This is a genomic window from Streptomyces sp. NPDC026062, from assembly GCF_055568375.1.
In genome coordinates, this window is sequence record NZ_JBVHOQ010000013.1 from 111,622 (window position 1) to 169,292 (window position 57,671).

Here is a 57,671-nt window from a genome sequence, read left to right on the forward strand (position 1 = left end):
CCCGGTACTTCGACCGGATCAGCCGCCCCGAGCAGCTGATCGGCGCCGCCCTGGCGGCCGTACGCACGCTCACCGACCCGGTGGACACCGGCGCGGTCACGCTCGCGCTGCCCCAGGACGTGCAGGCGGAGGCCCACGACTGGCCCGAGGAGTTCCTGGCGCCCCGGGTGTGGCGCGTCGACCGGCCGGCCCCTCAGCCCCAGGTGCTGGCCGACGCCGTCCGGATGATCCGGGCCGCCCGCCGCCCGCTCGTCGTGGCCGGGGGAGGGGTCGTGTACGCGGGCGCCACCGAGGCGCTGGACGCCTTCGCGCGCGCCACCGGCATCCCGGTCGCCGAGACCCAGGCAGGGAAGGGCGCGCTCCGGCACGGCCACCCGTGCGCGGCGGGCGCCGTCGGGCACACCGGCACGTCGGCGGCCGACGCGCTGGCCCGGGAAGCCGACCTGGTGATCGGCATCGGCACCCGCTACAGCGACTTCACCACCGCCTCGCACACCCTGTTCGCCCGTCCCGGCGTGCGGTTCCTGAACATCAACGTCGCCCGGTTCGACGCCGTCAAGCACGCCGGACTCGCGATGGTCGCGGACGCCCGTACGGCCCTTGAGGCACTGACCGCCGAGCTGGCCGACTGGCAGGTGCCCCCGGAGTACCGTGCGCGGACCGAGGCCCTGACCCGCGACTGGGACGCGGCCGTGGACGCCGCGTACCAGCTGGGGAACACCCCGAACCCCGCACAGTGCGAGGTGGTCGGAGCGGTCGACGAGGCAGCCGGCGAGGACGGTGTGGTGGTCTGCGCGGCCGGATCGCTCCCCGGCGACCTGCACCGGCTCTGGCGGCCGGCGGACCCGAAGCAGTACCACGTCGAATACGGGTACTCCTGCATGGGTTACGAGATCGCCGGCGGGCTGGGCGTGAAGCTCGCCGCCCCCGAGCGCGAGGTCTTCGTCATGGTGGGCGACGGCTCCTACCTGATGATGGCGCAGGAACTGGTCACGGCGGTCGCCGAAGGGGTCAAGCTCATCGTGGTCCTGGTCCAGAACCACGGCTACGCGTCGATCGGGGCGCTCTCCGAGACGGTCGGCGCACCACGCTTCGGCACCTGGTACCGCTACCGCGACGCGGACAGCGGGGCCCTGGAGGGCGGCCGGCTGCCCGTGGACCTGGCGGCCAACGCGGCGAGCCTGGGGGCGGACGTCCTGCGCGTCACCACCGTCGCGGCCCTCCGCGACGCCCTCGCCACGGCCAGGGCCGCCACCCGGTGCACGGTGATCCACATCGAGACCGACCCGCTGGTGCCCGCGCCGGCCTCCGGGGCGTGGTGGGACGTGCCGGTCGCGGAGGTGTCCGACGCCCCGGAGACCAGGGCCGCCCATGAGGCGTACGTGAACGCCAAGGCGGCCCAGCGGCCGTATCTCTGAGGGGCCACGCCGACGGGCCGGCTGCCCCGGGTCCCGGCCCGTCGGCGCTTCACAGCCCGGTGGCGGTCTGCTGGGCGGAGGCTCTACTCCTCCGGCGCGAGCGGCACGTAGGTGTCCGCGTCGGCCCGTTCCCAGTCCGTGCGGCCGGCGTCCTCGATCTTGTACATGTTCTGCTGGGTCACCGTGGCCCACCGGATGAAGGTGTTCAGTGCGCTCATGGCCGTGATCAGCTGGAAGTAGAGGAGCGCGTACTCGTTCCTGGTGTTCGCGAGCCAGGTGTTGAAGGCGCCTGCCTGACCGCCTCCCAGGCGGCTGTTCCTGATCTTCGTCACCGCTTCCGGGTCGTAGATCCTCTCTTCGAGAAAGGTGCTCCAGCCCGCGCCGGTGACGGCCAGGTCGCCGAGTGCCCAGCCTTCCGACCCTGCCGCTGCGGCCTTCTGGTTCAGTGCCTGGGCGAAGTGTCCGAACGTCGACGCGTTCGCGTCCGGCCCCGTGACCGAGTCCTCCGCCAGGGTCGCGATGAACGAGTAGTGGGCCACACCGCTGTCGTTCGGATGGCCGAGCGCCCCGGCCCGGACCGCGGTCGCCCGCAGGGTCGTGCAGGCCGTCGTCAACGTGCCGAGTGCCGTGGTGAACTTCGTGCGGAGGCCGGCCTTCTTCTTGATGGCCTCCTTGGTCGAGTCGTCGAGCTCAGAACCTCTACGGAACGCCTCCGCGCGCGCCGTGAGCGCGTCGGCGATCTGGACGGCCGTGGCATCGAGCGCGTTGAACACATGGTCGCCCTGCGCATGGCCTCCGCCGGCGCGCTGGACGGCGGTGCCCGAGGTGCGGAGGCGGCTCGCGGGGGCCGGTTCCCGGGCGGTCCGCTGCACCTGCGGAGCCGGCCCCGACATGACGCGGCGGGCGTTGGCCTCGGCCTCGCGTTCGAAACGGTCACCGGGGTCGCTGATCGACAGCCCGCCGCCGTTGTCGGTGCCGGAGACGGCCCCGTTGCGCTGCTGGATCACATGGGTGAGCTCATGGGCGAGGGTGTGCTTGTCACCGCCGCCGTCGCCGATGACGACGTGGTGGCCGGACGTGTAGGCGCGGGCCCCGACCCCGGCGGCCGAGGCGCGGGCGGAGCTGTCCTCGTGGACGCGGACCTCGGAGAAGTCCGCGCCCAGGCGGGACTCCATCTCCTCACGCAGCGGGGCGGCGAGCGGCCGGCCCGACCGGGCCAGCACCTCGTGGACGGCGGACCGCTGTACGCGGGTACCGGCCGACGGGACCTGCTGGTGGCCGCAGTCCGCACCGTGCTCGTGCTGTTCGTCCCGGTGCCCGGCCAGTTGCAGCATGTGCAGCACCGCGGCGTTTCCGACGCTGCGCTGGAGCGCCATGACGTCCGCCCGGTCCGCCGGGGTACGGACCCGCGGCGCCGACCGGCTGCCGGTGGCCTGTTCGGCGCCTCGCTCGTGCAACATCGGAACGCCCTTCGACGACGAGACAGACCCGCACCACGAAACACCCCGCAGGCGGTGTCCGGCAGGTTCACGAGGGCAGACCCCGGGCAGCGCTGCCGTCCGCACGGGCCCGGCCGAGGCGCCCTCCGGGAGCGGCCGGGCCCGGCTAAAGGGCCCGGAGCAGCCTCGACGCAGGCGGCTCCGGCGGGTCCGTCACCTTGCCCAGGAGGGCCGGAAGCTCCGTCAGCGCGCCGATACGGAAGTCCGCCGTCTCCGCCACATCGGGGTGATCCGCCCACCAGTATCCGTACGCGCCCCGCCGGATGTGCGCCGCGAGCAGCCCCGAGGACTTGGCCGGGAACAGGTCGTCGGCCGGATGGTCGCCCACGTACAGCGTCGCCTCCGGTGCCGAACCGGACACCTCCAGGACGCGGGCGAAGAACTCCGGATCCGGCTTGGCGACGCCCCACTCGTCCGAGGTGACGACCACGTCCGCCGGCAGGTCCAGCCCCCGCAGCAGCTCCCCGGCCCGCACCGTCCCGTTGCCCGCGACCACCACCCGCGCACCCAGCGCCCGCAGTTCCGCCAGCGCGGGCCGCACATCCGGATAGAGGTCCGACTCGTCCAGATGCTCACCGCGTCCGGCGGCGGCCCGTGCCATCGAGGCCTCGGTGACGTCTATGTCGGGGCGCAGCATGGTCAGCGCGTCGGCGCTGTCCCGCCCCTGGACGACGGCTGCCCCGACCAGCGCACTCAGGGTGTGCGGCGGGACGCCGAGCCAGTTGGCCCAGGATGCCCAGTAGCGGTCGTCGCGGATGAGTGTCTCGCCGATGTCGAAGACGATCGTTTCCATCACCGGGCCGAGCCTACGGGCCGAGCCCGCGGGGAGCGGGCCGCCGCGCGGCCGGGGCGCCAGGGGCGGGTGTGACCTGCGGGAGATCCGGCCGGTCACCGGCCGGCTACTCGCTCGTATGCTCGGTTCATGACCGATCCTCAGCGCGGACGCCCCACCACCAACTCCATGCGACGTGCCCTCAAGCGTGCCAGAGACGGTGTCGCCCTCGATGTGGCCGAGGCCGCCGTCCTGCTCCAGGCGCGCGGCGACGATCTGACGGATCTCGCCGCGTCCGCAGCCCGGGTACGGGACGCGGGCCTCGACGCGGCGGGGCGGCCCGGCGTCATCACGTACTCCCGCAAGGTCTTCATCCCGCTGACCCGGCTCTGCCGGGACAAGTGCCACTACTGCACCTTCGTCACCGTCCCCGGCAAGCTCCGGCGCGAGGGACACGGCATGTTCCTGTCCCCGGACGAGGTCCTCACCATCGCCCGTCAGGGTGCGGCGATGGGCTGCAAGGAGGCACTGTTCACCCTGGGCGACCGGCCGGAGGACCGCTGGCCGGAGGCCCGGGAGTGGCTGGAGGCCGAGGGGTACGACGACACCCTCGCGTACGTACGGGCCATGGCGATCCGTGTCCTGGAGGAGACGGGGCTGCTGCCCCACCTCAACCCGGGTGTGATGACCTGGACCGACCTCCAGCGCCTCAAGCCCGTCGCCCCGTCCATGGGCATGATGCTGGAGACGACCGCGACCCGTCTGTGGTCCGAGCCCGGCGGCCCGCACCACGGCTCCCCGGACAAGGAACCGGCCGTGCGGCTGCGGGTCCTGGAGGACGCGGGACGCTCCAACGTCCCGTTCACCACCGGCATCCTCATCGGGATCGGCGAGTCGTACGAGGAGCGCGCCGACTCCCTCTTCGAGCTGCGCAGGACCGCCCGCGCCTACCACGGCATCCAGGAAGTCATCGTCCAGAACTTCCGCGCCAAGCCCGACACGGCGATGCGCGCCATGCCGGACGCGGAACTGGAGGAGCTGGCCGCCGCCATCGCCGTCGCCCGCCACCTCCTCGGCCCGTCCGCCCGCATCCAGGCCCCGCCGAACCTCGTCGACTCCGAGTACGCGCTGATCGTCGGCGCCGGGATCGACGACTGGGGCGGTGTCTCGCCGCTCACCCCGGACCATGTGAACCCCGAGCGCCCCTGGCCGCACATCGACGAGCTGGCCGCCAGGACCGCCGAGTGCGGCTTCGCACTCCGTGAACGCCTCACGATCTACCCGGAGTTCCTCCAGCGCGGCGAGCCCTGGCTCGATCCCCGGCTCCTCCCGCACGTCCGCGCCCTCGCCGACCCGGAGACCGGGCTCGCGAAGGGGGGCGTGATCCCCACCGGTCTGCCGTGGCAGGAGCCCGACGAGGAGTTCGGCGCCTCCGGCCGTACCGACCTGCACCGCACCATCGACACCGAGGGCCGCACCGGCGACCGCCGCGACGACTTCGACGAGGTGTACGGGGACTGGGAGGCGCTGCGGGAGGCGGCGGCGCCCGGCATGGTCCCGTCCCGGATCGACGGCGATGTGAAGGGCGCCCTGAGCCAGGCCGCCGCCGACCCGACGAAACTCACCGACGCCCAGGCACTCACCCTGCTCCACGCGGACGGCCCCGCGCTCGACGAGCTGTGCCGGATCGCGGACACCCTGCGCCGGGACGTGGTCGGTGACGACGTCACGTACATCGTCACGCGCAACATCAACTTCACCAACGTCTGCTACACCGGCTGCCGCTTCTGCGCCTTCGCGCAGCGGCGCACCGACGCCGACGCGTACACCCTCTCCCTGGACCAGGTCGCCGACCGGGCCGCGCAGGCCTGGGACGTCGGCGCGGTCGAGGTCTGCATGCAGGGCGGCATCCACCCGGACCTGCCCGGCACGGCGTACTTCGACATCGCGAAGGCCGTGAAGGCACGCGTGCCCGGCATGCACGTCCACGCCTTCTCGCCGATGGAGGTCGTCAACGGGGCCACCCGCACCGGCCTGTCGATCCGCGACTGGCTGCTCGCCGCGAAGGAGGCCGGACTCGGCTCCGTCCCCGGCACGGCGGCGGAGATCCTGGACGACGAGGTGCGCTGGGTCCTCACCAAGGGCAAGCTGCCGACGGCGACCTGGCTGGAGGTCATCAGGACCGCCCACGAGGTGGGCCTGCGCTCCTCCTCCACGATGATGTACGGGCATGTCGACCAGCCCCGCCACTGGCTCGGCCACCTGCGGACCCTGGCCGGTCTCCAGCAGGAGACCGGCGGCTTCACGGAGTTCGTGACGCTCCCCTTCATCCACACCAACGCACCCGTCTACCTGGCCGGCATCGCCCGCCCCGGCCCGACGGACCGCGACAACCGGGCCGTCACCGCGATGGCCCGCCTGCTGCTCCACCCGCACATCACCAACATCCAGACCAGCTGGGTGAAGCTCGGTACGGAGGGCGCGGCGGAAATGCTCCGCTCGGGCGCGAACGACCTGGGCGGCACCCTGATGGAGGAGACCATCTCCCGGATGGCCGGGTCGAGTTACGGCTCGTACAAGTCCGTGCGGGACCTGATCGCGGTGGCCGATGCCGCGGGCCGCCCGGCGAAGCCGCGCACGACGCTGTACGGGGAGGTCCCGGAGGAGCGGGTGCGGGCGGCCGCCGCCTCGGACGGGCATCTGCCGGAGCTGCTGCCGGTGGTGCCTTGAGGAAGTAGGCGCGGGAGCAACGGAGTTGGCGGCCGGTTGGCCGGGCGTATCGCCCCGGCCAACCGGCCCCCGGCCGGGCGGAGCCGCGTCAGTCCAGACGGCGCGGGCTCCCGAGGAGCCCGCTCTCGACGTCGGTCGGCACCATCTTGACCAGCTTCCGGTGCTTGGTCGTGCACCACAGCATCATGTCGTCGCCGAGCGAGGGCAGCGCCTCCGCCTGCACCCGGGGCAGCCCCAGAATGCGCCCGAGGACCTCCGCCTCCTCGGGGGAGACCCGCTGGATCCCGACCAGTCCCGCGTTCTCCAGCAGCCGCGGGGCCGTGGGGCCGAGGAACGGCAGCAGCGTCAGTACGGACTGCCACGGTCCGGGCGCCAGCCGGCTGCGCGGTGGCCGGATGCCGCAGTCCCGCACGATCAGGACGGGGCCGGTGACCGACGCACCCTGCGGTCCCACCTGCTTGACGTCGTGCACCGTCATGCACTGCTGACCGCCGCCGGCCGCGTGCGCGAGCCCCGTCCACGCCTGGGGCCTGGCCGTCTCGACGGCGACGCGCGCGCCGGTGCCCGCGGTGCGCAGCGCCAGCACCTGCGCCGACCACACACCGCCGATGACCACGACATCGAGCTGGGAGGGGCGGAAGAGGCCGAGCACGGCGGGCTGCCTCTTCGCGTCGACCCCCACCACGACGCCGTCGTCGCCGAGGGGCAGTGACAGCGCGGCGAGCTGTTCCGCGGGCAGCACATGCCGGTCGCGGCGCGGGCCGAGCAGGCCGAACCCGGCCCTGCCCCGTCCGGCCGGCGGGGCGGAGGCGGCCGGACCCGTGGGGCCGGCGGGCGTCGCGCGGTGGGTGGTCAACGGGTACCTCCGAGGGGCAGGGTGGCCAGCACACCGGGAAGCTGTTCGCGGTCGAGCCGCACGAGGCTGACCTTCACAGCGCGTGCGGTGCGCTCCAACTGCCGTCGTAGTGTCACAAGTTCGTTACTGTCGCGCGCGGTGAGGCGGACATATCCACTGACGGCCGGGGTGCCGCCGGTGCCGCGCGACACCGCCATGCTGAAGGTGGTGGCGGCTGCGGGCATCGACGTCAGGAGCGCCACGAGTTGAGCCGTGGGCGCCGCCTCCGCGCCCAGGTGCGGCCAGCGGCCGACCCAGTAGGTCGTGTGCCAGCGGTCGTCGCAGCGCCAGGCGCGGGTGGACTCCGTGGTGCGCCGCAGCGGCACGTCCGCCCGCATCGCCTGCGTACTGGCCTGGGGATTCACCCCTGCCGACGTCGCGAGTGCGGACGTCACCTGCGCCTCGGTCAGTACCGAGGTGTCGAACCCCGCCCCCGCCAGCCGGCTCGCCAGCTGGTCCGTGGCCCGCAGCAGTGCGCGCTGCGCCCCGCCGATCCCGCCGCCGCGTGCGCCCACCGCCTCCGGGCACAGCTCCGGGTCGAGTTTCAGCGCGATCCATGTCAGCCGGACCGCCGGTGTGCCGACCTGGGCCTGGAGCGGTGCGTACGACCGTGCCGCAGCGGCCTGTTCGGGCACGTGCGGTCCGGGCGCGGGCTGGGTGTGCTGCACGACCTGTACCGACTCCAGCCGGATGTCGTCGACCTCAAGGGCGTCGTACAACAGCCCGATCTCCAGCGGCCGCGCGTCCCGGGCCGCCCGCAGCGGTTCGTCCCTCGGCTGCACCAGCAGCAGTGCGGTCAGGAACGTTCCGTCACCCACCATCCCGATTCCGCGTTCGCGCTGCCGGTCGGTGTAGGCGTACGTCCGCAGGGCCGACTCGCACTCGACGACCGGCGCCAGCGCGGGGTCCACTCCCTCCGCGGACCAGGGCCGCCGCGCGGCCCTCAGCCGGCCCCGCAGTGCCAGGATCGCGTTGAGCCACTCCATCACCGGCCGCCCACGCCGTCGCAGAACCGCCAGCAGCACCAGCCCGGCCGCGACCACGCCCATCGGCACCAACAGAACCCTGTTCGTCACCCACGCGATCAGCATCAGCGCGCCGGCGACTTCCAACAGCACCACCTGGTGCAACCGCACCCTGCCGATCCGTCCCGGCTTCGGGTGCACGCTCATCACTGCAGTCGTCGCGCTGGTCATCCCCCGGTATGTCCCTCCGTGTCACGGCACTACGGCGTGTGCGAGCCGGCCCGCAGCCATCGGCGCACCGGCCCGCGAGCGCCCACTGTCCCACGCCCGACGGTGAGGAGGTCGAACGGGGGTTCACGGTGCGCCCGGCCGGGCGGGGGTCCTGCGGCCTTCCCCGAGCGAGGACCCGCACGGCCGTGAACGAGCGTGGGCGGGCATAGTGGGTGCCGCTCGCGCGGCAGCTATAACCACGGGGAGAAAAAGGGCAGATGGCATCACGGCGGGACGAACTCAATGCCTACACCTTCGCGAAGAAGCGGCTGACCGCCGCCTTTCTGCAACCGTCCGCCGTCGGCACGGACGAGGGGGCGCCGCGCCCCCTGCGTGCCGTACTGCCGGGAGTGGTGGTGGGCGCCCTGCTGGTGGCGGGCTTCGGGGCCTGGGGCATCTTCAAGCCCAAGGTCCCGGACGGCTGGGACGAGCCCGGTGCCCACGTCATCGTCGGCAGTGAGTCGACCACCCGCTACGTCGTCCTGGAGACCGACGGGGTCAAGCGCCTGCACCCCGTGCTGAACTTCTCCTCCGCCAAGCTGCTCCTGGACCCGGACAACTCCTCGGTGATCCAGGTGGACGAGTCCGAGCTCGACAACGGGAAGATCCAGCGCGGCCCGATGCTCGGCATACCGTACGCACCCGACCGGCTGCCCAGTGGGGACGACGCGGGCAGGAACAAGCTCTGGGCGGTCTGCGAGCAGCCCGGTGCCGGAGCGGATGCCGCCGTGCAGAAGGCCGTCTTCCTGCTCGCCGACCGGGAGGCCGGCAAGGTGGGCGGCAAGCGGCAGCTCCGGCCCGGACAAGCCCTCTACGTCGAGGCGGACAGCGGGAACGGCACCCGGTACCTGGTGGACGCGGACGGCACCCAGCACGTCATCGGGAAGGCCGGTGGCGGCAAGCTCTCGGCCCGGGACGAGGTGCTGCGCCGCTCGCTGTTCAGCGAGGGGGCGAAGCCCCAGAAGGTCACCAAGGACTGGCTGGGCACCCTTCACACCGGCGCGCCCATCGACTTCCCGAAGCTGCCCGGCACGGTGGGCGGCCCGGCCGGCGTCGCCGGCCTGGATCCCGCGCTGAACAAGGTGGGCACCGTACTCAAAGCCGTGGCGGGCACCGGCATGCAGCAGTACGTCGTCCTGCCGGGGGCGGTCGCTCCGGTGTCCGACCTGGTCGCCAGGCTGCTCCTGACGAGTCCGGAGGCGGAGGTGCTGGGCCAGAAGGCGCAGGCCATCGAGGTCGGACCGCAGTCCTTCACGCCGTCGCCGGAAGGCTTCTACGCGAAGTACGGCTGGCCGGAACAGGTCCCGACCCAGGTCAACGACACCTCGGCCCGGACCGGAACCGTCTGCAACGTGCTGCACGGCGTGACCGCGGCGGGCAAGCCGAAGCTGACCACCTGGGCCGGACCCACGTATCCGGTCGCCTTCCTGGACGGCGCCACGAGCGCGTACGTCACGCCCGGCAGCGGCGAGCTGTACCGGCAGTTCAACGGCGCTTCCCCCACGACCGGTTCGCTCTTCCTCGTCACGGACACCGGGCTGCGGTACGCCGTGCAGACGAACAACGACAGCAGCGCGGATCCCTCGAAGATCGGCGCCTCCCCCACGCCCAGTGCCGAGGAGATGGGGGCCGCCGACGTCAACCAGGCCCAGATCAGGCTTGGTTACAAGGACGTGAAGCCGCTGCCGGTACCGGACAACTGGTCCGCGCTGCTGCCCAAGGGGCCGCGACTCGACACCAACAGCGCCAAGCAGCCGCAGAGTTCCTGAGAACGGAAGGGAGGAGGCGCGTGATGATCACTCGCAGGGGGTTCCGTTCCTCGGCCGTCGTGCTGCTCCTGATGGGCTCGGTGGCAGCCGGCCCGACGGCGTACGCCCGGACGCCCGCGGCGGCACAGGACGCCGACGCGCAGACGGGTTCCGAGGGCAGCGGTGAGTGCACGTTCCCGATGCCGAAGCAGATCCAGGGCCGCCCCTGGGCGCTCCAGCGGCTGGTCTTCGACCGGCTCTGGCAGGACACCAAGGGGAAGGGCGTCCGCGTCGCGGTGATCGACACCGGCGTCGACGCCACGAATCCCCAGCTGAAGACCGCTGTCGACCGCGCGTCCGGGACCGATCTGCTGCCGCCGGCGAAGGACGGGACCCAGGACCCGGCCGCGGGCGCCGCCAAGGGCAGGCGTGACGGCACGACCGATGTCATCGGCCACGGCACCAAGGTCGCCGGCATCATCGCGGCCCGCGCGCGTCCGGGCACCGGATTCGTCGGTCTGGCACCGGAAGCGACGATCATCCCCATCCGGCAGAACGACGACAAGGGCAGCGGCACCGCCGCGACGCTGGCCACGGCCATCCGCCACGCCATCGCGAAGCGTGCCACGGTCATCAACATCTCCCAGGACACGGTCAAGCCGCTGAAGGCCGACTCCGACCTGGCACGCGCGGTGCGCGAAGCCCTGGACAAGGACATCGTCGTGGTGGCGTCGGCGGGCAACGACGGGCTCGCCGGCAAGGTCAAGCTGACGTACCCGGCGGCCTATCCGGGCGTCCTGGCGGTGGCCGCGTCGGACCGCAACGACGAACGGGCGCCGTTCTCCCAGACCGGACCCTTCGTCGGGGTCGCGGCACCGGGCGTCGACATGGTGTCCACCGTGCCGAAGGGCGGCCAGTGCGTCGACAACGGGACGAGTTTCTCCGCCCCCTACGTCGCCGGGGTCGCCGCCCTCATACGGGCCAAGCACCCGGACTGGAAGCAGTTCCAGGTGGTCGCCCAGATCGAGCAGACCGCCGAGCGCGCGGTCAAGGGGCGCGACGACTTCATCGGCTGGGGAGTGGTCGATCCGGTGCGCGCCCTCAACGAGGACGAACACCCGGTGAACGCGCCCACCCCGGACCGTGCCGTGTCGGACGGCCCCGTCGGGCCCGAACCGATCGCACTTCAGCTGGGTGAGACCCGGCAGGAGCGAAACTCCCGGATCTCGACATATGCACTGGCTGCCACGGGCCTTCTCGTGTCAGTGATCGCAGGTGTCGCGATTGTGCTGCGGGACCGTCGCAGGCGCGTAACTAGGTGAATAACCAACAAAGCCCTTTATCGCAAAGGCTGTTGGAATGATTGGTGGCCGCAGCTAAGCTGATAATTGATAACTTTGGTCCGGTGTACGCGCGGTAGCGACAGGTAAGCAGCCCGCGACATTCGATTCATGGGGGAAGGTGCGTTATGGGAGACAAGCTCAAGCTCTCAGCTGATCAGATTGACAGCCTCATCCGCGAGCTCGGCCACATGCACGACACGCTCCAGGGCAGGATCACGCACCTCAACGGCGTCATCGACGCTGTTGAGGGCCACTGGAAGGGCGTCGCGGCCAACGCGTACAACGGCCTCCAGACCGAGGTCAACCTCGATGTGCGCAACCTGAAGGAACTCCTCGAATTCACCAAGGAGGCCGTCCAGATGAGCCGTGACGGCTTCGACGCCGAGGAAGTGGAGCAGCTCAACAGGTTCAAGGGTGTCGACGGCGGCAACCTGGGCAGCAACGGCGTCCTGGACAGGTTCCAGGTCTCCTCCTAGTGCCCCTTCCGGCGGTTTTCGCCGGTCACGGCACTGGCAGGCAGCCGAATTCGCTGCCTCACGCCCTCACTTCACCTCGCTTCGCGTCAGGAGACTTCCATGGAGATTACGTACTCAGGGGTTGTTGAAGCCTCGAACCAGGTCAAGTCGACCGCCAACACCATCAAGACCCAGCTCGACGAGCTGAACACCAAGGTCAAGGCCGTCGTCGCCACCTGGGACGGTGAGACGCAGCGTGCGTTCCACGACCGTCACAGCGGCTGGGACACCAAGGTCAACCACATGCACCAGACCCTGCTGACGATCTCGACGCGGCTCATGGAGGCCACCGAGGGCTACCGGGCGAACGACCTCGCCCAGTCCCGGCGCTTCCAGGGCTGACCCAGGCTCCGATGAATCACGACGGAACCAGCACGCTGTGGGTGTGGGATGCGGTCACCGCATCCCACACCCGCGCCTGTGGTTCCGCGGCACTTTAGGGGAGGTGCTTCCATGGGCGCTCTACTTCCGGACGATCCGACCACAAAGCCGTCGGACCTGGACACACCCACAGAGTCTCTGCAGAAGTTCAAGATTCGTGTGGACAAGCTTCTCACCGCGCTCGACGGGTCACCCGCCGCACACGGCCGCATTACGGAACAGAAGGTCAGCCCCGGCGCGTACGGGACGAACTTCCCGGAGGCCATCGGGCTCTCCGGCGCGTACGACAAGGTGCACGCGCGTCTGGTGGAGCTCTCCAGGACGCTCGGTGACCAACTCGAAGCGATGGGCATCACCGTCGACATGGCCGACCGCGGCTACCAGAACGTCGACCAGGAACACGCTGACCGGCTCAACGCCATCCAGAGGCGCACCGAGGCCGGCTACAGGAAGCCCGGATCCGAGAAGGACCCCGAGGCACCTTCGGTGGACGGGACCGGAACGGGTTCGTCCAGCGGCCAGGACGGCATGTAACAAGTGAAGGGAACGGGGGACAGGGAAGCGCATGGGTGACTCGAAGAAGCTGCCACCACTCAATGCCTGCTACAGGACGACCGATTTTGAAAGCATGCCGTACGAGACCATGGTCGGCATGGTCCGCGGCACCGACCCCACGGCGATCATGGCCCGTGGCACCGCTCTCGTCGACGCGCAGACCGAGATCGAGAAGATCGGCACCGAGCTCAAGGCACACGTGGGCCGCACCACCTGGAAGGGCAAGGGCGGCGACGCCTTCCGCGAGTGGGGTGACGGCTTCGCCAAGGAGACCCTGAAGCTGGCCGACTACGCGGGCGGCGCGGGCACCGCCATGCAGACGGCCGGCCAGGCGCTCAGCGAGGTCTCGAAGGTGGTCCAGGGGCACCCCGACGCCACATCGATGTGCTACGCGGACGAGGCGAAGGAAAAGGCCCGGCTCGCCGCCGTGGAGACGGCGCGGAACGAGGCCATTCCGCAGATGAACAAGCTGGCCTCGTACTACCTGATGGCGGAGCAGACGATCTCCTCGCAGGAGGAGCCGAACTTCAAGCCGCTGCCGGCGGAGGCTCTGCCGAAGAGCCCGGTCGACGGTGGGAAGACGCGCATCAGCACGCCGGGAAGCAGCGCCGGCTCGGTGACGGGTACGCAGAGTGGAAGCGGTTCGCCTAGCAGCCATCACTACAGCGTCTCGTCGCCCAGTGGCGGAACGGGGTCGTCTTCCGCCGGTGTTCCCATTGTCCACACGCCGCAGCACGTCGGCGCGGTTCCCGGGGCTCCTGACAACACGGGGACGAACATCGACACGGTGACGATGCCGCAGGCACCGCCGACCACCACGGCCCCGCCCACGGCCGGACTCCCCCCGCAGCCCCCGACGGGTGGCGGACCTCCGACCTTGCTGCCCCCGGTGGCGATGCCTTCGCGTACGAAGCCGTTCGGGCCCGGGGACGACATCGGCCGTATCACCCCCACCGGACCCGGCGGCAAGGGCCCCGTGGAGAGCGTCCGGCCGCCCACGGTCACTCCCGGCAGAGGGGTGGACAGCGTCCGCCCTCCGCTGACGGCTCGGGCCGACACCGGCATCCACGGCGGTACGCCTGCGCATAACCAGACCGGGACCGGGCCGGTCCGGAGCACGTCGCGCGGCCTGGTTGCCGGCAGCGAGAGGCAGACGACCGGTCACGGAATGATGGGCAATACCGGCGGCCACGGAAGCCCCATGGGGCGGAGCACCGGCATCGGTGGCTCGCAACGTCTGGTCACCCAGCCCGGTGGCACCGTGCGGGCTCCGCGCGGGACGCAGCCGGGAGCGGGACGGGAATTCACCCAGGGCGGCACAGGTCTCGTCCGTGAATCGCCGCGCACGGGCGGCGCGATGGGCCCGATGGGTGGCGCGTCCCAGGGCACGTCGCGACGTTCGCAGCGACGTGATGGCGCGCATCCGGACTATCTCGCCGAGGACGAAGAGAGCTGGACCACGGGGGACGACGGCGTCGTCCCTCCCGTGATCGACTAGAGCCGGTTCCGGAGCAGCGTCGCCGGACGACGGACAGAGAACGAGTGGGTGGCATGAGGTCAACGGTCAGGCGACGATGCAGGCGTGCGCCGGCGGTGGTGGCAGCGCTGGGGTCCCTGCTCCTCATCGGCGGCGCCATCGCCCCGGCCGCGGCCGCGGACACCATGCGCGAGCGCGAGTGGTACCTGGACCGGATGCAGGCCGGTGAGATGTGGAAGACCAGCACCGGTAAAGGGATCACCGTCGCACTGCTCGACACCGGTGTCATTCCCTCTGTTCCCGAACTGACAGGGAAGGTTCTTCCGGGAAAGAACTTCGTCGAGCCTCAGCTGGGCGCGCACAAGGACTCGGACGGGCATGGCACCGCCATGGCCATGCTCATCGCAGGGAACGGTGCGAATGGTCAGGGCGTGAAGGGGCTTGCTCCGGACGCGCGCATCCTCCCGTTGACCGTGTTCGGATCAACCAAGGAATCGGGAACCAACAGCGTCCCGGCGCTGGTCGAGGCCATCCGGTACGCAGCCGACAGCGAAGCCCGAATCATCAACATGTCGTTGGCGTACGAGGCCTTCTCGCTCGACGAGGACCAGCGGGACGATCTTCAAGAGGCAGTGGATTACGCCGTGGATCGCGGCAAGTTGCTTCTGGCGGGCACCGGCAACAGGGGCGACAAAGGGAACAGAGCCGCCTACCCGGCGGCCAGTCTCGGCGTCGCGGGCATCGGGGCAGTCGACAAGACGTCCTCGGTCACGAAGTTCTCGGTGTCGGGGCCCCAGGTGGCGCTCGCCGCCCCCGGCGAGGACATCCCGATCCTCTGCGGCGGTGGCACGCCCGGTTACTGCACCAGCTGGGGCACCAGCCAGGCAACGGCCATCACCTCCGCCTCCGCCGCCCTCATCTGGTCCAAGCACCCCTCCTGGACCGGCAATCAGGTGCTGCGCGTCCTGATGAACACCGCGGGCAAGCCCACCGAGGGCAAGGTCCCCAGCCGCTACATCGGCTACGGCACGGTCCGTCCCCGCCTGGCCGTCCTCGGCGACCCGGGAGACCCGGGTCCGGCCGACGTGAACCCCTTGGTGGCTGCCCGGTCATCCCAGTCCAAGGCTCCGTCCGCGTCGCCGTCGGAATCCGGCGGATCCGACACCTCGGCCCCCTCGAAGCAGCCGGCGTCCACCGCTCCCTCGGCAGCGTCCTCCGACAGCGAGGGCGGTGGCGCGACCGTCTGGATCATCATCGGCGTCGGTGTCGTCGCCGTGGTCGGGGCCGTGCTCCTGCTGCGCCGGAGAGCTGCCGGTATCCGGCGCTGAGCCTGTGTCGTCACGCTCGTCACTCTCATCTGTGAAATCACCCGTACGCACATAGGCCAAGAAGAGGCATCGTGGACGAAGAATTCATACGCGGACTGCAGCAGTTCCAGGAACTTGCCTCGAATCTGCAGAACATGATGACGGACATGCAGAACCGGATGCCCCAGGGTGCCGAAGGAACGGACGCCCAGGGTGCCGTGACCGTACGGATGGCGGCGGACGGGCTTCCGGAATTCATCCGGGCCACGTCGGACTGGCGGCGTCGGCAGGAGCCGGAGACTGTCGGCGCTGCGGTCAGCGAGGCTTACGGAGCGGCCATGAGCCAGCAGATGACGGCATGGGCCCAGGCACTCGAGGATGGCAACTGGCAGGCCAAGGCGGACCAACTGGACAGCCAGGCGCGCCAACCGGCCCCTCTCACGGGGCAGCCCGACATTCCCGAACGGGACCTGCGCTATGTCATCTCCCGCCCCCTCGACGAGCTGGCCGAGGATGTCCTTTCGGCCTTCGACGTGGTGGACCGGATGGACGAGACGGCGTCCGGTCCGGCCGAGGTCGAGGGAACGTCCGCCGGCCGTCATGTGACCCTCGTGGTGACCAAGGGCGCTCTGCGCTCCTGCGAGGTGGATCGGCAATGGGCGGCCGGACAGTCGTACATCGGCCTGAACCAGGCTTTTGAAGAGGCCCTCGATGATGCCAGGGACAAGCTGAGCCGCGCTGAGGCTGCCGGCGCGGACGGCATCGCAGGCCTGCACGTGGACAGTCTGCTCGATGAGGCGCTGGCCATACTCCGGAATCCGCAAAATTTCATTGACTGAGTTTCGAAGGGCAGGTCGAAATGGCAGATCTGAAGCACATCACCGATGCGCTGCGGACCGAAGCGGGAATGTGGGACAAGCAGAGCGTTTCCCTGGGGGAGGTGTCCCGCGCGACCGACGGGATGAGACTGACAAGTCTCGAGGCGGGCCTCTTCTTTCTGGTTGCCTCCAACTACAACGAAGCCATCGATCACATCTCGTCCCGATGCTCCGAGGGAGAAAGCCGCATGGCTGAGGTCGCAGATGCATTGATCAAGAACGCGAACGCCTACGACAATCACGAGGCGGAGACCACCAAATCCGTCGAAGACGCCTACTGACAAGGGGAATTCTCAATGGCGTTCAATGTGGCTCAAACGCAGGAGACAGTAGGGAAGCTGAACTCCGGCGTTACGAAGATGTCGACCAAGTTGGACCTCATCGGCCCGGCCGTCGAAAAGGCGATGAACCACTGGTACATTCCGGATGCCATCGCCAAGCCGGTGATCTGGGCTGCAAACAAGTTGATAGAGCTCGGATGCTGGATCCGGGACAAGGTCGTCGAGTGCCTCAAGGGCGCTGCCGCACCAGTGCTGTTCTTTTTGGATGCGCAGGAATGGCAAGGGCCGTCGATCCGGGGGAAGGCCTCGGGCGTTGCCGGGAACGTTGCGGGGGAAGCGCTCAAGGCGCCCCTCAGCTGGACGGGCGAAGGCGCCACGGCGTACGTCGGGGCCGTCAAGGGTCAGCCCGTCGCGGCCACTCAGATCGAGACGACATCCGATAAGCTTGCCACGGCATTGACGCTTTGCGCGGTGGCCGGAGCGGCATTCTATTTGGCGCTGCTGGCCGTTTTGATCAAGGCCATCCTTGTCATGGTCGCGGCGGCCGCTGCGGCGGCCACCGGCGTAGGGGCGCCGGTGGGCTTCGCAGCTGCCGTAGGTGAAGCGCTGTCGGATGCTGGCATCATCACCGGGCTTGTGGTAACGCTGACAGGTGTGGTCACGGCGCAGGCTGGTCAGATTGCCGTTGCCAAGGGTGAAGCAAACGACAACAGTGCCTTCCCGGGAGGCAAGTGGCCGACCGCGACTGTTTGACGCAGGTGTGGCGCTGTCGAATTGATTCCGCAAGCCCGGCAGTGCTTGACGATGCCGGGAAGGCGGGATCTTCTGAATGACGGGTGATGATTTCGCATGTACTGGATTCGGGTGCCGCTCTGGTGTGCCTCCCTGGCCTGCTTCTATGTGGTGTTCGCTGTTCAGCCTCATAGTCTGCCGCTGACAGTCCTTCTTTGCGGCCTGTCCGTTCTCCTTCCGAGCTTTGCCGAGGGATACGCGCAGCGGCGGCGTCAGAAGGACTGGTACGGACAGTTCGGGTCCATCGACGCGTTGCGGTCGGTCGTGACGGACGAGGCGGAACTTCGCCGGATCCGGGACGAAAAGGGGTTGTTGGTGGCTACCCGCCGGTTCAGGCGCCAGTTTCCCCGGTGCCCCTTGCCCGAAGCCCTGAAGCTCGTTCAGTCGCTGTGACCGCTCACGCCCTCCCCGCGGGCGCCCGGTTCGGAACAGGCCTTCCTGGGACGTCATGGGCCCGACGGCTGTCGGGTGCCGGCAGGGTCGCCTTCTGCGGAATACCGGGCGTCATCCTGGCTCAGTGCAACAGAACCCGGCGACGCGAACGCGTCGCCGGGTTCTGCGCGTCCCGGAACCGGGTGCCCGGGCTTCTCGGATCAGCAGACAGGTGGATGTCATGCGTGGGCGGCGGACAGCTCTCCGGGTCGCCGGGATCGTGGCCGCCGGAGCGGCGCAGTTCACGTGGTGACGTTGCGCCGCCGGCCTGGACAGCTCATACGGGGTGTACCACCACGCCTCACCGGCGGGTAGTTGAGCGCCATGCACTCGCCGCCCGAACCTCGACGAAGGCAGCATCATGACCACACCCTCACACACCACCGAAGGGCTCCTTCTCCCCGCTGAGCGGGCACGCCGCGGCGGGTTCTACCTCGGGTTGATCCTCGCGGCGATGCTCTGTCTGGTGCTCCTCGAAGCACTCGTCCTCTTTGTGGTCGGCGTACTGATCATGGGCGAGGGCATGGGGTTCATGGGCGAGGCGGGTGTCGCCGGCTATGCGGGACTGCCGGTGCTGGGAGGGGTGGTGGCCCTGCTGCCGCTGATCGCCCTGGTGTCGCGAACACCGGCCCTGCGCATCGATCCGGGAGGCATGAGCAAGGTGCGGCGCGGGGGCACGGAGACCGTGCGGTGGGCTGATATCGACCAGGTTCGGTTCAACAGCAGGCAGAGCCTGCTGCTGCTGGAGCTGAAGGACGGGGCTCTTCCCGACAGGCCGATCGCGGGTGGTGGGCGGAGGATGGTCATTCTCTACTCGCTCGGAGGCTCCCTCTGGCGCCGTCGGAGGCCGAATCACGCTGCCTTGATCGTTGAGGCGGTCGAGCGCTTCGCGCCAGGAAAGTACACCGCCGAACCCCGGAACCCGGGCAGGGCCGGCGCGTAGAAGCTGTGCCGCCTCGGCGCGCAACGGAGGAGGGGGTCGGCCCGAAACCGGGCTGACCCCCTCCACTGTTTCCCCGCGTCCCGCTCAGCCCAGGTCCGGCGGCAGCCAGCCCGTCTGGATCAGGGCAGGCGTGCCGCGGCGGGAGACGAACAGGCCCCGGCCCGGCGGAAGAGGACGGGCCTTCACATCGCCGAGGAGCTCGCCCTCACCGGGGTGACCGGACAGGACGACGCCCTGCGCGCCGAGTTCCTTGAAGCGCTGGATGAACGGCTCGTACGAGGAGCGGCCGGCGCCCGCGCTGCTGCGCGCGATGATGAAGTTGACCCCCGCGTCACGGGCGTAGGGCAGGTTGTCGACCAGCTGTGCCATGGGGTTACCGGAGGACGTCGCGACCAGGTCGTAGTCGTCGACGATGATGAACGCCCGCGGCCCCCGCCACCAGCTGCGGTTGCGCAGCTGCTGCGGTGTCACGTCGGGGCCGGGGATCCGGCTGGTGATGAGGGTGTTCATGTCCTGGATGTACGTGTCGAACGCGTTCTGCGTCGTCGAGTATCCGACCAGGTACGGCTCGGGCACGCACTCCAGCAGGCTGCGCCGGTAGTCACCGACACAGATCAGTGCCTCCTGCGGGGTGTACCGCTCGGTGATCTGCTTGATGAGCAGGCGCAGCAGGGCGGTCTTCCCGGACTCCGACTCACCGTAGACCGCGAACAGCGGGTCGGTGTCGAAGTCGACGAAGACCGGCGCGAGGTTCATCTCGTCGAGCCCGATCGAGACGCCGGGGCGCTGATCGCCGGGGCCGCTCGGCAGCTCCCGGGCGGAGAGCATCCTCGGCAGCATGCGCACCTGCGGGGCGTGCGGGCCGGGCCAGTTGTCGGTCGTGGCCTTGACGAAGGCCGCGGTGGCGCCGGACAGGGTGTCGGCGTCGGAGGAGGCGTCGATGCGCGGCAGCCCGCCCATGAAGTGCAGCTTCTCCGCGGTCAGGCCTCGGCCCGGAGTGCCGACGGGGACGTTCACCGCGATCTTGCGGTCCAGTTCCGAGTCGGTCGGGTCGCCCAGGCGCAGCTCCAGCCGGTTGAGCAGCTGGTCCTTGAGCGCCGCCCGCATCTCCATGTACCGGGCGACGGTGGCGACCAGGTGGACGCCGAGCCCCAGACCCCGGGCGGCGATGTCGGCGACGACGGGCTCCAGGAACTCGTAGTCCGTCTTGAAGGACTGCCAGCCGTCGATGACGAGGAAGACGTCGCCCCACGGCTCGCCCGGCAGCCGGCCCTCGGCGCGGAGCCGGCGGTAGGTCGCGATCGAGTCGATGTTGTTGTCCCGGAAGAACTCCTCGCGCCGGTTGAGGATCCCGGAGACCTCGGCGACCGTACGGCGGATCTTCTCCGGGTCCAGCCGGGAGGCCACCCCGCCGACGTGCGGCAGGCCCTCGATGGCGACCATGCCGCCTCCGCCGAAGTCCATTCCGTAGAACTGCACTTCGTTCGGCGTGTGCGTGAGGGCGAAGGAGCCGATGAGCGCCCGCAGGAGCGTGGACTTTCCGGAGCGGGGACCGCCGACGATCAGCATGTGACCGGCCGCGCCCGAGAAGTCCCGTACGAGGGAGTCGCGTCGCTGCTCGAAGGGCTTGTCCACCAGGCCGAAGGGGATGACCAGGGAGCCGTTCCGGTCGTACTGCGGGGAGTGCAGCCCGCGCTCGGGCGTCACCGCCAGCTGCGGCAGCAGCTGGTCGAGGGACGGGGCCTCGGTGAGGGGCGGCAGCCATACCTGGTGGGCCAGGGGTCCCTGGCCCTCCAGGCGGCGGGCGATGACATCGAGGACGGTGTCCGCCAGCGCGTCCGGGGTCGTCTGCCCGGGTGCGTGGGAGACGTACGGATCGGGCTCGGGGTAGTGGACCGCCACAGGGTCCGCGGTGAACAGCACGGGGCGCCGGTCGATGGGGAGCTCGCCGCTCCCGGTGACGGGGGCGGCCCCCGGGCGGTAGGTGCCCGACACATAGGCGGCCTTGAAGCGGGTCATCCCCTCCGTGCCGAACTTCAGGAACCCGGAGCCGGGCACCGAAGGCAGGTGGTAGGCGTCGGGCACGCCCAGCGCGGTGCGGGATTCGGCGGCGGAGAACGTACGCAGACCGATCCGGTAGGACAGATAGGTGTCCAGGCCGCGCAGGCGGCCCTCCTCCAGACGCTGCGAGGCCAGCAGCAGGTGCACACCCAGGGACCGGCCGATACGGCCGATCTGGATGAACATGTCGATGAAATCGGGCTTGGCGGTGAGGAGTTCACTGAACTCGTCGATCACCAGGACCAGCGAGGCGAGGGGCTCCAGCGGGGCCCCGGCGGCACGCGCCTTCTCGTAGTCGGTGAGGTTCGCGTAGTTGCCCGAAGCCCGCAGGAGCTCCTGGCGGCGCTGGAGCTCACCCGTGATGGAGTCCCGCATACGGTCGACCAGGGTGAGGTCGTCCGCCAGGTTGGTGATGACGGCGGCGACATGCGGAAGCTCGGACATGCCCGCGAAGGTCGCGCCGCCCTTGAAGTCGGCCAGGACGAAGTTGAGCGTCTCGGAGGAGTGGGTGACCGCCAGGCCGAGCACCAGGGTGCGCAGCAGTTCCGACTTGCCGGAACCCGTCGCCCCCACGCACAGGCCGTGCGGGCCCATGCCCTCCTGCGCGGCCTCCTTGAGGTCGAGCATGACGGGCGAGCCGTCCTCGCCGACGCCGATCGGTACGCGCAGCCGGTCGGCCGTCGACCGGGGCCGCCAGGCCGTCGTGGTGTCGACCGCGGCCGGATCGCCGATGCCCAGCAGATCCGTGAAGTCCAGGTTGGCGAGGAGAGGCTCGTCGTCCTCCGTGCCGGCGCCCATCCGCAGCGGGGCGAGCTGACGGCCCAGGGCCTCCGCGGTCTCGACCGGCAGGAAGTCCGGCACGCCGTGATACGTGGCCGCGGCCGACTCCAGCCGGAGCCGGCCGGGCCGCACGGCGATGTGCAGCTGACCGCGGGGCTCGTCCAGCTCCTCCGGAACGATCTCCACGACGGTCACCCCCTGCAATCCTTCCGCGGAGGCGAGCAGCGACTCCGCGGGCACGAGGCTGCCGTCCAGGACGAGGACCACATGAGGCTGGTCGAGGAGCGGCGCTCCTTCACGGTTGAACCGCGACCGGCCCTCAAGGGTGCCCTTGAGCAGCTCCTCGACCTCCATCAGGTTGTCGCCGAACAGCCGCTTCGTACCGGCCCCGTCGGTCGACCCGGGAGCCTGGGAGTGCGGCAGCCACTTCGTCCAGTCCCACTGGTCGGCCGCGTCCGGGGACACGGCCACCGCGACCACGAGGTCGTCGGGCGAGTGCAGCGAGACCAGACCGGCCACCATCGAGCGTGCGGAAGCGCGCACCGGCCCCGGTTGGCCCGAGACCACGACGTGGTAGAAGGCGCGGAGCGAGACCGCCATGGGAAGCCGGTCGAGCGAGCCGTGAGCGGCCAGGAACTGGTGCATGGCGCCGGCCGACAGCGGCTCCAGCTCCTCCAGCGGCGCGGTGCTCGGCGCCACCAGCGGCGTCCACAGCTGCTGCGGTCCCAGACCGACACGGACCTGTCCGAAGTCGTTGTCGCCGATCCGCCGCTCCCAGAGCCGCTCGCCCTCGGCGACCAGCGACCACAGCTGGTCGGGGTCCGGATGCAGATAGAACTGCGCGTCCCGCTGGATCCGTGCGGTCTTGCGTACCTTCCGCCGGGTCTGCGCGAGGTACTTCAGGTAGTCCCGGCGCCCCTCCGAGGCTTCGCCCTGGCTCCCCTTGCGGTGCCGTATCACCTGGGCTATCGCCATGGCCGCGGTCGACATCAGCATCATGACGCCCATGATCTTCATGAACGGCTGTGAGCCGGGCATGAAGAAGAACACCACCGACGAGCCCATGCCGAGCATGGGCAGGAGCTGCATGGCCATGCCTTCCTGCTGCCCGCGCGGCAGTTCAGGAGGCGACTCAAGTCTTACTTCCGCCGCGGATGTCTCGGGCGGCATGGCCCGAGGCGGGCGTTTGACGACGATCTGGGTCACCGGCGAATCAATCCCTCAGTGCGGCCCGGAGAGTTGTGGGCCGGCACCCCCGTGGCAGCGACCTACCTCCGCGTGCCGATGATCCTACGTGCAGCCCGTGCGGGCGTCCCCGATAGGGTGGCGCTCCTGCCCAGGAGCGCGGTGCACGGCGAACGAGGGGGATGCAACAGGTGAGTTCGACCATTTCAACCGGTTTTTGCCGAATAACGGTCGTGGCACCGGACAGCCGTATCGATGTGGCACTGCCGGACGATGTCGCTGTTGCCGACCTGCTTCCGGAGATCCTGCGGCTCACCGGCCAGGCCACACCCCCGGGGGCGCCCCCCGGCTACCACCTGGCCCGGCGCGACGGCACACTCCTGGACCTCACCCACCCGATGTCCGTCCAGCGCGTCCTGGACGGGGACGTCCTGCGGCTTCGGCCCTTCGCGGAATCGCTCCCCCCGGCCGTCTTCGACGATGTCACCGACGCGGTCGCTTCCGCCGTCCGCCGTGACCGCGCCCTCTGGAGCGACCAGCTGTTCCGCGTCTCCGGTCTCTTCGGCGGCGCGCTCCTTCTCGTACTCATGGGCTTCGTGGTCTGGTTCTCCGACCCGGTCCAGCACGACATGCACGGCCTGCCGGGCATTGTCGCCGCCGCCGTCGGTGTGCTGCTCGTCGTGCTCGCCGCCGTCAGGGCCCGGAGCTACGGCGACCGGGCCTCCGCGATCGCGCTCGGCCTCGCGGCTCTGCCGCACCTGATGATCGCCGGGTCCGGCATCCTCGCGCTCGACCCGGGCACCGGCATCGGGCGTCTCCAGTTCCTGCTGGGCTGCGCCACCGTGCTCTGCTTCTCCGCCGGGCTCGTGGCCGCGATGCCCTCCGGCGACGCACCGTTCGTCGCCGTTGTCTTCGCCTCGGCGGTGGGCACCCTCGCGACGTTCTGCTCGGTCCTCGCCGAATCCCGTCCCACCGAGACCGCCGCCGTCTGCGCGGTGGTGGCGATCGGAGCCATCGCCTTCCTCCCCGGGCTCTCGGCGCGAGTGGCCCACCTGCCGATCGGCTACGCGGCCCCCCGCCCCACGACGGACGCCGACCTCGACCGCGCGCCGGGCATCGGCGAAGGCGGGGCCATCGACGCCGAACGCATCGCGGCCCAGGCCCGGCGCGGGCACGAGCTGCTGCTGGGGCTCGTCGGGGGCTGCTGCGTGGTGGTCGTCGCGTCCGCCGCCGTCCTGGGCTTCTCCAGCGACGTCTGGGGCCAGACCCTCGCGCTGGTCGCCGGTCTGGCCATGCTCTTGCGAGCACGGCTCTTCCGCTACACGGCCCAGGTCGTCGCCGTGCTGGGCGCGGGCCTCGCGGCCCTGGGCCTGCTGGTTCTGGGGCTGTCGCTCAACCCGCCCATGAGCGCCGTCATCAAGCTCCTGACGGAACAGGACCGAGGACCGCTCGACATCCGTACGCTGTGGCTCGCCGCGGCCGTCACGGCCGGTGCCGCCCTGCTGATCGGCATCGCGCTGATCATTCCGAAGCGGGGGCTGTCGCCCTTCTGGGGCCGGTTCTCCGACCTGGCCGAGGTGGTTCTCCTCCTCGCGCTCGTCCCCCTCTGCCTGGCCGTCCTCGACGTGTACTCGTCGGCACGGAGCATGACCAGCTGAGGGCTGTCCCGCAGTCCGGTTCCGCGAGGTCTCCGGATACGCCGCCGGCCGAGGCGGACACGGCCCCTGCCCCGCACCGGACGGATCCGGGCATGGCGGCGAGGGCCGCCGCGTTGGCCTCGGCACGGTAGTCGTTGGAGGCCAGGTGGTCCGCCATCACGGTGGAGCGAGGCACCCCGGGCCGGGCGGGCCCGGGGCTGTGGTGTCCGGGGCGTCCGGCCCGGGGCGCGACGCGTGCGTCCCCTGCGCGTGTGCCGGGGGCGCTCACCCCGTCCGGCAGTCAGCGAGGTCGTGCCCCGGCCCCGGAGCCGGCGAAGCTCACGAACGGGGTCCAGGCCCCGGGCCCGAAGAGGAGTGCCGGACCGGTGGGGGTCTTGCTGTCGCGTACGGGGACGAGGCCGGGGAAGCTGTCCGACACCTCGACGCAGTTGTTGGCGCCGCCGTCGCTGTAGCTGGACTTGCGCCATGTCGCGGTGGAGAGGTCGGGGATAGGGCTCATGATCTGTGTTCCTCCAGGACACCCCTGATGAACGCGGTGGATTCCGGCGGGGGCAGCGCCAGATCCCGGAGCCGATCGTAGGACAGCCGGTAGCGGGTCACCGCGGCCGGATCCTCGATCAACTCCGCGCATCCGTTGCCCTCCGTATAGGCAACGGCGCTCGCGTCGTCCTGCCACAGCAGTGTCAGGGAACCGTCCATCAGATGGTGCGCCCCGGCCGAGAAGGGCAGGACCTGGAGTACGACGGAGGACGTCTCGCTCATGTCGAGCAGGTGCGTCAACTGCTCCTCCCACGCCTTGGGGTTCGCGACGGGGCGGCGGAGCGCGTACTCATCGATGATGATCCGCACGGAGGGCTGGGGCCTGCGGTGCAGCAGTTGCTGACGGCCCAGGCGCGCTATGACTTGCTCCTCCACCAGCTCGGCCTCGGCGTCGGTTTCCCGGGCGCCGGACAACAGCTCCCGGGCCACCTCCTCCGTCTGGAGCAGGCCGGGGATACCGAGCGTGAACAGGTGCATGATGCGAGCTGTCGCCTCAAGCCGCATGAACTCCTTGTAGCGGTCCTTGAAGACCTCCCTGCGCGCCACCTTCCAGAGCTGCACGAGCAGGCCCCCGGAGTCGTAGAACCGGTCCAGGTCCTCCATCACCGCGAGTTTGGAGAGGCGTTGGCTTGTTTCCAGGCGGTAGAGGTAGCTCTTGTCGTAGCGGGTCTTCTCGGCGAGCTGCCCGAGGGACAGGCCGGCCTTCTCGCGGAGGTAACGCAGTGCGCGCCCGAGGGCGGCGCGGCCCGACTCCTCGTCCGTGGGCGTGAGTTCGGTCATCGGCGGCCCCTCCGTTGTCCTGTGCGCGGGCAAGCGTGGCCCGCTTTCCGAGCGTACGGCGGTCGCGTAATCATCGGGGCACGATCCGTCACCGTCACCCTTCGGTGGCGCGTTCCCGCTCACCGACCGTCAGGAGCAGACCATGACCGACCTTCCTCCGCGCCTCCTTCCCTGGACCTCCCCGGAGGGCAATCCGTGCTGGCTCAGCACGGACGATCCCGACAGCCTGATGTCACGGCTGGCGGATGACATGGAGGACGAGCAGATCGAGTGCGGCGAGAAGGTGTGGGCCGGGTCGCGGGCCGTGCTGGCGGACCGGGCGGCGGGGGAGCGGGCGGTGCGGTTCGCGCTCACGCGGGCCACGGAGTCGCTGGGGGATCTGCTGCGGATCGCGCACAGCCGGGGTCGGCGGATGCGGACGGAATCCTCGTGAGCGGCGTCCGCCCGGAGCCTGGCAGGGGCCGGCCCGAGAGGTCCTGGCCGATTTCGTGCCGAGGGGCCGGAGGGGCGAGCAGGGCAAAGTATGGAGGTGTTGCGCCTCCACTCCCCGAAGCGCACCAACCGGGCAGATGCGAAGCCCCGTACGCCCGTTGACATTCCTACCCGTACCCTCGTCGCCCCCGGCCGCCCTGTCCCGTTCGATTACAGTGCTGCGCAGTCGCACACGGACCGACCGACGGGAAGGGGCACGGTGAGCTCAGGGACCACAGCTGTCTGGGGCCGTGCCGAGCAGCAGGACTTCCGCAGCCGGGTACGCGGCGCACTGCTCGGCGGTGCCATCGGTGACGCGCTCGGCGCGGGCGTCAGCGAGCTCACGCTGGAGGAGATCCGCGAGGCCCACGGGGTCGACGCCGTCACCGACTTCGTCCCCGCACACGGCGGGCGCGGCTTCGTCACCGCCGTCACCCAGCTCACCCTGTTCACCGTCGACGGGCTGATCCGCGCCCAGGTCCGCCGTGACACCGGCGCCTGGCACCCGCCCACCGATGTGCACCAGGCCCATCTGCGCTGGGCCGCCACCCAGCACGACTGGGGCCCCGACGAGCGGCGCAAGGACAACGGCTGGCTGGCCGGGCAGGAGTGGCTCTACAGCCGCCGCGCACCCACCCGGGAGTGTCTGGGCGGCCTTGGCGACACCGTCATGGGCACCCTCGACCGGCCCAAGAACCCCGCCGCGCACGACGCCGCCGCGCTGACCCGCTCCGCCCCGTTCGGGCTGCTCGTCGGCTGGGATCCGCAGCTCGTGTTCCAGCTGGCCGTCGAGTGCGCCGCACAGACCCACGGCCACCCCACCGCCCTGCTCTCCGCGGGCGCCCTCGCCGTCATGGTGCACGGGCTGGCGCGCGGGGAGTCGCTGGACGGGGCCGTACAGCACGCGCTGGGCCTGCTCGCCGAGCGGCCGGGCCACGAACCCGTCACCGAGGCGCTCCAGCACGCCCTCGGCACCGTGCGCCAGGGCATACCGGGTCCGGCGCTCATCGAGTCCCTGGGCGCCACGGACTCCGCCGAGGAAGTGCTCGCGGTGGCCGTGTACTGCGCCCTGGTCGGCGAGGACGTCCGGCACGGCTTGCGGCTGGCCGTGAACCACGGCGGGCCGTCCTCGGCCACCGGGGCCCTGTGCGGGGCGCTGCTCGGCGCGCTGCACGGCGAGACCGCGCTGCCGCCGGCCTGGCTGACCGAGCTGGAGGGGCGCGCCACGCTCCTGGAGCTCGCCGACGACTTCGCCATGGAGATGACGCAGGGGTCCGCCCTGCACGGCCCGGCCGCGGCCGCCGCACCCGGCTGGCTGGCCCGCTACCCGCGCGCCTGAAGCCGGGAGCCGGGAGCGGGGGGACGGACCGGCGCGGGGCCCCGGCGCGCACGCGGGCGCGGGCGCGGCGGCAGGGAGGGCGGGAACGGGCGTAAGGCGGCAGGGGGGCCGGGAGCGCATTCGGGCACGGGCACGGGCGCCGGCGCATGAAGAACGGGTGCGGGGCGGAGCTACGGAAGCCGCCGCATCCGTAACCCCGCCCCGCACCCGCGTACAGCCGCAGGCGTCAGTCCTTCACACCCCCGACGCCCTCCGCGGCCGTCACATCCTCGGGGCCGCGCTGGGGCGGCAGGGGCGCACCGGTCGCCGAGTCCCCGCCGTCCGCGTTGATCCGCTCGATGATCGCGTCGCGCTCCGGGGTGTCCTCCGGCTTGATGAAGCCGATGACGATGTAGAGCACCAGCGAGATCGCCAGCGGAAGGGCGACCTGGTACTGGAGGGCGACGTCCGTCTTCACCGAACCGTCGAAGTTGTAGTTGGTGAAGTAGAACGCCAGCAGACCCGCCGCCCAGCTGGTGAGCGCCGCCGTCGGCCCCGACCTGCGGAAGCTGCGCAGCAGACCCAGCATGAACGGGATCGCGATCGGGCCCATCAGACCGGCGACCCACTTGATCACGACCGAGATGATGTCCTTGAACGTCGGCGAGTTGATCTGGGTCGCCAGCGCCATGGACAGGCCCAGGAAGCCGAGCGTGGAGAGCCGCGCGGCCATCAGCCCCGCCCGGTCGCTCCAGTTGCGTGCCGCCCTGGAGAAGACCGGGGCGATGTCGCGGGTGAAGACCGCCGAGATGGCGTTGGCGTCCGAGGAGCACATGGCCATCGTGTGCGAGAAGAAGCCGACGATCACCAGGCCCAGCAGGCCGTGCGGCAGCAGCTGTTCGGTCATCAGCGCGTAGCTGTCCGAGGCGTCCGGCTTCTGCGCGTCCACGAGCAGCGGGGCGCACCACATCGGGAAGAAGAGGACCGTCGGCCAGACCAGCCACAGGACGGCGGAGAGCCGTGCCGAGCGGGTCGCGGAGGCCGCGGAGTCCGTGGCCATGTAGCGCTGGGCCTGGTTCCACATGCCGCCGTTGTACTCGAAGGTCTTGATGAACAGGTACGCGAGCAGGAAGGTCACGGTGTACGGACCGGCCGTCGGCTCCCCGTGGCCTTCGGGCAGCTTGTCCCAGACGGTCCACAGCGTGCTGACGCCGTCGAGCTTGCTCATCGCGGCGACGAGCATCGCGATCCCGGCGAACAGCTGGATGACGAACTGCCCCAGCTCGGTGAGCGCGTCGGCCCACAGTCCGCCGACCGTGCAGTAGACCGCCGTGATGATGCCGGTGATGAAGATGCCCTGGGTCAGGGTGATGCCGGTGAAGACGGAGAGCAGGGTGGCGATGGCCGCCCACTTGGCGCCGACGTCGACGATCTTCAGCAGCAGACCGGACCAGGCGAGCGCCTGCTGGGTCTGGATGTTGTAGCGGTTCTTCAGGTATTCGAGCGGTGAGGCGACGTGCAGCCGCGAGCGCAGCCGGTTGAGCCGGGGGGCGAAGAGCTTGGCGCCGATCCCGATGCCGATGGCGATGGGGAGCGACCACGTCACGAAGGACGTGACGCCGTACTGGTACGCGATGCCGGCGTAACCGGTGAACATCACGGCGCTGTAGCCGGACATGTGGTGCGAGATCCCGGAAAGCCACCACGGCATCTTGCCGCCGGCCGTGAAGAAGTCGCTGACGTTGTCCACGCGCTTGTGGGACCAGAGTCCGATCGCGATCATCACGCCGAAGTAGCCGATGAGCACGACCCAGTCGAGACTGTTCATGTGCCCCCTCCTGGGGTCCGCCTTGTGAACGGGTACGCACTTCGTCAGTACGGCCGTTCAGCGGGGCCCCCGTGCGGGAGTGGGGACTTCGGGGATTGAACCGCCTGTCCGGCACCTCGGTCAAGGTGTTCTTCGGTCAGAGATGTGAACGCAGATCAGCAAGTCGAACGATTTTACTTGTTCTTGACCCATGGGGGCGTTGTCGCGAACGTGACGGCGGCCACACGATGAGCGGGCACTTCGTCAGGCTGTGCAGAGACTGAGAGAACGTCCGACAGGGCACGAGGAAACATCCAGGAGCGCCGAAGAGCACAGAAAGACCGCACGGGATGCGGGTCCCGTGCGGCCGAGAAGGAGGAGAGCCGACTGTCCTTGCCGAACTCCCTGCGAAAGCGCGCCCGTGCGCCGAGGTGTCGGCGCTTCCGTACCTCCGTACCTCCGTACCTCAGCGCATCAGCTCGCCGGCGTTGACCAGCAGGGACTGCCCGGTGATCGCCCGCGCCCGGTCGGAGGCCAGGAAAACCGCGGCCTCCGCCACATCGCCGTCCGTCGCCAGCTCCGGCAGTGCCATGCGCTCCGTGAGCCTCCCCAGCACCTCGGCCTCGGGCACCTCCTCGGTGTGGGCGGTGAACTGTACGTAGGCCTGCACGGGCGGACCCCACATCCAGCCCGGCAGTACGGTGTTCACCCGGATCCGGTGCGGTCCGAACTCCCGGGCCATGGAGTACATCGCCGACGTGAGCGCGCCCTTGGAGGCCGCGTACGCCGCCTGCCGGACCTGTGACGGCGCCGCGACCGCTGACTGCGTGCCGATGACGACGACCGATCCGCCCCGCTCCTTGAGTGCGGGCAGGCAGGCGCGCGTCATCCGCAGGGTGCCGAGCAGATTGACGTCGACGACCCCCTTCCAGGTGTCCAGATCGGCGTCCTCGACTCCGCCGAAGTAGCTGTCCCAGGCGGCGACATGGACCACCGCGTCGATCCGCCCGAACCGTTCGACGGCCAGCGCCGCGAGCGCCTCGCACTGCGACTCGTCGGTGATGTCGGTGGCCAGATGTGCGGTGTGCAGCCCGTCCGGATCGATCTCGGCGGCCGACTTCGCGAGATTGGCCGCGGTGCGTGCCCCGAGCACGGCGTTGCCCCCGTCGCGCACGACGGTGGCGGCGATCTGATGCCCGAGCCCGGCGCCCACCCCGGACACGATAACGGTCTTCCCCGCGAGCAACATCGGCGCCTCCCGGCTCTGGCAGTTCTTCTGACGGGGCGTCAGAGTAGGTCCCTCCGGCGGAGTACGGAAGGGGAACGGCATGAGCGAGGGAACGCGGGACGAGGGGTCGCGGGGCGGGGACGCGCGGGCCGGGGACGTGCGAGGCGGTGGCGGCGGGAGGCGTAGCGACACGTACGCCGAGCTGGCCTCGCTGGGCCCGTACGGGGTCCATCCCGGGCATGCGCTCATCACCATGGTGGAACCGCATCCGGGCCATGAGTTCGCGTACAACCGCTGGTACGAGGACGACCACTACTACGCGGGCGCGATGGCGATGCCCTGGATGTTCGCCGGCCGGCGCTGGGTGGCGACCCGGGAGCTCCAGGAGCTGCGCTATCCGGACAAGTCCGCGGTCGCTCAGCCGGTCGGCGCCGGGTGCTATCTGTCCACGTACTGGGTGACGGACGGGCGCTACGACGACCACATGAAGTGGACCGTCGGCATCAACAAGCGGCTCAACCGGGACGGCCGGGTCTACCAGGACCGCACCCATGTCTTCACGGCGTTCCAGGACCACGAGGCGACGGTCTACCGGGACGGGGCGGCGGGGCCCCGGGACTTCCATGCCCTCGACCACCCGTACAGCGGACTGGTCCTGGAGGTGATCGACTCCGAAGGCCCTGCGCAGCGGGCCGAGTTGCTGGAGTGGCTCCGCTCGCGGCAGCTGCCGAAGCGGCTGAGCGGGTCGTCCGCGGCGATGGTGACGGTGTTCCGGCCCACGCCGCTTCCGGGTGACCGGATGACCTATGTGAAGCAGGTCGAGGGCGTCGACACCCGGCTGACCCTGCTCTGGTTCCTCCAGGAGGACCCGCGAGCGTGCTGGGCCGAACATTTCACCGGGCTCGACACGGCGGTGGCGGAGTCGGGGCTGGGGCGGGTGGAACTGGTGGCGCCGTTCATCCCGACCGTGCCGGGCACGGACCGGTACGTCGATCAGCTGCGCTGAATCGGGCGACGGCGCGAGGGGTGGTGGCCGTGCGGTGCTTCCACTCCCCGCAGTTGCGCGGGGAGCCCCCTCGGCCAGGACGGCGAACCGGACGAGAGGGCTACCGGCAGCACCTGGATCGGTGCGGCGGTACAGCGGAAGGGGAACATCGGTCAGGCGTCGACGGAACCCTTGGCGACATCACGCACGAACGTGTTCCAGGCGCCGGAGACGAAGGTGAGCGAAGGGCCCTCGGGGGCCTTCGAGTCACGTACGGCAATCGCCTGCACAAGAGGGGACTTGACTTCGACGCAAGCGCCGTTGCCCCCGGAATACGACGACTTCGTCCAGTTTTCCGTAGCACCCTGACGAATGGCCATGTTCACTCCGGTTCAGAGAGTTGTGTGAGTGCCAGCGGATGCCCCGGTGGCGTGATTGACGCTACTCGTCAATCTCCCTGCTTGAAGGGGGCGTTCACTCGACCGGATGGTATATGCCATGCAGGCCTTCCGTTGCGAGGTGGCGACGGTGTACCGTGCCGTCGCCTCACTCGTAACACCACTTCATTTCTCTTATGCCGGACTTGGCGGGCTGGCTGGTTTACGCGCCCGTGTGGTCGGACTTCACGTCGCGTTGAGTTCGGTGTACTCCTTCGCGATCCGGCCGATGAAATGCCGGGTCTGCTCCACATTCAGCGCCTGGGCCCGCAGGTGCTCGTACATGACGCTGTAGCGCTGCACGTCGTTCGCCTTCTCCAGGTAGAGGTCGCTGGTGACGCCCTCGATATAGACCACGCTGGAATCCGCGGCGTCCGGGAATTCCAGAATGGCGTACTGCCCGTTGATGCCCGGGTGGGCGCCCATGTCGAACGGCAGCACCTGGACGGTCACGTGCGGCAGATGCGACAGCTCCACCAGCCGCTCCAGTTGCTCGATCATCACCTGCTTGCCGCCGACCAGCCGGCGCAGCGCGGACTCGTCGATGACCGCCCACAGCCGCAGCGGGTGCTCCGGGGCGGTGATCCGGTCCTGGCGGCGCGAACGGACACTGACGCGCTTGTCGATGTCCGACGGCGGGGCCTCCGGAAGCGCGCCGTTGATCAGCGCCTCGGCGTACTGCCGGGTCTGCAACAGGCCGGGGATCACCTGGGGTTCGTACACCCGCAGCGATTCGGCATCGGTCTCCAGACCGATGTAGACGCTGTACGGGATGTCGCCGAAGGCGTGCCACCAGCCCTGCTGGCGGGAATCCTTGGCCATCTGCATGAGCGATTCGACGACCCGGTGGTCCTCGACGTCGTACACCCCGCAGAGATCGCGTACGTCGCGCTGGCTGATCGAGCGACGGCCGTTCTCCAGGCGGCTGATTTTGGACTGCGAGACCAGCAGGCGCTCCGCGACCTCCTCGGCCGTCATGCCCTTGATCTCGCGCAGTCGGCGCAATTCCTGACCCAACCGGCGTCGTCTGACGGTGGGATTGACGTTGGACGGCACGGAAACGGCACCTCCGGCTACGTAGCTGTGCGTATCTACTGCTCAGCAGATTGCCACCCGAGCCCCCGGCCGCGCTGGGAAACGGCCACACACAGCGACGCGGGGCAGCCGGTGGTACCGGCTGCCCCGCGCTTGGTGCGGCTCCCGAACCGGGTCTGTGGGGACGACGGTGCGGCGGAATGCGGGTGGTGCGGTGGTGCGTTGCGGTGCGGGTGCTGCGGGTGCTGCGGGTGCTGCGGGTGCTGCGGGTGCTGCGGGTGCTGCGGGTGCCGCGGTGACGCCCGTGCGGCCCTAGTGGGCCGCGGTGTGCGCCATGCTGTCGCGGCGTGATTGCGACTGCACTTGCTGTTGCAACGGAACTCCGGCCGCCTGGTTGCGACGCGGTTGTGCGACCGCCCCGTTCTGGACGTCCATCACGGCGTGCGCCACGAGACCGCCCATCGGGTCGTGTCTGATCAGATCCCGGAGCCTGGAGCGCGATGAGCGCCCCTCGTTCCCGGGGTACAGGTGCTTGCCGAGTCCGACCGCGTGGGCCAGTGCGGCGAGCGCCGCGGTCCGCGGGTCCGGCGGTACGCCGGTGCGGATCGCACTGTCCAGCCTGGTCCTGATGTCCCGGCTGATTGCCGTGTCCGTCGCCTGGTAGCGAGTTGTCGGCAGCACTCCGCACATCTGGCCCGCCACGGCGTGCACCATGCCGCACCGCTCCAGATGAGCGAGGTAAATCTGGCGAAGCCCCAGCCGGGGTCCGCCGATCCAGTGGACGGCCCGGACCGGGCTGCCGCGTCTGCGCAGCAGTTCCAGTGCGGAGTCCAGAGTCGGATCTCCTGTCGGCCGTGGCATCACCACGGCGATACGATCCCCATCAGGGGCTATCCGTCCTGCCAGAGCCAGCTCTACTAGCTGGGCCCCGGCCAGGCCGAGGTCGAGCGACTGCGGCTGCGCTGTGGTACCCGTGGTCGGGTCCAGAGCGAGCAGCAGAAGCTCCTCCGGAATTGTTCTGCGGCTCCTGCCCATCCATGCCTCCCCGCGTGGATGAGTGACAGGGTGACCCCTCTCACATCTGTCTGTCGAGAGCGCCTGGGTGCTTTGTACGGGAACCAGTAGGTATGTCGTTCTCGTCTAGCAGCCCGGACATGGGTTCACACGGGACACTGGTAGACGGTTCGGACAGCGCGGGGATGTCCCCGCGCCGCATGGAGGAGGCATCGGTGGCGGGCGAGTCCCCCGACAAGTCGGAGCAGCAGAAGTCGTCGGGAACGACTCGGAGCGAGGCCGATCCGCGGCTTGCCGTGTTCCGTGAACCCGCCTCTCCGGCGGAGTCCGGAGGCGGAGTGGACACGGCGACGGCCGTCTTCAGCACGCAGCGGTCCAAGCCGGCGGCAGCGGACGCCGGGAGTGCGGCTGCGGAGGACGCGGACTCGGATGTGGACGAGGTTGCGGACTCGGACTCGGACGTGGATGTGGACGAGGGCGAGGTCGCGGACTCGGGTGAAGCCGCGGGTGCTGTCGTTGCCGCCGATGGCGAAACCAAGGCCGGTACGGATGCCGATGTCGCTGAGGGTGATGCGGCCGGCGTGACCGACGAGGCCCCCCAGGGCCCCGACGAGGCCGAGGAGGCCGCTTCGGGCGGTTCTGCCGAAAGCGATGAGGTATCTGCCCAGGAGGCGGCCCCCGCCACGGGCGCGACAGGGGCCGCAGAGGTCGCGGAAGGCCCTGAGAGCCCTGAGGAGGCCCCGGAGGCCGATCCGGACGCTGTGGAGGCGTCCGTGGCGCCTGTGGAGCCCGTGAAGGGGTCCGAGCCCGCCGAGCCCGCCGGTGCTGACAAGCCCGCCGCGTCCGGTCCGGCCGGTGAGCCGGAGAAGGCCGGCGACTCCGAGAAGGCCGGCGACTCCGAAGGGGGCGGCGACGCGCGACTGCGTGCGGCCGTTGCCGCTTGGGTGTCCAAGAGCGACGACGCGAAGAGCGACGACGCGAAGAGCGACGCATCTGGTGCGGAGCCCGCGCCCGAGCCCGAATCCAAGTCCAAGTCCGCTCCCGATGCCGAGCTCGATGCCAAGACCGGGCCCGAGCCCGCTCCCAAGTCCGAGGACGCCTCGGCTGCGGAGCCGGACGACGAGCCTGCCGACGCGTCCTCTGCCGACGATTCCTCTGCCAAGGGTTCCGCTACCGACGATTCCGCTTCCGGTGATTCGTCTGCCGACGATTCGTCCGCCGGTGATTCCCCCGACCGCGACGCCCCGGACAGCACTTCCGAGGCGCGCGTTCCCCGGACCCGCGAGGAGTCCGCGGACAAGGCGCAGCCCGCCGAGGACGAGCGCGGCGTCGATCAGGCGACGGCCGTCTTCAAGGCGCCGAAGCTGCCCCGCGTCGACCAGCCCACGACCGCGCTGAAGATCACCCCGCCGCCGGCGAAGCCGGAGGCCGGGACCCGGCCGGAGTCCGCCGCCGAGCGGACCAGCAAGTTCGTCCCGCTGCGCGCGGACGACGTACGCCCGGCCCCCGCGCCTCGCGCACCGGAGACGACCACACCGGCGACCACGCCCGGCGCCGGCCGGCCGCGGCCCGACGCGGCGCTCAGCGGTGCCGAGCGGACCCGGCAGCAGCCGATGCCGCCCAGGCCGCCGCTCGACCTCCTGGCCGAGCTGACGAACACCCCGCCGCCGCCGGAGACCCCGGTGCGCACGGCTGTGCGCCGGGTCAAGATCTGGACCCCGCTGGTCCTCCTCCTCTTGATCGTCTTTGCGATCGCGCAGATGGTGCGCCCGCTGCCGGCCCCCACGCTCACGATGACGGCGGAGTCGTCGTACACCTTCAAGGGCGGCAAGCTGAGCCTCCCCTGGCCGGAGCAGGGACAGTCGGCGGTCACCGTGGACGGTGTCGGCTCGCTCGGCTCGTCGGGGGCGCAGAAGCCGGCGCCCATCGCCAGCGTCGCCAAGATCATGACGGCGTACGTGGTGCTCAAGGAGCATCCGCTCACCGGCAAGGAGCAGGGCGAGAAGATCACCGTCGATCAGCAGGCCGAGGACGAGTCCAAGCTGGGTGACGAGTCCACCGCGCCGATCAGCAAGGGACAGCAGTTCACCGAGAAGCAGCTGCTGCAACTCCTCATGATCCCCTCCGGGAACAACGCCGCGCGCCTCTTCGCCCGCTGGGACTCGTCCGAGACCGAGTTCGTCGCGAAGATGAACGCCGCGGCCAAGGACCTCGGAATGACCGGCACCACGTACACGGACCCGAGCGGCCTCAAGAAGACGACGGTCTCCACCGCTGTCGACCAGCTGAAGCTGGCCAGGGCCGTGATGCAGAACGAGGTGCTCCGGGAGATCGTGGACACTCCGCAGATCGACATCGACGGCATCGACGGGACGATCTACAACAACAACACGATCCTGCTGGAGCCGGGCGTGAGCGGCATCAAGACCGGCTCCTCCACACCGGCCGGCGGCAACCTCGTCTGGTCCGCCAACACGGTCGTGGACGGCAAGAAGCTCTGGATCTACGGTGCGGTCATGGGGCAGCAGGCGGGCACCGGACAGCCCTACGACAGCCTGGTGATGTCGCTGAACAACAGCCTCAAGCTGATCAAGGACGCACAGAAGGCCGTGACCTCCGCCACAGTCGTCAAGAAGGGCGATGTCGTCGGATACGTCGACGACGGCTTCGGCGGCCGTACGCCGCTGGTCGCGACCGCCGACCTGAAGGCGAAGGGCTGGTCGGGCCTCGAGGTGGAGCTGTCCGTGCAGGGCAACGGCGAGGAGATCTCGCGCAGCATGAAGGCGGGCACGAAGGTCGGCGTGGTGACGGTCGGGTCGGGCCCCGGCAAGGTCAGCGCCCCGGTCGCCCTCCAGCAGGATCTGCAGGACCCGTCCTTCGGTCAGAAGCTGACCCGGATCGGCTGACGCCCCGCACCGTACCGGTCCGCTCCTTTACGGTCCGGTCCGGTGTGCGCAGACGGTGCCCTGCGGGACGAGCTCCCGCAGGGCACCGTCGTATCTCGGCGTCCACCGAGATACGAGCGACCTCACGGGCCCGTTCCGGGGCGGCGACGAGAATGTGCGTGTTAGCGTCCCGGGGGCAACGCGTGGACCCTGGAACGCGTCTTCCCGCCCATGAGATCCGAGCAGGCAAGCCGGTGGCTCCAACGCGTCCGGGGAGTGACGGGGAGAGTCGCAGTGACCACGGCCGAGCCGACAAGGGCGGGCAGCACGGATCCCGCGAGCAGCACGGATCCCGCGAGCAGCACGGATCCCGCGAGCGGGGCGGACGGACGGGGCGGACCGGACGGAACCCCTCGGTCCGGCGGGCGGTTCAGCGGCCGGTTCGCCGGCCTCAAGGAGCGGTGCCTGCGGCACCCGGTGCTGCTGACGACCGCCGTGGCGGCGGTCGCCCACATCCTCTGGTTCCTCTTCTTCGCCAACAGCGGCGGCGACATCGCCGCCCAGGACGCCTGGGCCGAGTTCGTCGGCCGGCACCCCGGGACCGCGTACAACCTGGCCTGGTACGGGGGCATGCACCCCGTCTCGTACAGCGTCGTCTCGCCGTATCTGATGTCGCTGCTCGGCGTACGCACGACGATGATGATCGCCGGGACGGTCTCGGCGGGGCTGACCTCGCTGATCCTCTACCGGGTGAAGGCGGTGCGCAATCCGCTCGCCTGCTCGATGGCGGGTGTCTTCGCGTATCTGTGCAACGCGCTGTCGGGCCGGGTGACGTTCGGGCTCGGCATGATGTTCGCGGTCGGCGCGGTGGCGGCGGTGTTCTGCTGGCCGTACCGGTGGCGGTACAAGCGCTGGGCGAAGGCGGCCGTCGCCGCACCGCTCGCCGCGCTCGCGACGGCGGGCAGTCCGGTGGCCGGGCTCTTCCTCGGAGTGGTCGCGGCCGCGCTGTTCCTGAACAAGCGCCGCCCCGGCGCGTACGCACTGGGGCTGGCACCGGTCGTGGTGGTGGCGCTGTCCGCGTGGCTGTTCCCGTTCTCCGGTACGCAGCCGATGTCGGTCGCGACGCTGTCGGGGCCGTTCATCTTCGCCGTTCTCGTCTTCTTCCTGGTGCCGGCCGACTGGAAGACGGTGCGCACCGCGGCCGCCGTGTACGGCATCGGGACGCTGCTGACCTATGTGGTCGACTCGCAGATCGGCTCGAACGTCTCGCGGATGGCGATGCTGTTCGCCGGGGTCGTGCTGCTCGCCGCGCTACCGTACACCGTGCCCCGCTCCCGTAAGTGGTACGCGCTGGTCCTCGCGTTCGCCGGGCTGAACTTCTGGATCGGTTTCAAGGGCGTCGACGACATCGTCAAGACCGCGCCCACCGCCTCGTGGGCGCGCGCGCTGGCCCCGATGGTCGATCAGCTCCAGCAGGTCGGTGCGGACCGGGGCCGGGTCGAGGTGGTCCCCGCGAGCAGCCACCGGGAGGCGGCCGCGATGCTGCCGTACGTCAATCTGGCGCGCGGCTGGAACCGGCAGGCCGACATGGAGCGCAACCCGCTCTTCTACGACGACACCCTGAACGCGGTCAACTACCGTCAGTGGCTCGACCGCTGGGCCGTGCACTACGTGGTGCTGCCCACGGGCGACCCCGACTCCAGCGGAGCCGTCCAGGAGGCGGAGCTGGTCGGCAACGGGCTGCCCTACCTCAAGGCGATCTGGTCGGACGAGAACTGGCGGCTCTTCGAGGTCGACAGCCCCGTGCCGATGGCTGATCCGCCGGCGACCGTGGACGAGGCCAGCGCCGGGGAGCTGACCATCCATGTGAAGAAGGCGGGCCGGGTGCTCATCCGTATCCCGTACTCGCACTGGCTCGCCGTCGTCGACGAAGAGGGCAGGAGCCTGGAGCGGCCTCAGGAGACCGAGGCGTCCAAGCAGCGTGCGGACAAGGACAGCCCGAAGACGTACGTGAACACGAACGGCTGCCTGATCAAGGTCGAGGAGGACGAGCAGGGCGACGAGTGGACGGAACTGCTCGCCCCGCACCCCGGCGTGTACCGGCTCGGTGCCCCCTACCAGCTGTCGCCCGGGACACCGTGCCCGGACGAGCTGCGCTGACACGCGTCGCCGTCGTGGCGGCGCTCGTACACCGTGACCTGGCGTCCGCCCGCGGTGGCCGCTGAGCAGCGGACGAAGTACGCCTTCAGCGCGCGCTGTTTGGCCCGGTCGCGGTCCGTGGTGGCGGGCCGGGCTCCCGCGTCGCCGACGACGACGATCCGGCGTACGGCGCGCATCGCGGCGGCGATCTGCTCCGGGCCTCCCTCCACACCGGTCAGGGTGCCGGACTCCGACGGGCTCCGGACCAGGGCCAGGTCCCTGATCCCGGTGAAGGCGGCGGGGGAGACGAGGGCGGTGTCGCGGCGCGCCGAGGGGATGTACAGCACCGCGTCACCCGTCTCGCGGACGGCGGCGACGCTCCGGGCCGTGGCCAGCACGTCGTCGACCCTGCTGTGCGCGCCGCGCAGGGAGAGCTGGACGGGAAGCAGCCCGGCGAAGGCGAGAGCCATGACCGCGAGGACCGTCCGGCGAGGGGAGACGCGCAGCCGGAGCGCGAGGGCCTGGCAGGCCGCTCCGACGAGCAGGGCGAGCCCGATGTGGTGGAACAGCACGTAACGGGTGAGGTAGACGGGACGGGCCAGGGAGGCCGCGAGCAGCACGAGCGGGGGGAGTACGAGCAGGGGCAGGGCGACCGCGGTGAGCGGGATGCGCGTGCCCGGGTGCCTGCGGCGGCGTTCACCCGGCCGTACCGCCGCCGCGCAGAGGGCGCCGGCGGCCAGGGTGAGCAGGAGTGCGGACAGTGTGCCCGGACCGACGGGACGGATCCAGGCCACCTGCTGCGCCTGCGTCTCGCTCGCCACCACGAGGGGGAGCGCGCCGGTCACGGCACAGGCCGAGGCGACGGCCCAGCGCACCACGGCCGCGCGAGGCGGGCGGGCCAGGACGATCGTCGCCGCGTGGGCGCACAGCATCAGGAGCGAGAACCAGTTGAGCAGCGCCGCGACCAGCACGGTCACGCCGTAAGCCGCCCAGCACCCCGTGCGCGGGCTCTCCACCGCCATGACCAGCAGCAGGCAGGCCAGGGCCGTACAGGCCGTCACCAGGGCGTAGGGACGCCCCTCCTGCGCGTACTGCTGCACCGCGGGGGTCAGGGCGAAGGCCGACCCGCAGGCGAGCCCCGCGGACCGGCCGGCCAGCCGGGTGCCCAGGAGGGAGACCAGGGCGGCGGCGCCGGCCATGGCCAGGACGGACGGCAGCCGCAGGGCGGCGAGGCTGTCCCCGGCGCTCGCGAACACCTCGTGCATGAACAGGTAGTAGAGGCCGTGGACGACATCGATCCGGTCCAGCATGTGCAGGGTGTCGGGGAGGCTCCTGTGGGCGGCCTCCCAGGTCGCGGCCTCGTCGCGCCACATGCTGTTCTCGCGGGTGATGCCCCACAGCCCGAGAAGGAGCGTGAGGGCCGCCGGTCCGGCCGCGACGACTCCTGCACGGGATGCCGCCCGGGGTGGTGCCGCTGCCCCGGGGCCGGCGTCCGCGTTTGTGCTTACGTCTGCGTCTGCGTCTGCCTGAATTGTTCTGTACATGACATCTTCAGGAGTTCCAGGCATGGCGAACCTCTGCTCGGCGCGAAGGGGGCCACCGGAATGCCTGACGGTCGCCGGACGATCCCGATCACCTGAAACACGCTAGGCGGCGGCCGCACAGGGGTCGTCACCTGCGATGACGACCGCACCGGTCCGTCGCAGGGACTACGGCGGACGGCCCCTCGCCCGGCGGACGTAGTCCTCCCGGGCCGTGAACGCGTCCGTGAGCGCGCCAGGGGACGAGGGCGGGGACGAGGGCGGGGACGTGGCCCTCCCGTCCCCGCACGCGCGGAGGGGCCGGTACCCGGTCGTGCTCGCCGGGTACCGGCCCCTCCTGTGCTGCCGGGGTTGCTACGGCGCCAGCGTCTGGCCGAGGTGGGCCGCTGCCGGGGTGCCGAGGTTGGAACGGCCGTAGTAGAGCGTGCTCTTGGGAGAGACGCCCGCGCTGCCGCTGTCCATCTGCAGGAAGACACCGTCGCCGTCGTTCTCGCCGTCCGCGCCGATCGCCAGGTCCGCACGGCCGTAGCCGGACAGGTCCTGGAGGAGGACGGAGGAACCGACCCGGTCCCCGGACTCGGTGTCACCGCTGACATCGGCCGTGTCCTGGCTGTACGCGACCGAGCCGGTGCCGGAGAAACCGGCGGAGGTGCCCTTGAAGAGGATCACCACGCCGGCGTCGACCCGGTTGACGCCGGCGCGGGTGATGTCCTCGTTCGGGGCGCCGGCCAGAATGTCCGCGTAACCGTCGAGGTTGAAGTCCCCGACGGCCACCGAGGCGCCGAGGTCGTCGCCCGTCTCACCGGCGCCCGGCACGTTGGCCGAGTCCTGGCCGATGTCGATCACGCCGGTCGAGGTCAGTCCGGTCGTCGTGCCCTTGATCAGAGCGACCGTGCCGCCCTTGGCGGTCGAACCCGACTCGGTCGTGCCCGGCCGGCCGACGACCAGGTCGTCGATGCCGTCGCCGTTGACATCGCCGACGGCGAGGGAACGGCCGCCCTTGGCGGTGAGGATGCCGACGCGCTGGAGGCCGGTGGCCGAGCCCTTCAGCCACATGATCCGGGAAATGCCGGTCGGGTCACGGAAGTTGACTGCGGCGTCCGCGTAGCCGTCCCGGTTGAAGTCGCCGGTTGCGACGGCCGCGTAGGAGACGGCCGCGGTGTAGGCGGTGGTGTTCAGATAGCCCGACTTGGCCGCGCCGGTCGCGGAGTCGTACGACCACCAGCGGCCGGGCTTGCCGGGCGCGACCGAGAAGATGTCGGCCTTGCCGTCCGCGTTGAAGTCACCGGTGGCGACGGAGGTGCCGAGCTTCTCACCGGCGGCACGGGTCGCGGTGGCGGTCCCGTACGAGGTGCCGGTGTTCAGCGCGGGGCCGTACATCACGGTGATGAAGCCCGCGTCGGCGTGCCCGCTGGTGTCGTCCTCACCGGGTGAGCCGATGACCAGGTCGCCGTACCCGTCGCCGTTGACGTCGCCGTAGGCGTTGGACGTACCGAAGAGGTCACCGGATTCGCTGCTGCCGGGGACGCCGGGGCTGTTCTGGTCGATGGTCTTCTTCGCGGAGGCGACCGGGCCGTCGTCCCCGCCCGGGACGACCGTGACCGAACCGGCGCTGCCGCTGGTCCGAGGAGTGCCCGCGACCATGTCGGTCACGCCGTCACCGTCGAAGTCCGAGCGGGTGAGCGCGTGCGAGATGCCGGGCGTGGCGGCGAGCGTACGGATCAGCGACAGCTTGCTGTACAGCGAGTCGCCGGGGCAGAGCGTGGCGTTGGTGTCGCGGTGGCCGAAGACCCGGGGCAGGGTGATCGAGGCGCCCTGGGCGACCTTGTTGCCGTCCTGGCCGAGCGGTGAACCGGACACCAGCGTCACGCTGGACGTCGGGCTGATGCCGTACATGCCGAACTTCCAGGCGATGACCCGGGCGATGGCGTCCAGGCCGGCCCGGGTCGGCTTCAGCGTCATCGTGTTGCCGATGTACGAGATGCCGACCGTGTTGGTGTTGAAGCCGACGTCATGCGCGCCGACCACGGGCAGGTCCATGCCGCCGCTGCGGCCCTCGAAGATCTGGCCGCAGCGGTCGACGACGAAGTTGTAGCCGATGTCGTAGTAGCCGCGAGCGAAGTGCTCCTGCTGGATGGTGCGCATCCGGGCCTTCGACTGGCTGCACGGGACAGCGTTGTCCTGATCGACGCCGGTGTGGTGGACGACGGCGGCCTTGATCTCCTGGCCGTAACCCGGCGTGCCGTCGTAGTCCGTGGAGGCACCCCACTGGGCCTGCGTGATGACCGGCGGCTTGACGACGGTCGAAGGGAGGGGAGCCGGGACGGTCGGGGACGGGGAGACCGTGACCGTCTCGCTGGGGGAGGCGGTGGTGCTGGCGGTGGTGCCGGGATCCGGTGTGCCGGTCGGTGACGCCGTGTCCGTCGGGGACTCGGAGCCACTCGGCACTGTCGCGGTGTCCGTGGGCGAGGCGGAGTCGGTGGGGGCGTCCGCCGGAGGCGTCGTGTCCGCCGGGGTCGGCGTGACGTCCTGCGCGTACGCGACGGGCTTCGCGGCGCCCTTCGGGTCGGTGCCCGGGTCGAGGAGCTTGACGTCCAGGCCGGCCGGGAGGGCTCCGGTGGTGCCGTCGGCAGCCACCACCCGCACCTCGACGCCGTCCGACGGCCCGGTCCACACCGAGGCGGTACCGCCGCGGGTGGCCGCGTCCTCGGCCTCCTTGCCGTCGGCGGAGAAGGGATCGTCCGGCAGGGCCTGCCAGCCCGACCACTCGCCGGTCTCGGCCTCCTTGGACCGGATCTGCGCGGTCCCCTTGAGCTTGGCGTCCGGGTCCGACCAGGTCACCAGTGCGGCGCTGAACTGGGCGGTGTCCTGCTTCGCCAGCCCCTTGCGGCCGGCGCCCTGGCCGTCGAGCTTGACCGTCCGTACGGTCGCGGCCCGCGCCTTGTGCTCATTCGCCGGCCCGTCGCCGGGCGGCCCGGCCACGGCGTAGGCCGTCGCCCCTGCCCCACCCAGGACGACGGCGCCGATGGTCAGCCAGGCCCGTCTCTTCAGGCTCAGCGGTTTGTACGCGTGCTTTGTGCGCGGGCTCAATGCCCCACCCCATTGTTTCCGTTCGCGGTCATCACGTGAGCACCACAGGATCTACTGATGTTCTGAAGTATCCAGCGTTCGCGGAGCCAGGAGTGTCACACCCGAAGTCGGGTCGGACACACCACCCGGGAGGTGATCCCCGGCCCGACAGCCGGGAGGCGGCCCCCGGCCCGACGGCACGCACCGGCCGTGCCGGTCCCGCTCCCGGCGCGGTGCGGAGGGGTTGCCGGGCCGGCTCCTTCCCGTACGGTGCGGAATGGCCGGTCCACCCGCAAGCCGGCTGTCACAGGGCAGGGTTGGCCTGCCGGGCCCACGGATTCGGGGTGGGCTCGGAGTCAGGCCGTCTCTGAGGCAGGCCGTCTCGGGGGCAGGCAGCCTTCTCTGGGTCAGGCCTCGGGGTCAGGCCTCTGGGTCAGGCCTCGGGCTCGGCTCCGTGGGCGGCCGCTATCCGGTCGATGCGCGCGGCCAGGTCGAAGTCCGCGTCGGTCAGCTTGTGGCCCGCGTCGTGTGTGGTGATGGCGAACCGCACCCGGTCCCACCGCAGGTCGATGTCCGCGTGGTGCCCGATCAGGCGCTCGACGTCGGCCACGTGCACGATCATGGCGACCCCGCCGTGATACCGGATACCGAATGTCCTGGTGATCTCGTCACCCACCCGCGACCAGCCGCGCAGCTCCAGCAGCCGCCCCTCGATCGCACTGTCCGTCAGTGGTATTGGTCCCTTGGCCACGCTCAGCTCCCCACGGTCACAGGCTCAAGAATCTCGGCCAGATCCCGGCCGACCGGGGCATCCTGCCACGGGCGCATCGCGCGCTCCAGAACGGCCAACTCCCGGCGCATCCTTGCCGAGCGGGTCTCCACCGCGATCGTCGCCACCGTGCGGGCGAGCTCCACCGCGCGGTCCGGCTCCCGCGCCGCTGCCGCCGCTGTCGCCTGCCGGGCCATGTACACCCCTCGGTCCCGACGGGCCGTCTCCGGTACGACGGAGAGCACCTGCGTCCACAGAGCCCCGGCTTCCGCGCCGAGGCCGAGGCGGCCGTAGCAGGTGGCGCGCTGCACTTCGAGGTAGCCGGGCGTCCGCCGGCAGGCGTTGCCCCACGGCAGGTCGTCGTCCACGCGCGGGAGCAGACGGCCGGCCCGGTCGATGAGCCGGTCCACCAGGGCCCGTTCGCCGGTGAGGCTGGCACCGTGGGCCTGCTGCTGCATCGCCATGACGCGCACCTTCGGCATGAGCCGGTCGGCGTCATCGAGCGCGGCTTCGCAGAGGTCGACGACGGCGTGCCCGTCCCCGAGGTCGGTGCGGACCTGCGCCTGGTTCACGAGGGAGTATCCGATGAGGTGCGGGTCGCGGGAACGCATCGCGATCTCCTGCGTGACGCCTCGCCAGAAGGCGGCGGCGTCCATGTCCCCGGCGTCCTGGTACAGCCAGCCGATGAGGGCGGCGTAGGCCGCCCCGACTCGTAGAAGTCCGCGGCGGGTCTCGCCCGTTGCGGAGCGCACCAGCTTGTCGATGAGCTGGTAGTGCGCGGAAACGGTGCCGATCAGATCGTGCGGGCCGAGGAACATGTCCGCCCGGTAGTGCCCTTCCAACTGCCTCTGGAAGTAGTCGATCAGGGCGGGGTCGACGTGCTGCGGTGCGACGGGCCCCGCGACGAGCGCGGCTGCGGTGACGGAGACGAGCGCCCGGCGTTGCGCCCGTTCCTCCCCGTGGCATTCGGGCCGGATCCAGCCCGGCGGCGTGGTGAAGCCGAGGTCCTCCGGCCACCGGCCGAGTGCGTCGTGCAGGACGATGGCGGTCTCCTCGGCCGGCCATCCGGGGCGCTCGCCCTCCCAGCGCCGCCACGTTCGGGCGGACACGGTGAACTGGCGTTCGTCAAGCAGTTGTTGCCCGTGATCGGTGAGGGCGTCGGCTGCGGCGCCGACGGTGCGCCATCCGGCCCGGAGCCGGGCGGCCCGCAGTGCGTCGTTGCGACTCGTGGGCCCATTCCGAGGTGTCATCGTGCGTGCTCCTGGCCATGGCCGCCGCGTGGCCACGCGTGGCCACGCGGCGGCCTATCAACTACTCGACGTGCACGCACATCATCAGGGGGTGACCGCGGGCGCGTACGGCGAACTGGCTGGGTGCCCCTCAAATGACGACAGGGGCCACTCGTGATGACGATCAAGGTGTACGAGGCGAACATGCCCGGTGGCACAACCCGCGTGGTACGGCCGGAGGCCCCGGTGGTGCCGCAGACGACGGCCGGGCCGCCCGCCACGTATCCGGACGACGAGTACCCCCGTCCCCGGCCCCGCCACGATGCCGCGTACCGGACGCTCCTCGGCCACATCACGACCTGCGCGACGTGCCGGGCCGGAGCCGTTTGCGTCACCGCGGCGCGCCTCGGCCGGGCGTGGAGGGAGGCCCGGTGATCTGCGATCGCTGCGACCGGCCGATGAAGCCGGAGGACTCGGTCCCGTACACGATCCCCGGGGCGACGGGGCCCGGCATCACCATCTACGTCCACCGGGTGGTATGCCGGCCACCGCCCCGCCCGAAGCGGTACACGTAGCCGACTCCGACTCCGACTCCGACCCCGACTCCGGCGCTACGGCTACGGCTCCTGCGCTCCGGCTTCGGCTCCTGCGGTCTCGTGCTGTCGGTGGTGACCGCCTTCGCTTCTTGGGCATTCCTGAAGGCCAACAGTCCGTCCTACGACGATCTCGAGAAGCGTGCTTGGCTTGATACCGCCACCACGACTGCTTCCGTCCTCATCGGAATATCCGGGGTGATCCTGTCGGTTCTGTGGGCGGCGAGCCGCTCCTTCGCCAGCGAGGCGGAGAGCGCACGTCGCCACGTAGAAGACCCTGACCTTCCCCAAGTCCACATCTATGGTGCCGAGTCACAGGTCTACATTCAGCCCGGCGCGTCGCGCGCGGGTGCCAAGGACGGAAATACCGCACCGCTCCTGGGGCCGGACGCGCAGTCATCGATGCTGACCCAGATCTACTCCCACGGACTCGCCCAGGCAAAGGTCAGCTTCTTCGTCAGTATCGTCTTCGGCATGGTCGGTTCAGCGGTCCTTCTGACCGGGGTCGGACTGGCAATCGTGCACGCGGACAGCAACGGCAGCCGATACGCGGCGATCGTGACGCAGACGGCTGGAGCAGTCATTGATCTTCTGGCAGGAGTCTTCTTCCTCCAGTCCAACCGCACGCGTCGAGACATGGGTGCGCAAGGCGTGATGCTCCGTGATGACGGGCGGTTCGACCGCAGGCTGAAGGCCGCCGGCGTCCTGTCCGACAACATCAGCGAGGAACCCCTTCGCAACCAGGTGCGGGCCCAGATGGCTCTTCAGCTTGTTGGTGGTCAACTGGACGCGTCGGCGGCGGCCGAAGGCTCGGACGAAGCCGATGGCGCGAACACCGATTCCTCGGCCACGGACGAAACGCCCCCGAGCAGTCCCTGACGCCTTCCTTCGCGCGTGAGTCCCCGCCTCTGTCCGCTGTCGTCGAAGTCAGCCGTGGCCGTCACCGGCAGATCGCCTGCCTCGGCGGACGGGGGACCTCGATAGGCTGCACGGCCGGTCAACGCCCTGGAAGCCGGCTCTGGTTGGAGAACAATGTCTCGATATGTGCGAGTCAAGATCGTTACGCCTGAGATGGAAGCCGCAGAGCGCAGGTCCGGCATCTTCATTGGTCTCACACTGATTGCAGCTGTGGTTCAGGTGACCGGCACCATCTACCTTTCTCTGGCATTGAAGGGCGGGCATCCCGGCCAGGCAGCCTGGGGAGCGGTCTGCGCTGTCCTCGGTGCCTGGGGAGTGCTGTACACGGACGCCAAGGGCCGCCGCCGCCCATTCAGATGGCTGAGGTTCATCGGCACCGCGTCCCTCTCGATCGCCATGGGCCTAGTCATCGGCCTTTAGAGGGGCCGCTCCGGCTTCGTCTTCACGCGTCGCTGGAGTCTCGATGAGCGGGTCAGCCTTTGAACGATCTCGAAGAGCGTCGCGGGTGACCCGGCCGGGGCGTCGACCTGCGTGTTCTCTGGGGGCTCGTAGGAGGAATTCGGGAGGTTGAGCTCCGTGGCCACCCTGTATCCGGTGCGTATTGAGGAGGTAAGGAGTGAGTGCCGGGAGGCATGAAAGAGGGCCCCGCACCCGGCCTGACCTGGCCGGACGCGGGGCCCGATACTGCTCACTGCTGTGCCCCCGGCAGGATTCGAACCTGCGACACCCGCTTTAGGAGTTTTCCCTGGGTGGGGCTGCTACCTGCGTAAACGCCGTCTGAGGAGCGCCTGACCTGCGGAAAAGCTTCTCCGTAGTTCTCACGTGTTCGCGGCGATTCTCGCCCTCATGTGTGCTGAATCTGTTCTGCGTCGGCATGCGACTGGAGGGGCTTCGACGGCGTGAGCGACTGGGCCGGTGGTCGTGACGGCGCGCGGGCCGCGCCGGTCCAGGATCCGGTCGCGGCCCCGCAGACCGGGGTGTCGAGGTCGGTTACGAGCCGCAGCAACCGCCCGCCGGAGCCTCCTCGACAGTGGCGCCGACGGCCACTGAGGCAGGGGCGCCGAGCTGGATGAGTTGGGGCGCCGGGGCGCAGCATCCTCCACCCTGGTCGGTCTCGGGGGCGTCGAAGAGGCCGGCGCCGCCGCACACCCCGGTTTCGGGCAGGGTCAGTTCCACTCGGTCGGCCGCGTCGAGGTCGCCGGCGATCGCGGCGGCCACGGAGCGGACCTGCTCGTAGCCGGTCATGGCGAGGAACGTCGGGGCGCGGCCGTAGGACTTCATCCCGACCAGGTACACGCCCTGTTCCGGGTGGGAGAGTTCGCGGTGGCCGTGCGGGTAGACGGTGCCGCAGGAGTGCTGGTTGGGGTCGATCAGAGGAGCCAGCTCGACCGGCGCCTGGAGGCGTTCGTCCAGGCGCAGGCGCAGCTCGTTCAGGAAAGACAGGTCGGGGCGGAAGCCGGTCAGCACAATGACCTCGTCGACCGGGTCGAGACGGCGGCCGTTCTCGCCGACCAGGACCAGGCGTCCGTCGTCCGCGCGCTCGATCGCCTCGGTCCGGAAGCCGGTGACCGCGTCCGCGTGGCCCTCGTCGACTGCGGCCTTCGCCGCCAGGCCCAGGGCGCCGCGCGCCGGGAGCTGGTCGGCGGTGCCGCCGCCGAAGGTGGATCCGGAGATGCCCCGGCGCAGAATCCACACACCCTTCGTTCCCGTGCCGTCGTCGGACTTGGCGAGGTCGGCGAGGTAGGCGAGAGCGGTGAACGCGGAGGCACCCGAGCCGATCACAGCGGTGCGCTTGCCCGCGTAACGGGCCCGGATCGCCTGGTCTTTCAGGTCCGGGACGCGGTAGGTGATCCGGTCTGCGGCGGCCTTTTCGCCGAGGGCGGGCAGTCCGCTGCCGCCTGCCGGAGACGGAGTGGCCCAGGTGCCGGAGGCGTCGATGACCGCGCGCGCGAAGAGGCGCTCCTCGCGGCCGTCGGCGTGGGTGACGTGCACGACGAAAGGCTGCTGCTCGCGGTCGGCGTCCACGATCCGGTCCCGGCCGGTGCGGGAGACACCGGTGACTGTGGCGCCGGTGCGGACGCGGTCCCCGAGGGCGTCGGCGAGCGGCAGCAGGTAGGACTCGGCCCAATCGCCGCCGGAGGGGTAGGCGGCCGCGTCGGGGCGGGTCCAGCCGGTCGGGGCCAGCAGTTTCTCGGCGGCCAGGTCGACGACCTCGCCCCAGGTGGAGAACAGGCGTACGTGCGACCACTCGCGCACCGCGGCGCCGGCAGCGGGCCCGGCCTCCAGGACCAAGGGCTCGATGCCTTGGTCGACCAAGTGGGCGGCGGCAGCCAGACCGGCGGGGCCGGCCCCGATCACGACGACGGGCAGCTCGGTGGTGGCGGGCGCGTTCACGGCGACTCCTTGCGTGTTTCGACATTTGTCGATGGCTTGCGCGGCCCAGCATGACACCTGTATTGATGGGCGTCAACATAGACATTCATCGAAATCATGGCCGGGACGTGCCGCCGTCCAGATGCTGCTGTGGCGCGGATTGCGGCCGGTGATGCTGGAGGCGTCCGACCGTCCGGCGGTTGCTGTAGGCCGCGGACTATCGCTGTCCCGCCCTCTTCGCCGGCCGCCGTGTGGTGGTGGTCGGGGCGGGGAATCCTGCAGTGCGGATGGCCATCGAGCTTGCCGGGGCCGCCCGGCTCGCGCTCGCCACCGGCCCTCCGGTGAAGTTCGCGGCCCAGCGCACCCATGGCCGTGGCCTGCGCCTCTGGGCGGCCCGCACCGGCCTGGAGCCTTACCCCTCGCTGGTTTCTTGCGCATCCGCCGGCCCGGCCGGTCCTCGACGATGGCCGCTACCCCGCGCGCCGGGTGGTGTCTCTCCCGCGCTGGTTCGACATGTGTCAACATAGATGCATGTCGAATGCGAAGGCGCTGCCGCTGCTCGAACCCGACGGTCGGGGCGTGGTGCCGTGCTGCCCGCCGCTGGCCGAGCGTCCGATGACGGCCGAGGAGGCCGAGACCGCGGCGCGGATGTTCAAGGCGCTCGGTGACCCGGTCCGCCTTCGCCTCTTCTCGGCCGTGGCCTCCCACGAGGGCGGCGAGGCGTGCGTCTGCGACATCTCCGACGTCGGCGTCTCCCAGCCCACGGTGTCCCACCACCTGAAGAAGCTCAAGGAGGCCGGACTGCTCACCTCCGAGCGGCGCGGCACCTGGGTCTACTACCGGGTCGAGCCGTCCGTGCTGGCGGCCATGGGCCAGCTGCTGACCCTGCCGACCGCAGCCTGACCGGGACGAGGGGGAGCGTCGTGGGGATGGGATCTGCGAATGCGGCGATCGTGCCGCTGGCACCGGAGCACGCGGAGCAGGTGCTGGCCATCTACCAGGCGGGGATCGACGAGGGGAACGCCACCTTCGAGACCGTCGCGCCGGTCTGGGAGGCGTTCGACGCGACGAAGTTGCCCGAGCACCGCTTCGCCGACGGGGCGGTGCTGGGCTGGGTGGCCGCGAGCCGGGTCTCCGCCCGGTGCGCGTACGCGGGCGTGGTGGAGCACTCCGTCTACGTCCATCCGGCCGCCCGTGGCCGTGGGGTAGCCCCCGCCCTGCTGCAGGCGCTGATCGAGTCCACGGAACAGGCCGGGATCTGGACGATCCAGTCGGGCATCTTCCCCGAGAACACCGCCAGCCTCGCCGTGCACCAGCGGGTCGGATTCCGGGTCATCGGCACGCGGGAGCGGATCGGGCGCCACCACGGCGTCTGGCGCGACGTCGTCCTCGTAGAGCGCCGCAGCCCCGCTATCACCTGACCGGTCAAGGCAGTTGAGCGATCGCGTGGGCGGCGTCGCGCGCGGTGCGGCCTACGCCGATGAGGGTGGCGGAGGCCGGGCCGGTCCAGTCGCCGTAGCCGAGCAGGTGCAGCCGTGGTTCGCCGAGGGCTCGTGTGCCGTCGGTGGGGATGTGGCCGCGTGGGCCCCGCAGGTTCAGCGGGGCGAGGTGGGCCAGGGCCGGGCGGAAGCCGGTGCACCAGATCACCGCTTCCGCGTCGCTCCGGCTGCCGTCGGCCCACCGGACACCGGTTGGCGTGAGCTGGGTGAACATCGGCTTCGCGGCGAGGTGTCCGGCGTCGCGGGCGGCGCGGACGGGCGGTACGGCCACGATGTCGCCGAGTGAGGCCACCCCGCCGGTGTCGCTGCGGCCGGTGTCCAGGGCGCGGCGGCGGGCGGTGGCGACTTCGAACAGGGCCCGGCCGTCGATGTCGTCCGGCAGGAACCGTGGCGGGCGCTGGGTCACCCACGTCACCTCGACATCGCCGTCCAGGGCGAGATCGGCGGCGATCTGGGCCCCGGAGTTCCCGCCGCCCACCACGACGACACGCTGCCCGGCGAAGTGGCTCGGGCTGCGGTAGTTCACCGTGTGCAGCTGCCGCCCGGTGAAGACCGATCGGCCAGGGACGGCTGGCAGAAATGGCCGCGACCAGGTGCCGGTGGCACTGAGGACTGCCTTCGCCCGCCAGATCCCTGCGTCCGCCTCGACCCGGAGCCGGTCCGCGTCGCGGCGTACGGCGTCCACGCGGGTGCCGTGCTGGACGGGTAGGTCGTAGCGGTGCTCGTAGTCGGCGAGGTAGTCCACCACGTGCGCGGCGCCCGGGTAGGTCTCGCCCGCCTGGGCGGGCATGAGGCGGCCGGGCAGGGAGGAGTGCTCGGCCGGGGAGAACAGGTGCAGGGAGTCCCACATGTGCTGCCACGACCCGCCCGGCGCCGCACCGGCGTCCAGGATCACGAAGTCGAGACCTCGGCGGCGCAGGTGGTAGCCGGCGGCGAGCCCTGCCTGGCCACCGCCGACCACCACCACATCGGTGCGTTCCGTCATGGGGACGTCGTCACCGCGGCCGGGGCGAACTTCCTTCGCCAGGCGAGCGCGACGTAGACCAGGCCGATCAGCACCGGCACTTCGATGAGCGGGCCGACGACGCCGGACAGGGCCTGGCCGGAGGTGACACCGAAGGTGGCGATGGCGACCGCGATGGCCAGCTCGAAGTTGTTGCCCGCCGCCGTGAAGGCGAGGGTCGCGGTGCGGTCGTAGGCCAGGCCCAGGCCCTTGCCGAGCACAAACGTGCCGAAGAACATGACGGCGAAGTACACCAGCAGCGGCAGCGCGATCCGGGCGACGTCCAGCGGCTGCGACGTGATGGTCCTCCCCTGGAGGGCGAAGAGGATGACGATCGTGAACAGCAGCCCGTACAGCGCCCACGGACCGATCTTCGGCAGAAACCGCTGCTCGTAGTCGGCGCGGCCCATCTTCTTCTCGCCCAGGCGGCGGGTGAGGAAGCCGGCCGCGAGCGGGATGCCCAGGAAGATGATCACATTCAGCGCGATCTTCCACATCGAGATGTCGAGGTGCTCGCCCTCGCCCAGGCCCAACCAGCCGGGCAGCAGGTCGAGATAGAACCAGCCGAGCAGGCCGAACGCGAGGACCTGGAAGACGGAGTTGAGGGCGACCAGGACGGCAGCGGCTTCGCGGTCGCCGCAGGCGAGGTCGTTCCAGATGATGACCATCGCGATGCAGCGGGCCAGGCCGACGATGATCAGTCCGGTGCGGTACTCGGGCAGGTCCGGCAAGAAGATCCAGGCCAGCGCGAACATCACCGCGGGTCCGAGGACCCAGTTGATGACCAGCGAGGAGACCATCAGCTTGCGGTCGCCGGTGACGGCGTCGAGCCGGTCATAGCGGACCTTCGCCAGCACGGGATACATCATGATCAGCAGACCGAGCGCGATCGGCAGGGAAACTCCGCCGACCTCCACCTTCGCGAGCGCGTCGTTCAGCCCTGGGACGAGCCGGCCGAGCCCGAGGCCGACGGCCATGGCGAGCAGGATCCACACCGCGAGGTAGCGGTCGAGGGTCGAGAGCTTCTTGACGATCGAGTCGTCCCCGGCCACCTCAGCGCTCTGGGCGTGGGCGCTGGAGGTCACGGGCAGGCCCTCTTGTTCTCGGCGGCGGTGCGGGCGGATTCGGCGAGCTCGGCGAACTGCCCGGACAGCCCGGCCAGGACCTCGGGCTTGAGCTTGTAGTAGGTGAAGCGGCCACACGGCTCGGTCTCCACCAGCCCGGCCTCGCGCAGCACCCTCATGTGGTTGGACAGGTTGGTCTGCTTGGCCCCGGTCTCCTCCACCAGGTGCGTGGTGCACAGCGTCTCGCGCGCCAGCAGGGTCACGATCCGCAGCCGGAGCGGATCGCCCAGCGCCCGGATCACATCAGGATCGACTGAAGTCAGCATGCACTGATACTCTCACATCACCGTTCACTGATACCAGCGGATGCTGATGTCATGCGTGGTGTGCAGCTGCCGCGAGACGAGAGAGCCCCCCCATGCCTGAGAGCACCGGCACGAAGCCGTCCGTCCTGTTCGTCTGCGTCCACAACGCCGGCCGCTCCCAGATGGCCGCCGCCTGGCTGACCCACTTGGCCGGGGACCGCGTCGAGGTCCGTTCCGCCGGCTCCGAACCGGGCGAACAGGTCAACCCTGCCGCCGTCGCAGCAATGGCCGAGGCCGGCATCGACATCTCCACCGAGGTCCCGAAGATCCTCACCGCGGAGGCGGTGAAGGAGTCCGACGTGTGCATCACCATGGGCTGCGGCGACACTTGCCCGGTCTTCCCCGGTAAGCGCTACTTGGACTGGAAGCTCGACGACCCGGCCGGCCAAGGCGTCGAAGAGTTCCGCCCGATCCGCGACGAGATCAAAACCCTGGTGGAGGGCCTGATCGCCGAGATCGCCCCGGCCGAGCCCGAGGCGACGGTGTGAGCCGACTGCGCAATGTCATCCTCGCTGGCTCCGCCACGCCGCTGTCGTCACCGGGGATCGTGCCCACGCTTCGTGCGCCACGAGCACGAAGGCCCTCCCACCCGACGGGCGGAAGGGCCTCTGACCTGGTGCTTCTCTGTGCCCCCGGCAGGATTCGAACCTGCGACACCCGCTTTAGGAGTGGAATCGAATCCGTGCCGGGGGGTTCCAGACCGTGCCGCGCGGTGCTGTTCTACCTGATCAGCGCCGTGCGGCACGGTGCTCAATCCCGCGAGTGATGGCCCATGCTTTGTCGTCCGCTCACGCATCGCTCACGCATTCAGCCTTGCCGATCCACCGCATCAGGCAACCGCTTCGAAGGACCCTTCCCCTTGCATCACAGTCAATGCTGCTGGGATGACACCTTCCTCTGCTAGGTCGTGTCGTCAAAGTAGCGCCAACCCTCGTCGGCCCGCGGAGACACCACTCTGCGCTCCGACACAGGGCTGGACGTCGGTTCAAGCGATCAGCGCCTGGCGTTCCAGGGTTGGGGCCTTGCCGCAGCGGTACGGGCTCCGGGCTTTGCGAGGACGGCGGCACTCGTCGCCCTCGACCAGTAGCGCCACCGCCAAATTTCTCATGGACAGACTCACGGACCGCTCTGCGGCCATAGCATGTTGTGGCGCTGTCACGTGATGCTGGAGGAGGCGGGCCATGTGTTCCGAGTGCGCTTCTTACGACTGGTCTCTGGACCGTTCGCTGCTCGAATGGCTTGCGGAACTGGTTGGAATCCGGATTGGGCTCAGTGTTACGGAGGCTGAACTGAGTCGCATCGTGCGTGAGGCGATGACGGAATTTCCGGTCCGCAGCTACAAGCAAGTAAACGATATTTTCGGCCGAAGCGCGCTTGAGCGCCTTGGATTGCGGGGTGCCGTCGCCGCTGGAAATGGGGTGATGGTACGCGTACACGAAAGGGTCGGAGATGCAGAGCTGGTCACCCGGGCAGTCGCCTTCATGATGGAACGTATTGTGAGGCCAGGGGTGGTTTCCAAGGAATGCGTGATGCCGGGGGCAGGGTCCGATCTCATAGATCAAGTTTGCGCTACTGGATACCTCCCTCGCGTTCACATTCCACAGCTTGAGTTTGGGATATCCGATACTGGTGCGCGTGATTGTGTAGAGGAATCCTTGCGGCTCCACGGCAAAAAAGTGGCGGATGTCGTCGCTGTCATGGTCTATGAGATGCAGTTTGGTGCGGATCGAAGTCCAGTTGTGATGGGCTCTCAAAGGAATTGGAACGACCTTCTAGAGCTGTCCGATCTTTTTTCTTCGGAGTCAGTAATGGCTTCATATGGAAGGTTCTTTGATCAGCGTTTCGTGAACTACCTAGCTGCCAATTATGAGGCAATTGGGGCGGTTCACTGGAGAAAGTTTGAAGGGCTCGTTGCTGAGTATTTTCATCGGGCAGGTTTCCAGGTGGAAATCGGGCCGGGTAGGAATGATAATGGAGTGGACATTCGAGTCTGGGAAGATTCTCTAGCTGCTGATGTATCGCCACCCACGCTCCTAATTCAGTGCAAGCGTGTGAAGCGGGAGATCGATAAAGTCGTTGTGAAGGCTCTGGCTGCAGACGTCGCTTGGGAAGGTGCGCAGCAAGGTTTGCTCGTCGCGACAGCAGGCTGGTCGCCGGGGGCGCGGGAGGTTGTCCGTACCAGGAGCTATCAGGTAACTGAGGTGAATAGAGACGCTGTACAGACGTGGCTGGAGGAGATGCGGGCCGCAGGCAATGGGATGTGGTACCCAGCCTGAAACTGAGCCAGCTTTCATAGGGGCCCGGATTCCGAAGAGTACCGACGCCGAGAGGCTCGTAGCGTCAGCTTCAATGGCAACCCTCAGAGGACAGGTCCACTGACCTCTTTTGGCAACGAGAGCGCCAATGCCGGGCTCGCTTGCTCTGCACAGGACGCGGGCCCGATGTGGTGCGGGACGCACCCAGCCGCGCCCACCCTTGCCCCTTGCCGGGCGTCGCCCACGCACGATGAGATGCCTGAGGTCGGCGCAACGGTGCTGCCGGGCCGGGGCAATTGCGGCGAGAGGCACTGCGCTGAGGGCCGCGCGGCCCTGGTCCTTACCACCCCGCCCTTCCTGTGCGCCGTGGCCAGCTGCGCAGGGGAGACCGATCGAGGCCGGCCTCCGTGCAGGCAAACCGGACACGGGTGGACACAGGGGGCGTGGGAGGTGCCCCCCCGGCGTACCGGAAGCCACACCGCCACGTTAGCCGCTCGGACTTTGCCACGATTCCGAGGTCGACCAGCGCGCACCTCGTGTCAGCAACACCATTGTCACAGCGGGCGGTTGCACCCTCCGTGGGCCTTCCGGGCGTGCCAGAATGTGCAGCGAAGTGCTTACACCTAACGGCAGAGGCCCGCGCGCGTTCTCCAACATCCCTACCCCCACGCAGAGCGGCCGCAATTCGAGTGTCGGACGCATCGCTGCGGGCCCGGAGGACAGGCCAGTCCCCCACCTTCGGCGCTGCGCTGTCTCTGACTATGGGTCCCTGGCCTGTCCCTCACCCCCGGCGCCAAACGGGAGCGAGGCACTACCCACCCGAATCGGGGTTCCCGCCAAACCCGGTTCCAATCGGAAGGATTTTGCGATGGCCAGCAACCTTGACCCGTGAGCCGCCGGCTGCCGATCGCCCTGAGTGCGCTTGCCGCCACCTCAGCCTCGGTCGCAGTCAGCCCTTGGATTGCCGTCGCCGCAGTCGGCATGCCTCTGCTTGTGTTCGTCGGCATTTTCATGCCGGCCGTCTGGTCTAAGAGGCCCGCCCGACGCCGCGATGCCCGCCTTCTCGCTGAACGCATCCTTCGGATGCTAGAGAGGGGGCACTGACGATTCCCTCACGAGCCACACGTGCGCCGCCGCAATCCTGCGAGCCCCGTTGCCGTCTGTCGGCGACGGGGCTCGCGCATTCAGCGGGTCAGGCAGCCTGGACTCCGCCGAGGTACCGATACCCGGACCGTACGGAGCAGCCGAGTCGCTCTGCCAGCGTCGTGCCGGTGACTTTCGCATCCTCGGCCTGCACGGATGGCCACGGTGTTCTTAACGACGGTCAGCGGGACGGCCCTCCTGGCAGTGCGCTTCGGAGGGACCGGATCTTACGGGGCACTGTCGCGCTAGCCCGCGCACAACTGCGATTCTCACGTTCCATGGTTCCCGTCGCAGATCGCGGCACTGGAACTACAGTGTGATCTCGT

Annotated in this window: 47 protein-coding genes (1 of these 47 running past the window's edge); 27 read left to right on the top strand and 20 right to left on the bottom strand. The window is 69.9% G+C overall.

The features are described from left to right. On the top strand, window positions 1-1,418 hold the 3' portion of the coding sequence (iolD, locus tag ACZ4LX_RS14735; RefSeq protein ID WP_467649292.1) for a 3D-(3,5/4)-trihydroxycyclohexane-1,2-dione acylhydrolase (decyclizing). 439 nt of this gene lie to the left of the window's left edge; 1,418 of the gene's 1,857 nt are visible here — the last part of the coding sequence; its start codon lies beyond the left edge, outside the window; it ends in the stop codon at window positions 1,416-1,418. Window positions 1,419-1,501: 83 nt separating this feature from the next. Here iolD and ACZ4LX_RS14740 read toward each other — a convergent pair whose 3' ends face one another. Beyond that, entirely contained in the window at window positions 1,502-2,878 is a 1,377-nt protein-coding gene (locus tag ACZ4LX_RS14740; protein WP_467649290.1) for an eCIS core domain-containing protein, read from the bottom strand. 145 nt (window positions 2,879-3,023) lie between these two features. Next, window positions 3,024-3,710 carry an HAD family hydrolase gene (locus tag ACZ4LX_RS14745; RefSeq protein WP_467649366.1) on the bottom strand — a complete coding sequence of 229 codons (687 nt, stop codon included), beginning with the start codon at window positions 3,708-3,710 and terminating at the stop codon, window positions 3,024-3,026. Between the two features lie 129 nt (window positions 3,711-3,839). Here ACZ4LX_RS14745 and ACZ4LX_RS14750 point away from each other — a divergent pair, with 129 nt between their 5' ends. Continuing rightward, window positions 3,840-6,419: a bifunctional FO biosynthesis protein CofGH gene (locus ACZ4LX_RS14750; RefSeq protein ID WP_467649288.1), complete on the top strand. Its 2,580-nt coding sequence runs from the start codon at window positions 3,840-3,842 to the stop codon at window positions 6,417-6,419. A gap of 88 nt (window positions 6,420-6,507) precedes the next feature. Here ACZ4LX_RS14750 and ACZ4LX_RS14755 read toward each other — a convergent pair whose 3' ends face one another. Together ACZ4LX_RS14755 and eccE are read right to left on the bottom strand one after the other, a co-directional pair. Next, window positions 6,508-7,275 carry a hypothetical protein gene (locus ACZ4LX_RS14755; RefSeq protein WP_467649286.1) on the bottom strand — a complete coding sequence of 256 codons (768 nt, stop codon included), beginning with the start codon at window positions 7,273-7,275 and terminating at the stop codon, window positions 6,508-6,510. After that, complete coding sequence (gene eccE / locus ACZ4LX_RS14760) at window positions 7,272-8,450, bottom strand: type VII secretion protein EccE (RefSeq protein ID WP_467649364.1); 1,179 nt, start codon at window positions 8,448-8,450, stop codon at window positions 7,272-7,274. The genes ACZ4LX_RS14755 and eccE overlap by 4 nt, the downstream gene beginning before the upstream one ends. Before the next feature lie 317 nt (window positions 8,451-8,767). Between eccE and eccB the strand changes: the two genes are divergently transcribed. The 12 genes from eccB to ACZ4LX_RS14820 all read left to right on the top strand — a co-directional run bounded on the left by eccB (window position 8,768) and on the right by ACZ4LX_RS14820 (window position 19,201). Beyond that, entirely contained in the window at window positions 8,768-10,318 is a 1,551-nt protein-coding gene (gene eccB / locus ACZ4LX_RS14765; RefSeq protein WP_467649285.1) for a type VII secretion protein EccB, read from the top strand. Between the two features lie 179 nt (window positions 10,319-10,497). Continuing rightward, window positions 10,498-11,619: a type VII secretion-associated serine protease mycosin gene (gene mycP / locus ACZ4LX_RS14770; RefSeq protein WP_467649362.1), complete on the top strand. Its 1,122-nt coding sequence runs from the start codon at window positions 10,498-10,500 to the stop codon at window positions 11,617-11,619. 146 nt (window positions 11,620-11,765) lie between these two features. Further along, complete coding sequence (locus ACZ4LX_RS14775; RefSeq protein ID WP_467649283.1) at window positions 11,766-12,116, top strand: WXG100 family type VII secretion target; 351 nt, start codon at window positions 11,766-11,768, stop codon at window positions 12,114-12,116. A gap of 99 nt (window positions 12,117-12,215) precedes the next feature. After that, window positions 12,216-12,497 (top strand): WXG100 family type VII secretion target, encoded by a 282-nt coding sequence (locus ACZ4LX_RS14780; RefSeq protein WP_467649281.1) that lies wholly within the window; start codon window positions 12,216-12,218, stop codon window positions 12,495-12,497. A 111-nt stretch (window positions 12,498-12,608) separates the two neighbouring features. After that, window positions 12,609-13,070, top strand: coding sequence for a hypothetical protein (locus ACZ4LX_RS14785; RefSeq protein ID WP_467649279.1), 462 nt, complete (start codon window positions 12,609-12,611; stop codon window positions 13,068-13,070). A gap of 94 nt (window positions 13,071-13,164) precedes the next feature. Beyond that, window positions 13,165-14,589 carry a WXG100 family type VII secretion target gene (locus tag ACZ4LX_RS14790; protein ID WP_467649277.1) on the top strand — a complete coding sequence of 475 codons (1,425 nt, stop codon included), beginning with the start codon at window positions 13,165-13,167 and terminating at the stop codon, window positions 14,587-14,589. 95 nt (window positions 14,590-14,684) lie between these two features. Then, entirely contained in the window at window positions 14,685-15,896 is a 1,212-nt protein-coding gene (mycP, locus tag ACZ4LX_RS14795) for a type VII secretion-associated serine protease mycosin (protein ID WP_467649275.1), read from the top strand. 71 nt (window positions 15,897-15,967) lie between these two features. Further along, window positions 15,968-16,714 (top strand): hypothetical protein, encoded by a 747-nt coding sequence (locus ACZ4LX_RS14800; protein WP_467649273.1) that lies wholly within the window; start codon window positions 15,968-15,970, stop codon window positions 16,712-16,714. 20 nt (window positions 16,715-16,734) lie between these two features. Continuing rightward, window positions 16,735-17,034, top strand: a complete 300-nt coding sequence (locus ACZ4LX_RS14805) for a hypothetical protein (protein WP_467649271.1) — start codon at window positions 16,735-16,737, stop codon at window positions 17,032-17,034. Between the two features lie 15 nt (window positions 17,035-17,049). Beyond that, the gene (locus ACZ4LX_RS14810; protein ID WP_467649269.1) at window positions 17,050-17,787 is read left to right on the top strand and encodes a hypothetical protein; all 738 of its coding nucleotides are present in this window, start codon (window positions 17,050-17,052) and stop codon (window positions 17,785-17,787) included. Window positions 17,788-17,883: 96 nt separating this feature from the next. Then, window positions 17,884-18,219 carry a hypothetical protein gene (locus ACZ4LX_RS14815; RefSeq protein WP_467649268.1) on the top strand — a complete coding sequence of 112 codons (336 nt, stop codon included), beginning with the start codon at window positions 17,884-17,886 and terminating at the stop codon, window positions 18,217-18,219. A 400-nt stretch (window positions 18,220-18,619) separates the two neighbouring features. Continuing rightward, entirely contained in the window at window positions 18,620-19,201 is a 582-nt protein-coding gene (locus tag ACZ4LX_RS14820; RefSeq protein ID WP_467649266.1) for a PH domain-containing protein, read from the top strand. A gap of 84 nt (window positions 19,202-19,285) precedes the next feature. Here ACZ4LX_RS14820 and eccCa read toward each other — a convergent pair whose 3' ends face one another. Then, the gene (gene eccCa, locus ACZ4LX_RS14825) at window positions 19,286-23,248 is read right to left on the bottom strand and encodes a type VII secretion protein EccCa (RefSeq protein ID WP_467649264.1); all 3,963 of its coding nucleotides are present in this window, start codon (window positions 23,246-23,248) and stop codon (window positions 19,286-19,288) included. 161 nt (window positions 23,249-23,409) lie between these two features. Between eccCa and eccD the strand changes: the two genes are divergently transcribed. After that, window positions 23,410-24,885, top strand: coding sequence for a type VII secretion integral membrane protein EccD (gene eccD, locus ACZ4LX_RS14830; protein ID WP_467649262.1), 1,476 nt, complete (start codon window positions 23,410-23,412; stop codon window positions 24,883-24,885). Between the two features lie 280 nt (window positions 24,886-25,165). On the opposite strand, the gene ACZ4LX_RS14835 is transcribed toward eccD, so the two are convergent. Then, window positions 25,166-25,384, bottom strand: a complete 219-nt coding sequence (locus ACZ4LX_RS14835) for a DUF397 domain-containing protein (protein WP_467649259.1) — start codon at window positions 25,382-25,384, stop codon at window positions 25,166-25,168. Next, window positions 25,381-26,205, bottom strand: a complete 825-nt coding sequence (locus ACZ4LX_RS14840) for a helix-turn-helix domain-containing protein (protein WP_467649256.1) — start codon at window positions 26,203-26,205, stop codon at window positions 25,381-25,383. The genes ACZ4LX_RS14835 and ACZ4LX_RS14840 overlap by 4 nt, the downstream gene beginning before the upstream one ends. A 142-nt stretch (window positions 26,206-26,347) precedes the next feature. On the opposite strand from ACZ4LX_RS14840, the gene ACZ4LX_RS14845 reads away from it, so the two are divergent. Together ACZ4LX_RS14845 and ACZ4LX_RS14850 are read left to right on the top strand one after the other, a co-directional pair. Beyond that, window positions 26,348-26,638 carry a hypothetical protein gene (locus tag ACZ4LX_RS14845; RefSeq protein WP_467649253.1) on the top strand — a complete coding sequence of 97 codons (291 nt, stop codon included), beginning with the start codon at window positions 26,348-26,350 and terminating at the stop codon, window positions 26,636-26,638. A 258-nt stretch (window positions 26,639-26,896) separates the two neighbouring features. Further along, window positions 26,897-28,015: an ADP-ribosylglycohydrolase family protein gene (locus tag ACZ4LX_RS14850; protein WP_467649251.1), complete on the top strand. Its 1,119-nt coding sequence runs from the start codon at window positions 26,897-26,899 to the stop codon at window positions 28,013-28,015. A gap of 226 nt (window positions 28,016-28,241) precedes the next feature. On the opposite strand, the gene ACZ4LX_RS14855 is transcribed toward ACZ4LX_RS14850, so the two are convergent. Together ACZ4LX_RS14855 and ACZ4LX_RS14860 are read right to left on the bottom strand one after the other, a co-directional pair. Next, window positions 28,242-29,822, bottom strand: coding sequence for a sodium:solute symporter family protein (locus ACZ4LX_RS14855; protein ID WP_467649249.1), 1,581 nt, complete (start codon window positions 29,820-29,822; stop codon window positions 28,242-28,244). 445 nt (window positions 29,823-30,267) lie between these two features. Continuing rightward, window positions 30,268-31,050, bottom strand: a complete 783-nt coding sequence (locus ACZ4LX_RS14860; protein WP_467649247.1) for an SDR family oxidoreductase — start codon at window positions 31,048-31,050, stop codon at window positions 30,268-30,270. 79 nt (window positions 31,051-31,129) lie between these two features. On the opposite strand from ACZ4LX_RS14860, the gene ACZ4LX_RS14865 reads away from it, so the two are divergent. Continuing rightward, window positions 31,130-32,035, top strand: coding sequence for a hypothetical protein (locus tag ACZ4LX_RS14865; RefSeq protein ID WP_467649244.1), 906 nt, complete (start codon window positions 31,130-31,132; stop codon window positions 32,033-32,035). A 152-nt stretch (window positions 32,036-32,187) separates the two neighbouring features. On the opposite strand, the gene ACZ4LX_RS14870 is transcribed toward ACZ4LX_RS14865, so the two are convergent. The 3 genes from ACZ4LX_RS14870 to ACZ4LX_RS14880 all read right to left on the bottom strand — a co-directional run bounded on the left by ACZ4LX_RS14870 (window position 32,188) and on the right by ACZ4LX_RS14880 (window position 34,521). Then, window positions 32,188-32,394, bottom strand: coding sequence for a DUF397 domain-containing protein (locus ACZ4LX_RS14870; RefSeq protein WP_467649242.1), 207 nt, complete (start codon window positions 32,392-32,394; stop codon window positions 32,188-32,190). A 243-nt stretch (window positions 32,395-32,637) separates the two neighbouring features. After that, window positions 32,638-33,507, bottom strand: a complete 870-nt coding sequence (locus ACZ4LX_RS14875) for a helix-turn-helix domain-containing protein (protein ID WP_467649239.1) — start codon at window positions 33,505-33,507, stop codon at window positions 32,638-32,640. A gap of 291 nt (window positions 33,508-33,798) precedes the next feature. Further along, a complete protein-coding gene (locus tag ACZ4LX_RS14880) occupies window positions 33,799-34,521 on the bottom strand; it encodes a GOLPH3/VPS74 family protein (protein ID WP_350991471.1) in 723 nt (240 codons plus the stop codon). 164 nt (window positions 34,522-34,685) lie between these two features. Between ACZ4LX_RS14880 and ACZ4LX_RS14885 the strand changes: the two genes are divergently transcribed. Both ACZ4LX_RS14885 and ACZ4LX_RS14890 read left to right on the top strand, forming a co-directional pair. Further along, complete coding sequence (locus ACZ4LX_RS14885; RefSeq protein WP_467649234.1) at window positions 34,686-37,406, top strand: D-alanyl-D-alanine carboxypeptidase family protein; 2,721 nt, start codon at window positions 34,686-34,688, stop codon at window positions 37,404-37,406. A gap of 273 nt (window positions 37,407-37,679) precedes the next feature. Continuing rightward, window positions 37,680-39,545, top strand: coding sequence for an MFS transporter (locus ACZ4LX_RS14890; RefSeq protein WP_467649230.1), 1,866 nt, complete (start codon window positions 37,680-37,682; stop codon window positions 39,543-39,545). Here the strand turns inward: ACZ4LX_RS14890 and ACZ4LX_RS14895 are convergent. From ACZ4LX_RS14895 to ACZ4LX_RS14910, 4 genes are all read right to left on the bottom strand, one after another. Further along, a complete protein-coding gene (locus ACZ4LX_RS14895; RefSeq protein ID WP_467649226.1) occupies window positions 39,500-40,897 on the bottom strand; it encodes a glycosyltransferase family 39 protein in 1,398 nt (465 codons plus the stop codon). The genes ACZ4LX_RS14890 and ACZ4LX_RS14895 overlap by 46 nt on opposite strands. Window positions 40,898-41,419: 522 nt before the next feature. Continuing rightward, on the bottom strand, window positions 41,420-44,155 hold the full coding sequence (locus tag ACZ4LX_RS14900; RefSeq protein WP_467649223.1) for an FG-GAP-like repeat-containing protein: 2,736 nt from the start codon (window positions 44,153-44,155) through the stop codon (window positions 41,420-41,422). A gap of 412 nt (window positions 44,156-44,567) precedes the next feature. After that, window positions 44,568-44,870, bottom strand: coding sequence for a 4a-hydroxytetrahydrobiopterin dehydratase (locus ACZ4LX_RS14905; protein WP_467649360.1), 303 nt, complete (start codon window positions 44,868-44,870; stop codon window positions 44,568-44,570). A 17-nt stretch (window positions 44,871-44,887) separates the two neighbouring features. Further along, the gene (locus ACZ4LX_RS14910; protein WP_467649220.1) at window positions 44,888-46,153 is read right to left on the bottom strand and encodes a Twin-arginine translocation pathway signal; all 1,266 of its coding nucleotides are present in this window, start codon (window positions 46,151-46,153) and stop codon (window positions 44,888-44,890) included. Window positions 46,154-46,309: 156 nt separating this feature from the next. On the opposite strand from ACZ4LX_RS14910, the gene ACZ4LX_RS14915 reads away from it, so the two are divergent. From ACZ4LX_RS14915 to ACZ4LX_RS14925, 3 genes are all read left to right on the top strand, one after another. Then, window positions 46,310-46,567: a hypothetical protein gene (locus tag ACZ4LX_RS14915; RefSeq protein ID WP_467649217.1), complete on the top strand. Its 258-nt coding sequence runs from the start codon at window positions 46,310-46,312 to the stop codon at window positions 46,565-46,567. Between the two features lie 230 nt (window positions 46,568-46,797). After that, the gene (locus ACZ4LX_RS14920; RefSeq protein WP_467649215.1) at window positions 46,798-47,604 is read left to right on the top strand and encodes a TRADD-N-associated membrane domain-containing protein; all 807 of its coding nucleotides are present in this window, start codon (window positions 46,798-46,800) and stop codon (window positions 47,602-47,604) included. Window positions 47,605-47,769: 165 nt separating this feature from the next. Beyond that, window positions 47,770-48,063 carry a hypothetical protein gene (locus ACZ4LX_RS14925; RefSeq protein ID WP_467649212.1) on the top strand — a complete coding sequence of 98 codons (294 nt, stop codon included), beginning with the start codon at window positions 47,770-47,772 and terminating at the stop codon, window positions 48,061-48,063. 570 nt (window positions 48,064-48,633) lie between these two features. On the opposite strand, the gene ACZ4LX_RS14930 is transcribed toward ACZ4LX_RS14925, so the two are convergent. Next, window positions 48,634-50,037 carry an NAD(P)-binding domain-containing protein gene (locus tag ACZ4LX_RS14930; protein WP_467649209.1) on the bottom strand — a complete coding sequence of 468 codons (1,404 nt, stop codon included), beginning with the start codon at window positions 50,035-50,037 and terminating at the stop codon, window positions 48,634-48,636. A gap of 510 nt (window positions 50,038-50,547) precedes the next feature. Between ACZ4LX_RS14930 and ACZ4LX_RS14935 the strand changes: the two genes are divergently transcribed. Together ACZ4LX_RS14935 and ACZ4LX_RS14940 are read left to right on the top strand one after the other, a co-directional pair. Beyond that, window positions 50,548-50,919: an ArsR/SmtB family transcription factor gene (locus ACZ4LX_RS14935; RefSeq protein WP_467649207.1), complete on the top strand. Its 372-nt coding sequence runs from the start codon at window positions 50,548-50,550 to the stop codon at window positions 50,917-50,919. Between the two features lie 26 nt (window positions 50,920-50,945). Next, on the top strand, window positions 50,946-51,437 hold the full coding sequence (locus tag ACZ4LX_RS14940; protein WP_467649205.1) for a GNAT family N-acetyltransferase: 492 nt from the start codon (window positions 50,946-50,948) through the stop codon (window positions 51,435-51,437). Between the two features lie 4 nt (window positions 51,438-51,441). Here the strand turns inward: ACZ4LX_RS14940 and ACZ4LX_RS14945 are convergent, their stop codons facing one another. From ACZ4LX_RS14945 to ACZ4LX_RS14955, 3 genes are read right to left on the bottom strand one after another with little or no spacing between them, the layout of a single operon-like run. Next, window positions 51,442-52,500, bottom strand: coding sequence for an ArsO family NAD(P)H-dependent flavin-containing monooxygenase (locus ACZ4LX_RS14945; protein WP_467649203.1), 1,059 nt, complete (start codon window positions 52,498-52,500; stop codon window positions 51,442-51,444). Then, a complete protein-coding gene (arsB, locus tag ACZ4LX_RS14950) occupies window positions 52,497-53,603 on the bottom strand; it encodes an ACR3 family arsenite efflux transporter (protein WP_467649200.1) in 1,107 nt (368 codons plus the stop codon). The genes ACZ4LX_RS14945 and arsB overlap by 4 nt, the downstream gene beginning before the upstream one ends. Beyond that, entirely contained in the window at window positions 53,600-53,908 is a 309-nt protein-coding gene (locus tag ACZ4LX_RS14955) for an ArsR/SmtB family transcription factor (protein WP_393771439.1), read from the bottom strand. Before ACZ4LX_RS14955 ends, arsB begins: the two co-directional genes overlap by 4 nt. A 92-nt stretch (window positions 53,909-54,000) precedes the next feature. Between ACZ4LX_RS14955 and ACZ4LX_RS14960 the strand changes: the two genes are divergently transcribed. After that, window positions 54,001-54,435, top strand: coding sequence for an arsenate reductase ArsC (locus tag ACZ4LX_RS14960; RefSeq protein WP_467649197.1), 435 nt, complete (start codon window positions 54,001-54,003; stop codon window positions 54,433-54,435). 693 nt (window positions 54,436-55,128) lie between these two features. After that, window positions 55,129-56,223, top strand: a complete 1,095-nt coding sequence (locus ACZ4LX_RS14965; RefSeq protein ID WP_467649194.1) for a restriction endonuclease — start codon at window positions 55,129-55,131, stop codon at window positions 56,221-56,223. Window positions 56,224-57,671: the final 1,448 nt, after the last annotated feature.

Bases quoted from the DNA above. Each gene is read 5' to 3' on its own strand.
- ACZ4LX_RS14740 (WP_467649290.1), bottom strand. From the start codon at position 2,878: ATGTTGCACGAGCGAGGCGCCGAACAGGCCACCGGCAGCCGGTCGGCG.
- ACZ4LX_RS14745 (WP_467649366.1), bottom strand. From the start codon at position 3,710: ATGGAAACGATCGTCTTCGACATCGGCGAGACACTCATCCGCGACGAC.
- ACZ4LX_RS14750 (WP_467649288.1), top strand. From the start codon at position 3,840: ATGACCGATCCTCAGCGCGGACGCCCCACCACCAACTCCATGCGACGT.
- eccB (WP_467649285.1), top strand. From the start codon at position 8,768: ATGGCATCACGGCGGGACGAACTCAATGCCTACACCTTCGCGAAGAAG.
- mycP (WP_467649362.1), top strand. From the start codon at position 10,498: ATGCCGAAGCAGATCCAGGGCCGCCCCTGGGCGCTCCAGCGGCTGGTC.
- ACZ4LX_RS14775 (WP_467649283.1), top strand. From the start codon at position 11,766: ATGGGAGACAAGCTCAAGCTCTCAGCTGATCAGATTGACAGCCTCATC.
- ACZ4LX_RS14780 (WP_467649281.1), top strand. From the start codon at position 12,216: ATGGAGATTACGTACTCAGGGGTTGTTGAAGCCTCGAACCAGGTCAAG.
- ACZ4LX_RS14785 (WP_467649279.1), top strand. From the start codon at position 12,609: ATGGGCGCTCTACTTCCGGACGATCCGACCACAAAGCCGTCGGACCTG.
- ACZ4LX_RS14790 (WP_467649277.1), top strand. From the start codon at position 13,165: ATGCCGTACGAGACCATGGTCGGCATGGTCCGCGGCACCGACCCCACG.
- ACZ4LX_RS14805 (WP_467649271.1), top strand. From the start codon at position 16,735: ATGGCAGATCTGAAGCACATCACCGATGCGCTGCGGACCGAAGCGGGA.
- ACZ4LX_RS14810 (WP_467649269.1), top strand. From the start codon at position 17,050: ATGGCGTTCAATGTGGCTCAAACGCAGGAGACAGTAGGGAAGCTGAAC.
- ACZ4LX_RS14815 (WP_467649268.1), top strand. From the start codon at position 17,884: ATGTACTGGATTCGGGTGCCGCTCTGGTGTGCCTCCCTGGCCTGCTTC.
- ACZ4LX_RS14820 (WP_467649266.1), top strand. From the start codon at position 18,620: ATGACCACACCCTCACACACCACCGAAGGGCTCCTTCTCCCCGCTGAG.
- eccD (WP_467649262.1), top strand. From the start codon at position 23,410: ATGCAACAGGTGAGTTCGACCATTTCAACCGGTTTTTGCCGAATAACG.
- ACZ4LX_RS14835 (WP_467649259.1), bottom strand. From the start codon at position 25,384: ATGAGCCCTATCCCCGACCTCTCCACCGCGACATGGCGCAAGTCCAGC.
- ACZ4LX_RS14840 (WP_467649256.1), bottom strand. From the start codon at position 26,205: ATGACCGAACTCACGCCCACGGACGAGGAGTCGGGCCGCGCCGCCCTC.
- ACZ4LX_RS14845 (WP_467649253.1), top strand. From the start codon at position 26,348: ATGACCGACCTTCCTCCGCGCCTCCTTCCCTGGACCTCCCCGGAGGGC.
- ACZ4LX_RS14855 (WP_467649249.1), bottom strand. From the start codon at position 29,822: ATGAACAGTCTCGACTGGGTCGTGCTCATCGGCTACTTCGGCGTGATG.
- ACZ4LX_RS14860 (WP_467649247.1), bottom strand. From the start codon at position 31,050: ATGTTGCTCGCGGGGAAGACCGTTATCGTGTCCGGGGTGGGCGCCGGG.
- ACZ4LX_RS14865 (WP_467649244.1), top strand. From the start codon at position 31,130: ATGAGCGAGGGAACGCGGGACGAGGGGTCGCGGGGCGGGGACGCGCGG.
- ACZ4LX_RS14870 (WP_467649242.1), bottom strand. From the start codon at position 32,394: ATGGCCATTCGTCAGGGTGCTACGGAAAACTGGACGAAGTCGTCGTAT.
- ACZ4LX_RS14880 (WP_350991471.1), bottom strand. From the start codon at position 34,521: ATGGGCAGGAGCCGCAGAACAATTCCGGAGGAGCTTCTGCTGCTCGCT.
- ACZ4LX_RS14885 (WP_467649234.1), top strand. From the start codon at position 34,686: ATGTCCCCGCGCCGCATGGAGGAGGCATCGGTGGCGGGCGAGTCCCCC.
- ACZ4LX_RS14895 (WP_467649226.1), bottom strand. From the start codon at position 40,897: ATGTGGCGCGACGAGGCCGCGACCTGGGAGGCCGCCCACAGGAGCCTC.
- ACZ4LX_RS14910 (WP_467649220.1), bottom strand. From the start codon at position 46,153: ATGACACCTCGGAATGGGCCCACGAGTCGCAACGACGCACTGCGGGCC.
- ACZ4LX_RS14915 (WP_467649217.1), top strand. From the start codon at position 46,310: ATGACGATCAAGGTGTACGAGGCGAACATGCCCGGTGGCACAACCCGC.
- ACZ4LX_RS14935 (WP_467649207.1), top strand. From the start codon at position 50,548: ATGTCGAATGCGAAGGCGCTGCCGCTGCTCGAACCCGACGGTCGGGGC.
- ACZ4LX_RS14940 (WP_467649205.1), top strand. From the start codon at position 50,946: ATGGGATCTGCGAATGCGGCGATCGTGCCGCTGGCACCGGAGCACGCG.
- ACZ4LX_RS14945 (WP_467649203.1), bottom strand. From the start codon at position 52,500: ATGACGGAACGCACCGATGTGGTGGTGGTCGGCGGTGGCCAGGCAGGG.
- ACZ4LX_RS14955 (WP_393771439.1), bottom strand. From the start codon at position 53,908: ATGCTGACTTCAGTCGATCCTGATGTGATCCGGGCGCTGGGCGATCCG.
- ACZ4LX_RS14960 (WP_467649197.1), top strand. From the start codon at position 54,001: ATGCCTGAGAGCACCGGCACGAAGCCGTCCGTCCTGTTCGTCTGCGTC.
- ACZ4LX_RS14965 (WP_467649194.1), top strand. From the start codon at position 55,129: ATGTGTTCCGAGTGCGCTTCTTACGACTGGTCTCTGGACCGTTCGCTG.